Consider the following 57,671-nt stretch of genomic DNA (forward strand, 5'->3'; position numbering starts at 1 on the left):
CATAACGGGCCGCAGGGCCGAAAGCGTATCCGCCGGCTGCCGCAGCCGCTCCTTTTCCTCGCGGGCGGCCTGCCGCCGGGCTTCGCGCCGCGCCTTGCGTTTCTTGTTGGTGAAACGCTCCCTGATACGCCTCCGCAGATCCCGGAAATTATTGAAATCCTCCTTGAAATAAATACCGATGCCGGTCTCCTGCAGCCCCTGGTTCTCGTCGAAACGGTCGATGGTCTGCGTGAAGGCCTTGGCCTTGAGCGTCCCGGCACGGTCGATCAGGTAGGTGATGTACGCCTCGCCCATGAAGTTGGACATCGAACTGTTCACAGCCTGCTTGTTGTCGATCAGGTAGTTGCCCTCGACCTCGACGAACAGGCGGTTGTTGATCAGGCTCTTCGAAAGGCCGAAGTCCACTTCGTCGCTGGTCAGTTCCGACTTGGGACGGTAGCGGATGACGATGTTGTAGTCGTCATTCGAGAGTAGGTTGCTCACCATGTTCGACACGAATTCCAGACCCGTGGCGGCCGAGACCGAGGTGCCGATGTTCGACGACGACGAACTGTTCTCGCCCATGAAGCTGTTGAACAGCAACAGGTAGGCGAACTGCGTATCGACCGTCTCGGGCGTGGTGAGGGCATTGGCGATCACGGTCTGCGTCTCGGGGTCGGTGCCGGGGACATGCACGTCGAAGGTGACGGCCGGGTTGGAAAGCCGCTCGCCGAGGTGGATGACGCACTCCACGGGCACCGAACGGTCAGCCGCGAGGTTGTCGGACGTACCCTGCAACAGGGGCTGCAACGACGCCTTGAGCTTGTAGATGGCGTTGATGTTGAGCATGGCATCCATCGGCGAGCCCGTCCACTGGATTGTGGAGCCATCCTCGATGACGAACTTCTTGTTGATGATGTTCTGCAGCGAGAAGAGGAAGCTCCCCTCGGTGATGGTATAGTCGCCGTACATCTCGAAGACGTTGGAACGGGGGTTGATCTGCAGGTTGAGCGTACCGTCGCCGCGCGCCCGGAGCGTATTGCCCGAGACGGTGAGTTCGACCTCGACGCCCGGCCGCACGTTCAGCGCCAGCGAGATATCCATCCGGCTGCCGGCGTCGGACTTCTGCTGCCGCTTGCGTTCGAACATCATTTTTTTGCGGGCGAGGTTGTCGACGGTATCGGCCCTGGCCGGTTCCCTGAAGGTCACGAAGTCGGCGCTCGAAATATTGGACTTGCTGGACAGCGGCATGAAGAACGACGAACGGTCGTCGGTCGTGGCGGCGATATCCATCTTCACGAGCCCCTTGTCGCCCGAAATGCGGGCGGAACCCGTGGCGTAGACCTTGCCGTAGAAAGAGTCGTTGTCCTGCGGGGTGGTGTTGAGCACCATCATCTGCCGGGGTGCGACGTGTACGTCGTAGGCGATGTTCGAGAGGTGTTGCAGGCTCAGGTCGATGTCGAAGCGCCCCTCGTTGCCCTCGGGGTCGAATATCGGGACGTTCGAAGCCCGGAAGCGGTTGCCCTTGACGCTCAGCACCGCCCGGGGCATGGTGTAGGGCACCTGTGTGAAATCGACGCACGTCGACAGCCCCGTGACGCGGATTTCGCCCGTGAGGTCGGCCTCGCGGCGCTGCCCCTGGAGCACCAGGTCGGCGGAGGCGTGCCCCCGGGTATCGGAAATGACGCCCGTGAGGATCGGGTCGAGCAGCCCCATGTCGAGGCTGTCGACGTCCAGACGGGCATAGTAGCGCACCTGCGACGGGGCGTAGAAGCCCCGCACCAGCGTATCGCGCTTATGGCGGTCGGTGACGGTAACCCCCGCACGGTTGCGCAGGAAATCCCAGCGCGAGGTGAGGCGCAGCGGCGGTGCGGGTATGTCGTTGACCTGAAGGCTGTCGAGCAGGATGTCGGCCGTGATCTCGCCCGCATGGAGCGCTGATTTCATCGTCGCGGAGCCGTTGGTGCGCCCCTCGAAGACGTAGCCCATGCGTTCGATGACCTGCGTGAAGGGCGCGAGGTCGAAATTGCGCAGGCGCAGCGTCACCGAATCCTCGCGGCTGCGCGATGCGATGCCGTCCAGCAGCAATTCCTGCTCGCGGTTCATCACGAAGAACTTGTCGATCACGACCTGCGCCGTGTCGATTTGTATCTTGTGGGCGAAAATCTGCCAGGTCTTCGAGCCGCGGGTGATGTGCGACGGCAGGATGCGCAGGTCGACGATGCGGCCGTTGGGCCCGTGCTCGTCGACTACGTCAGCCCGGACGCCCACCAGTCCGGATACCTTGCGCAGCGTATCGTTGAACCCTGCCGAAAGCTGCACGCGCCCCTGCTTGGCACCGCCCGTGAGCGAAAGCCCCGGCAGGTGGAGCATACCCGCATAGAGGTCTTCGGCCGAAGCATAGACCGTGAGCGAATCGCCCCGGTTCGAAGCGTTGACGTTGAGCCGCGTGGCCAGCATACGTTTGCGTTCGATATATTCCGAAGTCGCCTTGAGCGAAAGCTGGTCGCTCGCGGGGTTGAAAAGCAATTGCAGCGACGAGCCATCGGCGACCTGCAGGCCGGGTGAGATGGCATCTGCGATCGGGTCGATATGGCGGACGTCGACCGAGAGGAGCGAATAGTCGTTGGCGACGGCCACCCCCGATGCGCGGGGCACCGACTCCTCGTCGCCGTGCCGCAACAGGGGCAGGTATTTCCAGGCACTCGCACGCAGGTAGCGGAAGACCTCGCGGTAGCTGGTCTTGCTGCGGAACGTGGCGTCGGCGAAGTCCGAGCGCAGTTCGACCAACTTGCTCCGGGCCGAGTTCTCGCCCGTGACGGTCATGCTCTTCGACGTGAGCTGCTTGTCGTTATAGCGGTAGAGGACGTCGGTGACCTGGATGCGGCCGTTCAGGTCATCGAGCGAGCGGCCGCCGGCCTTGGCGACGATATGCGCCGAAAGTTCCGAGACCGAGTCGCGGCGGTTGACATGCAGCCGGGCCAGGTCGGCACGGCGCAGATCCATCGTAAAGTCGTAACGGGGCACCGAGTCGTTGAAGTCGACCATGCCGAGGAAATCGAAATCGAGGTTGGGGTCGCGGGCCGTGATACGGCCGTCGAACTCGCGGTTGCGCAGCCGCCCGTCGAGGCGCAGCGAATCGTAGACATAGCCGTTGAAGCCCAGCTGCGTGACATTGCCCACGACATTGGCGTCGGTGAACCCCCGCCCGACGACGCCGTCGACGAAAGCCGTGAGCGTGGCGTTGCCCAGCAGGTCGCGGCGGCCGAGTAGTTCGCCCAGCCTGAGGTTGCGCGCGGCCACATCGCCCTTGACGCTGCTGCGCCCGTCGCGCAAGGGGCTCATCTGCAGGTTACAGTCGATGCCGCCCACGTCGGTCTTGGCACCCACCCGCATGTCGAACGACGAGAGCAGCCCGCGGAAACGGGCGCTGACGTCGATGTCGCCCGAATTCCCGAGGATCGCAACCAGCTTGTCGGAGAGCGCACGGCCGCCGATGCCCGCAGCCAGGGCGTCGATGGATTCGGCCGTGGAGGTCAGGCGCGGAATCGTCAGGTCGAAATGCGTCGCGCGGATGTCGGGCAGCCCCTTGATCGCGGCGTCGGCCGTGAACCACGTCCCCTGGCCCACCTGTAGGCTCCTGACCTTGCCCGTGAAGTCGGAGACGACGCCCGCGACATCGATGTCGATATTGCTGAAAACGGTATGCCACCCGCGGAGCCGCGGGGCGAAATAGGCGATGTCGTCCGTGGAGACGGTGCTGTTGCGCAGCTTGCCGTCGATGCGCACCTCGCCCAGGAAATCCTTGTAGCCGGCCCACGAATCGCCGACGAGCGAAATGTAGGGGATGTCGACGTTCGAACGGGGCGTGACGACGGAGGTATCCTCGAAGCCCAGCGCACCGTTCGTGAGGTAGAAACGCCCCGAGAACCGGTCAAGCACGAAGCCGCTGCGCTCACGTGCCGACATGGCCTCGATGGTGGTATAGATCGACTGCCCGTCGATGGTGAAGTCGCTGACGTGCGCCGTGATGCCGTAGAGGTGCATGTGGCCGAAGTCGATGCCGAATTCGGGATCGCGCCTCGTGAGCCGCTCCAGACAGAGATCCATGCCTTCGATGGAAGCCTTGCGCAGCGACAGGCGGAAATTTCCCTTCCTGGGTTTGTCGGGGTCGCTGATGCGGTTGACGATCTGCTTGATGTTCATCTCCCCCTCGGGGGTCTCGCGCAGGTAGAGCTTCGCCCCGCTGATCTCGCCGCGGCTGAACACCACCCCGCCGCCGAAAATGCCCAGCCCCGTGATGTAAGCGTCTATCTTGCCGACGTAGAGCAGCGTGTCGCGCTGGTAATCCTCGACGTAGAAGCCCTTGATCTTGACCTTGCTGAAAAGCCCGATGTCCACGCGGTCGATGCTCACGGTGGTCTCGAGCGTCTTAGACACGATGCGCACGGCTTTCTGTACCACGTAATTCTGCACGGCGGGAATATCGAGCAGCAACGAGAGCACCATGGGCAGAATTATCAGCAACAAAACCGCTACCGAGAACACCTTTCCCAATATTTTTATACCTTTGCGCATTGATAGGTCGTTATAACCTGCAAATTTAACTAAAATAGTTAAAAAAACGAAAAACCGGATGGATATTACAATTCTCGGCATCGAATCCTCGTGCGACGATACGTCGGCTGCCGTGATCCGCAACAACCTGCTGCTGTCGAACGTGATCGCCTCCCAGGCCGTGCACATAAAATACGGCGGCGTGATCCCCGAACTGGCTTCGCGGGCGCACCAGCAGAACATCATCCCGGTGGTCGACACGGCACTCCGAGAGGCCGGGCTCACCGTCGGGGAGATCGATGCCATCGCCTTCACGCGCGGCCCCGGGCTGCTGGGTTCGCTGCTCGTCGGGGTATCGTTCGCCAAGGGGCTCTCGGTGGCGCACGACATCCCGATGGTCGAGGTCAACCACCTGCAGGGGCATATCCTCTCGCACTTCATCGACCTGCCCGACCGCGAACTGCCCCATCCCGGCTTCCCGTTCCTCTGCCTGCTGGTCAGCGGCGGGCATACGCAGATCGTACGCGTGGATTCGCCGCTCGATATGGAGATCATCGGCACGACGATCGACGACGCCGCAGGCGAAGCGTTCGACAAATGCGCCAAAGTCATGGGCCTGCCCTACCCCGGCGGCCCGGTGATCGACCGCCTGGCAAAGGAGGGCAACCCCAAGGCGTTCCGCCTGGCACACCCCCATGTCGACGGCTACGACTATTCGTTCTCGGGGCTCAAGACCTCGTTCCTCTACATGCTGCGCGACGCCGTGGCCGACGACCCCGATTTCATCGAGCGCAACAAGGCCGACCTCTGCGCGTCGCTTCAGGGCACGATCGTGGAGATACTGCTCGACAAACTGGTGCGGGCGTCGAAAGACACGGGCATCCGCGACATCGCCATCGCCGGGGGCGTATCGGCCAACTCGGGACTGCGCAACGGCATCGTCGAGCAGGGCCTCAAGCGCGGCTGGCGCACGTTCCTGCCGGAATTCAAGTTCACGACCGACAACGCCGCAATGATTGCCATGGCAGGCTACTACCACTACCAGCACGGCGATTTCTCGTCGCTCGACGTGTCGCCCGTGGCACGGCTCGAAGAGCTGTAATGCGGCCGGGAAGATGAAACGGCTCGCGGCATTCGTGCTGCTCCTGGCGGGGATCGGCAGTGCATACGCCGGCGACGGCGATGCGGAGCGGCTTCGCGCATGGCGCGCCGGGGAAAAGGTCTCGGAAGAAGCGGTGGCGGAATACGGCATCGACCGCTGTTTCGCCAGTTCGGAGATCGGCGACGCACTCTTCGCGCGCATGTACGGCAAATCCTACAAGCCGGACTGCACCGTCCCCCGCTCGGAGCTCCGCTACCTGCGGGTGCTGCACCGCAACCTCGCAGGCGAAACCCTGCTGGGCGAACTGGTCTGCAACGAGGCCATAAGCGGCGACCTGCTGGAAATCTTCCGGGTGCTCTACGACGCGGCCTACCCCATCGAACGCATGGTGCTGATCGACGAATACGACGCACAGGACGGCCCTTCGATGCGGGCCAACAACTCTTCGGCATTCAACTTCCGGTTCATCGCGGGAACCGGGGTGCTCTCCAACCACAGCCGGGGCATGGCCGTCGACATCAACCCGCGCTACAACCCTTATGTCAAAACGAACGGCGGCCGCACGATCATCGACCCCGCGGAAGCAGCCCCATATGCCGACCGGACGCGGGATTTCCCCTACAAGATCGCCGAGGACGACCCCTGCTGCCGGGAGTTCCTGCGCCACGGATTCACCTGGGGCGGCCACTGGAAAAGCCTGAAGGACTACCAGCATTTCGAGAAAAAGCAATAGCCGCCCGGAAGCCTCAGCACTGCGCAGGGAGGCCACCGCGGTTATTTCGGGACGGCAACGATCGATTCGGAATCGCTCCCGGGTATTCCGGGACAGCATCCGGCCAGTTCGGGACAACACAAAGGCTCCCGACCTCGAAAGGTCGGGAGCCTTTTTTCCTTCGGGCATCCCCGGATTTTCCGGAGACCGGATTATTTTACGCCGAAGAGTTTTCCCTTCAGCGAAAAATTGTCGTACTCGGCCTTGAGCGAAGCCATCAGATCGCGCACCGACTGGATCTTTTCGGCCCGCCATGCGTTGGCGCCGCAGAAGGCATAGCCGTTCTGCAATTTTCCCTTGAAGGCGTTGTAGAGCGCCAGCATGATGCAGTAAGGGCTGTGCGTCACGTCGCACGTCTTGATGCAGTCGAACGGGCAGTTCTTGGGGCGTTTCAACCCCTCCTTCACCCGGTCGAGGAACGAGCTGTGGATGGCCCGCCCCGGCATACCCACGGGGCTCTTGATGATCTCGATATCCTGCTGCGTGGCATCGAGGTAGCTCTGCTTGAACGCCGGGTCGGCGTCGCACTCCTCGGTCGTGACGAAGCGGGTGCCCATCTGCACACCCTCGGCGCCCAGCGACATGATGCGGTAGATGTCCTCGCCGGTATAGATACCGCCGCCGGCAATGACGGGGATATGGCAGCCGTGCTCGGCCTCGAACGCATGTACTTCGGCGACGATTTCGGGAACGATGCTCTCGAGTGCATAATGCTCGTCGACAAGCTGCTCCTCCTTATAGCCGAGGTGGCCGCCCGCCTTGGGGCCTTCGACCACGATGGCGTCGGGAATGTACTTATACTCGGCAAACCATTTCCGGCACAGCAGTTTCGCGGCGCGCGCCGACGATACGATGGGTGCCAGTTTGGTTTTGGCTCCTTCGGTAAGGAACGACGGCAGGTTGAGCGGCAGCCCGGCGCCCGAGAAGATGATGTCGGCCTTCTCGGCGATGGCGGTTCTGACCATGTCGGCGAAATTGGACATGGCGACCATGACGTTCACGCCGACGATGCCTTTCGTGGCCTCGCGGGCCTTTTTCAGTTCCTGTTTCAGACCCCAGATCGAGGCCGTACGGTAATCTTTCGAATAGTCTTTGTAAATCACTCCCAGGCCGGCCGACGAAATGACGCCGATGCCGCCCTGGTCGGCAACGGCCGAAGCCAGCCCTGCGAGCGATATGCCTACGCCCATACCGCCCTGCACGATGGGGACGGGAGCGAGCAAATTTCCGATTTTCAATGCTTTCATTTTGTTGTGGATTAGTGCAAACCTAATTAACCGCACCAAAGGTACGAAAAACAAAACGGAACACACCATATCCCATACGAATTAATTGTTAATTCTCTGCCGGGCGGCGCCGGAACCGTCGGGAAGGCACGGGCGGAGGATGCAGCGCCCCGTCATGCCGCCGGGGAGCGGGAATTACAGGAACCGGACACCTCTCACCCGGGCGCGGTTGCGGCCGGGGGCTTCGCGCTCGACGATACCGGTCACCACGTCGGCGGCATCGTGCCAGCGGTTGGCGCGGAACCGGCGGCGGTAGGTCGTCAGGTGGGCGTATAGCTCCGGCCAGCGCAGGTTCCAGCCCCGGGGAAAGCGCACGAGGTGCAGCGCCGTGGCCGAATTGGAGAGGATACGCGCCTCCTTGTTGGCGCCCTGGTGGAACCATTCGATGCGCACGGAGGGTGCCAAAGCCTGCAGCGAGCGTGCAAAACCGCGGCCGCCGTTATTGCTTTCGACGGCCGCCTGCCGCGTATCGGAGCGCAGGAGCATCCCGGCCACGAGCGGCTCGGTGACCTCCATCGGTTCGCGCGAATAGACGGCATCGGTAATGTAGACTACCCCGTCGGCATCGACTGCATACGAGAGCGAACAGAGGTAGTCGTCGCCCGTATCGGCCGTATCGGTATAGTTGGCGCGGCGGACGATCTCGTGCGGCAGCTGGTCGTACTCGGCGAAGTTCAGCCCGTAGAGCAAACCCTCGCGGGACGAGGGATGCCCCTGGTACATACTTTCGAATTGCAGCGGGTCGAGCCGCCGTTTGGCTTCGAGCAACGCACGCCCCTGCTGTCCTTCCCACAGCGCCTCGCCCGGGACACGGGGGTCGACCTCGGTGGGCGGCGAGGCCTTGAGCGCCTCGAAATTCAGGTGCAGCCACGTGTCGGGAGACAGCCCGTCGAGCTGCGCCCAGCGGGTGAATTCGACGACGGGTTCACGCGCGGCGAGCGTGCCGATAAGGTCTTCCTCGTGCCAGCGTGTGAAGACGATCAGTTCGCGCGAGGCGTTGTGCATGCGCGTCCGCACGACCGAGGTATACCACTCCCAGCAATTGGCGCGGACGATGGGCGAATTGGCTTCGAGGGCATCCTTGTAGAGGTCGTCGAGGATGAAGCAGTCGACACGGTTACCCGTGAGCGAGCCTTCGCGCCCGACGGAGAGCAGCCCGCCGCGGCGGCCGATGACCTCCACTTCGTCGGCCGTACGGATATAACCGGGCGGTTTCGTCCCCTGTTTGATGGTCGTGGCAGGGAAGAACGCGGCATATTCGCGCGATTCGACGATGCGCTGCACGCGGCGGTTGAATTTCGAAGCCAGCGCCCCGGAATAGGAGGCGATCGCAACGCGCAGGTCGGGATCAAGCCCCAGCACGTAGGCCGGAAGCAGTGTCGTCGCGCCGACGCTCTTGCCGTGCTGGGGAGGCATGGTGACGATCAGACGCCGGATGCGCCCGGCGGCAAAAGCCTCCAGCACACGGTAATACGCCCGGTGGAAGGGTTGCAGCTCGAGGAAGGGATAGACCGCCAGCGCGAATGCGCCGAACGAAGGGGGCACACCCGCGGCGGAGGGAAGAGCCCCGGACGGCCCGGCTCCATCCGTGCAGACCGCCCCGTACCCGGGCACGGCGGGCCGGCCGGCAATGGCACCTTGGGCGGGGGAAACAGGCCGGACGGGCACAGCTGGAAGGCCGGGTGTGACGGGCTGACCGGAGAGTACAGACTGGACGCTGGAAACAGGCTGGCCGGGCGCGGCGCGAAGGTCGGAGAAATCGGGATCGAGGATGGCGGCAGGTACGAAAACCTCTGCGGAAGGAATTTCCGCAGAGGCCGGGTCGGTTTTAACAGACATTGGTTTGATTTTTGAACCCTATGCGCGGCGCCGCGGCGGGAGGTTCGGAAGAAAATGCCGTTCCGGCGGCTGCGCCGGGCCCGGAGGGATGGCCGGAACGGATGAAGCGGATTACACGCAGCGCTTCAGCTCGGAGAAGTCGAAGTCGTTGAGCACTTCGCCCCCGGCTTGCGTGGTGTGGAATTCCCACCAGACGGGCACGAGATCCGTAACGGGGTGCTGCACCCCTTCGGGCAGCGAAAGGCGGCCGCGGTAGACGATGACCGACGCCGTGAGGCGGCAGTCCGTATCGCCGAAGCGGAACGCGAGCGAACCCGAAAAATAGTTCCCGCCGTCGATGGCGTCCGACAACCGTGCCGCCGCCTCATGGTAAAGTTCAGGTGAAACCGAATACATAGTTGATAATTAGCAAGATTTTTGCAAATAAATTTGCAGGCAGAAATAAATTGTTTAACTTTGCAGGACAAAGATAAGTTCAAATATTGAATTTCCAAATAAAATATTCAATTTTTTAATATAAAATTTTCCGATTAAAAGCTATGAACGAACGGGTAAAACTGATACGGAAACAGTTGGGGATGACGCAAGAACAACTGGCACAGCGGCTTGGCATCGGCAAGGCGGCGCTCTCGATGATCGAGACCGGCAAGGCGGGGCTCTCGGCACGCAACCGGAACATCCTGGTTCAGGAATTGAACGTAAATCCCGAATGGCTCGAAAGCGGCAAGGGCAACATGTTCAACGCCGAACCCGACCTGACAGCTTACATGCACCGCACGGACAATTCGCTGCCGTTGCAGAGCGTGCCCCTCTACTCGATCGAGGGCACGGCGGGGCTGGTACCGCTGTTCGCCGACCAGGCGCAGGCCAAACCCGTGAATTTCATCCACATTCCCAACCTGCCCAAATGCGACGGCGCCATATATATCGTAGGGGATTCGATGTACCCGCTGCTCAAAAGCGGCGACATCGTACTTTACAAACAACTGGGCGACATCAACGACATCTTCTGGGGCGACATGTATCTGCTGTCGATCGACATCGACGGCGAGGAGTACGTGACGGTAAAATACATCCAAAAATCCGACCGCGAGGGGTATGTGAAACTCGTGAGCCAGAACCCGCACCACGCAGACAAGGACGTGGCGATCAACCGCATAAGGGCAATCGCGCTGGTCAAGGCCAGCATCAGGATGAACTCGATCCGGTAGCGGCCCGGACGGGGCGCCCGTATGCCCGTATCTCCCGGGAAACGATCCCGGCGGCAGCGCCCCGATGTCCGCCGCAAACCCGCTGCCGGACATTGTACTGCAAAAACGGCACAGCTGAAGCGGGAAGGGCGGAACCCGCAGCCGGGAACCTGCCGCGAAAGAAGATGAACCGGCACCCCGATTCCGAAAAAATTTCCTATCTTTCGGAAAATAAAACCGCCTGACATGGAACTATCCGATAAAAAATTCGCGGTGCTGATCGACGCCGACAACATCTCGCACCGGAAAATCAAGGACATACTCGACGAAATCGCCAACTACGGCACGCCGACGATCAAGCGTATCTACGGCGATTTCACAGACCCGAAATTCGCGGCATGGAAAAGCGTGCTGCTCGAGAATTCGATCACCCCGATCCAGCAATACGCCTACACGACAGGCAAGAACGCGACGGATTCGGCGCTGATAATCGACGCGATGGACATCCTGCACAAAGAGTCGGTCAACGGATTCTGCATCGTGTCGAGCGACAGCGACTACACCCGCCTGGCAAGCCGCATCCGCGAATCGGGACGGGAAGTACTCGGTTTCGGGGAGAAGAAGACCCCCAAGCCGTTCATCAAATCGTGCGACAAATTCATCTATGTCGAGATACTCGGGCAGCCCGCACCCGCCCCGGCTCCGGTATCGGCACCGGCACAAACAACGGCAGCTGTGCCGGCAGCCAAAGCTGCGACGCCGAAAAAAACCGCGAAAAAACATCAGGGGCGCAATGCACCCGAAACAGACATGCCGGAGGCAGCCCCCGCAGAACCCGCCGCTGCGGAGAAAAAGGTAGCCCCGGCTCCGGATACGGCACAGCCCCAGCCGATCATCCGTCCGATCGACGACGATTTCAAGACACTGCTCGCAAACACGATCGAAGACGCCGCCGACGACAGCGGCTGGGCCTTCCTCGGCATCGTGGGCGGGGTGCTCACCAAGAAGATGCCGGACTTCGACCCCCGCAATTACGGGTACAAGAAACTGTCGCTGCTGGTAAAATCCCTTTTGAAAATAGTCGAGATCGAAGAGCGCCCGTCGGAAAATAAGGAGCTGAAACTCGTTTACGTCCGAAACCGTATCCGGTAGACGTCCAAGCCTGCCCGCCCCGGCAACCGAACCACGCAGGGATCACGGGCGCCCATGCAAAATACGCCGGACAGGCACCCCCGCAAGATTTTCCGGGCCACTATCCCTGCAGGATTTCCCGGCCGGATACGGCATAACAAACAGGTTACGGCAACGAGGCCGCTGCAACGCAATCTTGCAGCGGCCTTTCGCATAGCCCCCAATCCGGGTTGCGCGCCCGGCACAGGAGCTGCACGGGAACAGCGCAGGAGCAGCCGAAACAGCAGAAAGAACAACGGAAGAAACAGCGGAGGAAGCAACGGCAGCGAGAACGTCAGGAGGCGAATAACCTCGAAAAAACCGGAGCGGCACTTACAATCCGGAAGCAGCATTCGCAAAATTTTTTAATAACGCCACTACTGTCAAATCGCAATTAAAATTACAAAATCCGGTAACGATCAAGCAGCGAAACAAGCCTCTGAATGCGCAATTATCAGCAATGCAGAGGCACAAAGAGAAAAAACCACCGGATTAGAGCCGCAAAAAAGTCATCCGCCGTGAACAATCTGACAATAAATTTATATATTTGTGATATTGTTTTCAAAACCCTACTAATCCGAAACAAGACATGGACAAAACCAATGTACGGGAGTTGCAGGATGTCGTGATCCGCTTTTCAGGCGACTCGGGCGACGGCATGCAGCTTACGGGCACGCTTTTCTCAGACACCTCGGCACTGCTCGGGAACGGGATCTCGACCTTCCCCGACTACCCTGCCGAAATCCGCGCGCCACAGGGTACCGTGGCGGGCGTATCTGGATTCCAGGTTCACTTCGGCAGCCACCGGGAGCTCAACCCCGGTGACTACTGCGACGTGCTGGTGGCGATGAACCCCGCAGCGCTCAAGGCCAACCGCAAATGGCTCAAACCGGGTGCGACGGTCATCATCGACGGCGATTCGATCACCGAAGACCACCTCAAAAAGGCGTGCTTCGCCACGCTCGACCCCATCGCCGAGTTGCAACTCGACGAGTACAACGTCGTCATTCCCGACATCACCTCGATGACGCGCGAAGTGCTCCGGGAGACCGGCCTCGACAACAAGGCCGTAACCAAGTGCAAAAACATGTTCGCACTGGGCATCTGCTTCTACCTGTTCGACAGGCCGGAAGCGTACGCAATCAAATATATCGAAACCAAATTCGCAAAGAAGAACCCCGCCATAGCCGAAGCCAACAAGCTGGCCATCCGGGCGGGGTACGACTACGCAGCCAATACGCACCAGTTCGCAAACACCTACACCGTAGCGCCCGCACCGCTCGAAAAAGGCACCTACCGCTCGATCAGCGGTAACGTCGCCACGGCATGGGGTCTGTGCGCCGCGGCCGAAAAGGCCGGGCTGCCGCTCTTCTGCGGCTCGTACCCGATCACCCCGGCCACCGTAATCCTCGAAGAGCTGGCCAAGCGCAAAGACCTCGGGGTGAAGACCGTCCAGGCCGAAGACGAAATCGCGGGCATCTGCACCGCCATCGGCGCGGCCTTCGCAGGCAACTTCGCCGTGACGACCACCTCGGGTCCCGGCCTGTCGCTCAAGAGCGAGGCGCTGGGACTGGCCGTGATGACCGAACTGCCGCTGGTGGTGGTCGACGTACAGCGCGGCGGCCCCTCGACGGGACTTCCGACCAAGACCGAGCAGAGCGATCTGGCGCAGGCGCTCTACGGCCGCAACGGCGAGTGCCCCGTGATCGTCGTGGCGGCATCGTCGCCCAGCGACTGCTTCCACTACGCATTCGAGGCCGGACGCCTGGCCATGGAGCATATGACCCCCGTGATCCTGCTGACCGACGGGTTCATCGCCAACGGCTCGGAGCCGTGGCGCATCCCCGCGATGAAGGACTACCCTGCCATCACCCCGCCGATCGTGGACGAGGCCCCCGAAGGCGGTTTCATGCCCTACGTGCGCAACGAAAACCTGGCCCGCGGCTGGGCATTCCCCGGCAAGACGGGACTGGAACATCGTGTCGGCGGCCTTGAAAAGGACTGCGTAAAGGGTTGTATCTCGCACGACCCGTCGAACCACCAGAAAATGGTACGCACCCGCGCCGAAAAGGTGGCGAAAGCCGTCGACGACATCCCGGCACAGGCCGTATGGGGCGCCCCGGAAGGCGACCTGCTGGTGGTCGGCTGGGGAGGTACGCGCGGACACCTGCAAAACGCCGTCGACCAGATGCGCGCCGAAGGCAAGCGCGTTTCGCTGTGCCATTTCAACTACATCAACCCGCTGCCGCACGGCGTACGCGAGATATTCTCGAAATTCCGCAAGATCGTCGTCTGCGAGCTGAACGAAGGGCAGTTCGCCAACTATCTGCGCCAGAGTTTGCAGGAGTTCCGCTACGAACAGTACAACAAGTGCGAGGGCCTGCCCTTCACGGTTGCAGAGCTTTGCCAAAAATTCGAATCCTTATTGAAATAACGCCATGGCAGAATACAAATACACCCCCGCGGATTTCAAAAGCGACCAGGAGGTACGCTGGTGCCCCGGATGCGGCGACCACGCCATCCTCAGCGCCGTACAGCGCGCGCTGCCCGAGATCGCCGACGCGACCGACACGCCGCACAACCTTTTCACGTTCGTGTCGGGCATCGGCTGCTCGTCGCGGTTCATCTATTACATGAAGACCTACGGGTTCCATTCGGTGCACGGCCGCGCCAACGCCGTGGCCACGGGTGTCAAGGTCGCCAACCCGCGCCTCAGCGTCTGGGTCACCACGGGCGACGGCGACTCGCTGGCCATCGGCGGCAACCACTTCATACACGCCATCCGCCGCAATGTCGACCTGAACGTCATACTCTTCAACAACGAGATCTACGGCCTCACCAAGGGGCAGTACTCCCCCACCTCGAAGCTGGGCAAGATCACCAAGACCTCGCCCTACGGCACGGTCGAAAAGCCGTTCAACCCCGGCGAACTGGTGATCGGCGCCAAAGGCACGTTCTTCGCCCGCTCGGTCGACATGGAGGTGCAGCTTTCGAAGGAGTGCATGGTGGCCGCTGCGATGCACAAAGGCATGTCGGTGATCGAAGTACTGCAAAACTGCGTGATTTTCAACGACAAGACCCACGCTGCATTCGCCGCCGACAAGGCTACGCGCGCCGAACGTACGATCACGCTGCGCCACGGCGGGAAAATGCTGTTCGGGGCCAACATGGAGAAGGGAATCGTCTTCGAGGACATGAAGCTCAAGGTCGTGACCGTCGGCCAGGACGGCTACACGCTGGACGATGTGCTGACGCACGACGCCCACGAGCGCGACACGACGCTGCACTCGATGCTGGCGGCGATGAAATATCCCGAATACCCCGTTGCCCTGGGCGTGATCCGCGCCGTCGAGGACGCCACGGTTTACGACCGCGAGGTGGCCCGGCAGGTCGAGGAGGTCAAGGCACAGAGCAAGATCCGCTCGGTGGACGAGCTGCTGCATTCGGGCGCCACGTGGGAAATCGAATAACTTAACAGGCATGACACTGATCCGGGAGGCATCCCGGCATACGGGAAAGCCGGCGCTCGAAGCGCCGGCTTTTTCCTTGGGGCGGGACAAACAAACGGCACCCCGGAGGAAGGATTGCCCGGCGGCCTCCAGTATGCCCCCCGCCTGCCGGTACGAAAGCCCCCCGGACAGCGGAGATGCTTGCGAAAATGCGGAAACAGCCTTATAATCCGCATGGCGGACAAAAAAACGATACCGGACGCCCCGCCCTACCCCCCCCCTCCGAACGGCAGCAATGGTAATCCTGCGGTCGATTTTTTCCGGCCGCTATTTGGAAATAAAAAAATTTCCGTTATCTTTGCACCCACAACGGGGGATTAGCTCAGTTGGCTAGAGCGCTTGCATGGCATGCAAGAGGTCACCAGTTCGACCCTGGTATTCTCCACAACCCCGGTAAGGATGGACACAAGTCCATCCTTATTTTTTTATCGGAATCCATCCCCCCGCATCCACAGACGCCCCCTCTATCCTCCAACAGCAACCGGGCGCAGGCAAGGCGAGGCACCACACAGGTGCAGACAAACCCGCAGGCGGGCGCTGCCTGCGACAAAAAAAACGGCAATCGGCCGCAAAAAAAACGCAATCACCAGTAATACAGGACAATGACAGGCAACGAACGAGGCTTTTGAAAAAAATATCCGCCCTGTACCGACATTATCGGGAACATAGATTTTGACAATTCGGATATTTTACGTTTATTTGCATGAACATATTGATAAATATAAGAACATATACAAGACACAAAAGTGAACATAGCGGGTCGAACAGGGTAAAGATTCCCCTCAGGAATGACTCAGGGGAAAGCCCCCCGGGAAAGGCCTGCGCCGATGCCCGCAGCAAACCGCCCTACGCGCCATGCTATACGCCGATCCCGGCACGGCTATAATCCGGGGATAACACAAAAGCCCGAACGACATGAAATTACAACTCGACCCGAACTCTTCGAAACCGCTGCACCAGCAGGCCGAGGATCTGCTGCGACAGATGATCCAGCAGGAAGAGTACCGCAAAGGCAAACTGCTTCCCAACGAGGTGGAGCTATCCAAAGAACTGAACATCTCGCGCAACACCCTGCGGCAGGCCATCAACCGGCTGGTGTTCGAAGGGCTGCTCATCCGCAAGAAAGGATACGGGACGACCGTGGCGCCCCAGAACGTGATGAGCAACGCCCGCAACTGGATGAGCTTTTCGCAGGAGATGCATGCCCAGGGCATGGTCGTGCAGAATTTCGAACTACACATCAGCCGCAAGACGCCGCCGGCCGAGGCTTCCGAGTTTCTCAACGCCCCGGAAGGAGCCAGGCTGCTGTGCCTGGAGCGCCTGCGCGGACGCCCGAACCTACCGTTCGTCTATTTCATCTCCTATTTCAACCCCGCGATCCCGATGACCGGAGAAGAGGACATGGCGCTCCCGCTCTACGAAAACCTCCGGAAGAATTACGGCATCGTCGTCAAGACCTCGCGCGAGATGGTATATGCCCGCAGCGCAAACGCGGAGCTGGCCGAAAAGCTCGACATCAACGAAGGGGAGCCGATCCTCGTCCGCAAACGCTTCGTGCTCGACGTAAACGACACCCCGGTGGAATATAACATCGGCTATTACCGCGCCGACAGCTTCACCTACTCGATCGAATTCATCAACGGCTGACAAACACCACAACCCAAATGAACAAGTCACTCCACAAATTACTGCCCGTCCTGTTCGGTTTCTTCGTCATGGGCTTCTGCGACGTGGTCGGTATCTCGACCAGCTATGTCCAGCAAGATTTCGGGCTCAGCGAGACCCTCGCCGGATTCATCCCCTCGATGGTTTTCATCTGGTTCCTGCTGCTTTCGATTCCGGCGGCCCTCGCCATGAACCGCCTCGGCCGCAAGAACATGGTACAGATCAGCAACGGCATCACGGCCATCGGTATGCTGATCCCGTTCGTACACTACAACCTTGCCACGTGCATGACGGCATTCGTGCTGCTGGGCATCGGCAATACGATCCTCCAAGTGTCGCTCAACCCGCTGCTCACCAACGTGGTCAAGGGGGACGCGCTGACCAGTTCGCTGACCGCAGGCCAGGTCGTCAAGGCGGTCTCGTCGTTCTGCGGCCCCTTCATCGCCGCATTCGCCGCCGGCACGCTGGGCAACTGGCAATACCTCTTCCCGATCTTCGCGCTCATCACGCTGCTCTCGGCCGCATGGCTCATGTGCACCCCCATCCGCGAAGAGGCCGAAGCGCCGCAGGCCTCGCCCGTCGGTGCAACGTTCGCCCTGCTGAAAGACCGCACGGTGCTCCTCCTCTTCCTCGGGATCGTCTTTGTCGTCGGCGTCGACGTGGGGATGAATACCGTGGCGCCCAAGCTGCTGATCGAACGCGGCGGTTACCCCGTCGAGCAGGCCGGACTCGGGTCGAGCGTTTACTTCGTCTGCCGCACGGTCGGTGCGCTGATCGGTTCGATCCTGCTGGTGCGCATGAACGACGTGCGTTATTTCCGCATCCACATCTTCGCGGCCATCGCCGCCATGGCCGTCCTCTACTTCGTGCAGGGCACCGTGGGAATGCTGGCGCTCATCGGAGCGATCGGCTTCGCCTGCTCGAGCATCTTCTCGGTGATCTACTCGACGGCGCTGAAATGCCATCCGGAAAAAGCCAACGAGATTTCGGGGCTGATGATCACGGGGGTCTGCGGCGGCGCCGTCATCCCGCCCCTGATGGGCTTCACGACCGACCTCCTGGGCAGCCAGACCGGTTCGCTGCTGGTCATTTCGGCCTGCATGCTCTACCTGGCAGGCTGCGCCCTTGCCCTGCGCAGGTTCGCCGCGAAATAGACGGACGCCACGCACCTCATGTATATACATTAAACAGAAAACCATATAACCCAAAGGCGGCCGCAACGGCCGCCGGCAAACATCAACGATGAAAAAACACCTGCACAAACTGATCCTCTTCTCCGCGACGGCCTGTCTGTCGGCATGTACGGCCCAGGAGCCGCTGACGGACTACGTCGACCCGCGCATCGGCACCGCACATTCGCGGTGGTTCTTCTTCACCCCGGCGGCCGTACCGTTCGGCATGGCCAAACTGGCTCCGACGACCGACGGCCACCTGGGGAATCCCAACGGCTGGGAAGCCGTGGGCTACGACTCACGCCACACCTCGATCGAGGGCTTCGCCAACCTCCACGAGTTCCAGGTCGGCGGCGTGGTGGTGGCTCCGACGGTCGGCGAACTTCAGACCGTACCCGGGCCGCTCGACAACCCCGACGCGGGCTACCGTTCGCGCTTCGACAAGAAGGACGAGGTGGCGCGCCCCGGCTACTACTCCGTGCTGCTGAAGGATTACGGCGTCAAGGCCGAACTGACGGCCACCGAACGGGTCGGGTTCCACCGCTATACCTTCCCGGCAACGGAGGAGGCGAACCTGATCTTCAACATCGGGACGCGCATGGGCGAAAGCGGCCCGGTGCGCGACGCGTCGGTGACCTACACCGACGACGGACGTATCGAGGGCTGGGTGGTGACCGAGCCCGCCTATGTCGACATTTACCAGAAAGGCGCCACGGTGACAATGTATTTCAGCGCCGTACTCGACGCCGAGCCTGCGGCCTGGGGCGCGTTCAGCGGCGAGCAAACCTTCGCGGGGGAGCGCAGCCGCACAGGCGCCGGAGCAGGGCTCTACCTGCGTTTCGACACCCGCGAGCGTCAGCAGGTGGGGCTGAAGATCGGCCTGTCGTACACGTCGGTGGAGAACGCGCGGCTGAACCTCGAAAAGGAGGCCGCCAGGAAAGATTTCGACCGAGTGCGCCGCGAGGCGAACGACACGTGGGAAGAGGCGCTGGGCCGGCTTCGCGTCGAGGGTGGCCTGCACGATGACCGCGTGAAGTTCTACACGGGGCTGTTCCACGCCCTGCTGGGACGCGGCCTGGCCAACGACGTGAACGGGGCCTATCCGGCCAACGACGGCACGGTCGGACAAATTGCCCTCGACGGTGCGGGCAGGCCGGTGCACGACTATTACAATACCGATGCGATCTGGGGCGCCTACTGGAACCTCACGCAGCTGTGGAGCATCGCCTATCCCGAATACTATGCCGACTGGGTGGCGAGCCAGCTGCTGGTCTACAAGGACGCCGGATGGCTCGGCGACGGCATCGCATGCAGCAAGTACGTCTCGGGCGTAGGCACCAACTTCACGGGGCTCGCCATTGCCGCGGCCTACAACTGCGGCATCCGCAACTTCGACGTGGCGCTGGGCTACCAGGCCGCCCGCAAGAACGAGCTGGGCAGCGAAGGCCGCCCGGCCGGCGCGGGCAAACTGGACGTGGGAAAATTCGTCAGTCAGGGCTATTCGCCCTACCTGCCCGAACTGGGCATGCAGACCACGCCCGACGGCTCGGGATTCGCGGCATCGCATACGCTCGAATACTCGTTCAGCGCCTATGCCGTCGCACAGATGGCCCGCCAGTTGGGCCATGAGGCCGATTACGAGCAGCTCGAAAAGCTTTCGGGCGGGTGGGAGCTGCTTTTCGACCCCGAAACCAAGTACATCCGGCCACGGGATCGCAGCGGTGAATTCATCGCCGACTTCGACCCCCATGCGGCATGGGCCGGATTCCAGGAGGGCAATGCCGTGCAGTACACCTACTACGTGCCCCACGACATCGACCGGCTGGTCGAGATGGTCGGCCGCGAGGAGTTCAACAACCGCCTCGACAGCACGTTCCTCATCTCACGCGAGAGCGTCTTCGGCGGCGGCAAGACGATCAATGCCTTTGCGGGAGTCCATGCCTATTACAACCACGGCAACCAACCGAACCTCCACATCTCGGCGCTGTTCAACTTCTCGGGCAAACCGTGGCTCTCGCAGAAATGGATGCGCACGATCTGCAACGAATTCTACGGCACGGAGGAGATCCACGGCTACGGCTACGGGCAGGACGAAGACCAGGGACAGCTGGGGGCATGGTACGTCATGGCCTCGATGGGGCTCTTCGACGCGAAGGGGCTTACCGCCCCCGACCCGACGTTCCAGATCGGCAGCCCGTTGTTCGACAAGGTGACGATCCGCCTCAACCCCGATTACTACACGGGCAAGGAGTTCGTGATCGAAACGACGGGCAACACGCCGGAGAATTACTATATCGGTTCGCTGGAACTGGACGGCAAACCCTTGCAGAGCGTACAGCTTCCCTTCGCCGAAGTGGTCGGCGGCGGCACGCTGCGGGTGAACCTCGCCGCGGAGCCCAACACCCGGCTGAACAAATAACTACGAAAAATATACCGTCATGGCACAATCGGCACATAATCGCTACGCCCTGGGCGTGGACATCGGCGGCAGCCATGTCTGCTCGGCGGTGGTAGACCTCGCCACGGGGCAACTGTGCGGGGAACCGCACACGGACAAAGTCGACGCGGCGGCCGGGGCCCGCACGATCGCCGGGGCCTGGGCCGCGAACATCCGGCGCACGGCCGCGGCATCGGGCATCGGACGCATCCGGTGCGCAGGCTTCGCCTTCCCCGGGCCGTTCGACTACGAGCGGGGCATTTCGCTGATCCGGGGCGTGCGGAAGTTCGAGCGCATCTACGGGCTCGACGTCGCGGCGACGCTCTACCCGCTGCTGCGGGAGTGCGGCACGGAGGAGTTCCGCTACGTCAACGACGCGGCGGCCTTCGCGCTGGGCGAATGCCTCGGCGGGGTCGCGGATGGCGCCGAACGCGTAGTGGCGCTGACGCTCGGCACGGGCGTCGGGTCGGGCTTCGTGGCCGGCCGCAGGCTGGTGACCTCGGGCGACGAGGTGCCCGCCAACGGCTGGGTATACTGCCTGCCGTTCGAAGGGGGCATCGTCGACGAAGCCTTCTCGACCCGCTGGGTATGCGGCCGCTACCGGGAGCTGACCGGGCAGGAGATAAGCGGCGCACGCGAAGCTGCCGAACGCCATGCGGAAGACCCCGCGGCACGGCGCCTATTCGACGAATACGGGGAGCGGCTGGCGGCATTCGCAGCCCCCGTGGCGGAACGCTTCCGCGCCGACATGCTGGTGCTCGGCGGGAATATCTCGCGGGCCTACCCGCTGTTCGGGCCCGCCATGGAACGCCGGCTCGAAGCCGACGGCCACCGGATCAGGATAGGGCTCCCGGCCCGGCCCGACCATGCCGCCCTGATCGGCGCAGCATCGTTATTCATATAACCAAACAATAGTCATGTCTCTTTTAAGGAAAACAACACAGAACCCACTTCCGGTATGCAAACCGGAAACCGGAAAAAACCAATACGACATCTACCCGACACATGACCTCGGGCCGGATAAGATTTTCTGCGACTACACGTCGCTGGCACGGCGGCTGGCCGGACAGAAGCAGGTTGTCGTCGACGGCTATGTCGGCGTACGCTTCGACCTCTTCCGGCAGGAGCTGAACCGTGCGCTCACGCAGCTGGGCATCCGCCCCGTGTGGTGGAGCGTCGACGCGGCCCTGCGGCCGCAGGAGGAGATCGAACGCCTGGTCGCCCCCTATCTGGGCGGCGACGACCCGATCTTCGGCTTCCGCACCCCGCTGCGGCTGGAGGAGTTCTTCGACGGGGAAAAACTGCGGGCGATCGCACCCGACCCCGAGGCGGAGATGAACATACTCATCGGAACGGGCGCCGCGCTGGCCGGCTGGCAGGGCGAGTTGGTCTATATCGACATCCCGAAAAACGAGATCCAGTTCCGCTCGCGTGCGGGCAGCATCGCCAACCTGGGGGCCACGCAGCCCGAGCCCCCGAAAAAGATGTACAAGCGGTTCTATTTCGTCGACTGGGTCGTACTGAACCGCCACAAGAAGGAGCTGCTGCCCCGCATCGGCATCATCGTCGACGGGCAGCGCGAAGGGGAGATCACCTGGGCCGAGGGCGCCGACCTGCGCCGCGGCCTGGAGCACCTCGCCGCAAACGGATTCCGCGTCCGGCCGTGGTTCGAACCCGGGGCGTGGGGAGGCCAATGGATCCGCGAACACATCGGCGCACTGCCCCACGACGTGCCCAACTACGCATGGTCGTTCGAGCTGATCGTACCGGAAAACGGGCTGATCTTCGGCAGCGGCGGCAAGATGCTCGAAGTGTCGTTCGACATGGTGATGTTCCAGGGCGGCGAACAGGTCGTCGGCAGCGCGTGCTACGACGCATACGGCGACGAATTCCCGATCCGCATGGACTACCTCGACAACTTCGACGGCGGCAACCTTTCGATCCAGTGCCACCCGCAGCGGGAATATATCCGCAAGAATTTCGGCGAGGTACTGACTCAGGAGGAGACCTACTATATCCTCGACACGGCACCCGGGTCGGTCGTATACCTCGGGTTCAAAGAGGATATCGACCCTGCGAAGTTCGAACGGGCGCTGACCGAAAGCTTCGAAAAAGGCACGGAACTCGACGTGCCGCGCTACATCAACGCCGAACAGTCGGCGCGGCACGACCTGTTCCTCATACCGCCGGGCACGCTCCACAGCTCGGGACGCAACAACCTCGTGCTGGAGATCAGCACCACGCCTTACATCTTCACATTCAAGATGTACGACTGGCTGGCGCTCGACCTCGACGGGAAACCGCGCCCGCTGAACATCCGCCGCGCAATGGAGAACCTCTGTTTCGACCGCAAGGGCGAGGCCGTAAAACGGGAACTGGTGTCGCACCCCGCGCTGCTCGACAAGGGAGCGGACTGGGAACTGTGGCACCTGCCCACGCACCGCAACCACTCCTACGACGTGCACCGTTACAAGCTCAACACCTCGGTGGAGGTCGCAACGCAGGGAAAATGCCATGTCCTGAACCTGGTCGAAGGCGAAAGCGCCGAGGTCGAAACCGCGGGCGGCAGCCGCTTCCGCCTGAGCTATGCCGAAACGCTGGTAATTTCGGCGGCGGCAGGCTCCTACCGGATCGTCAACACCTCGGGGCGCGAGATCATGGTCGTGAAGGCTTTTATGAAATAACGGGTATATTCCCGGGCTGCGGGCCGGAAAAGGAACCGGCGAGACGATATTATTCGTATATTCATGCAATACGAACCTTAACGTAAGCACATCGCGATGAAAAAAGAGCTGTTAACCCTGTTTTGCGTGGCGGGAATCTCGTTCCCGGCACTCGGCGGCACCTACAATATCGCCCCGAAAGCCCGCGCCACGGCATCGTCGTCGCTCAATGCCGACGGCGATGCCTCGAAAGTCAACGACGGCTACATCCGCCTCGACAATGCGGGCGAATGGGTATCGGCAGCGCAGATGCCCTACTGGCAGCAATTACCCTACCCTTGGATCCGGCTCGACTGGGACGAGGAGGTCACCCTCTCGCGCATCGTCCTCTACGACCGGCCGACGGGCGATGCGCATACGGCAGGCGGCGACCTCTTTTTCAGCGACGGTACACGTATCGGAGTAGTCGGGATCCCGGACAACGGGGAGCCCAAGGTCGTGGAATTCGCGCCCAAACGGGTCAGATGGGTGAAATTCGAGGTCAACGACGCCGTGGGTTCCCATGTCGGGCTCTCCGAGATCGAGGCATTCCCGCCCGCCGGGGCCGGAGGCGACTTCGTCTCGCAGGTCAACCCGTTCATCGAAACGACCAAGGGGCGCTATTTCTTCTTCATCACGGGCAACCAGCCGTTCGGCATGATCGGCGCCGCACCGCTGACCCGCAACCGCAACCAGTACGGCGGGGGCTACAACTACAATTCGACCGAGGTGCTCGGCTTCCCGCAGATACACAACTGGGTGCTGGCCGGGCTTACGCTCATGCCGACGACCGGCAACGTCGATCCCACCCTCGGCGAAGGGCACTGGAAATCGCACTTCCGGCACGAGGGCGAAATCGCCCAGCCGGGTTACCACCGCCTCTTCCTGGAGGATTACGGCATCTGGGTCGAGCAGACGGCCACCGACCGCACGGGGTTCTACCGCCTGACCTTCACCCGCGACGCCGAAGCCGGCATACTCCTGAACCTGGGCGGTTACCTGGCGTCGACGACCATGTGCAACGCCCGCGTGCGGCGGGTCGGGGAGCACGAAATCGAGGGCAGCTTCGACACCTACGGCCGCCACTGGGGCGGCCCCGAGAACGTCAGGGTTTACTTCGTCGTCCGTTTCGACCGGCCGTTCGACCGGCTCGACGGATGGGCAGGCACACGCCGTTATTCCGGGATCGACTCGCTCGAAGGCTCCTCCGAAATCACCAGGCGCCACCCGCGCGAAGCGCTGAGTTACCTGGACTCCCCCACATCGGGCGTCGCGGCACATTACGGCGTCCGTACGGGCGATCGCATCCATGTCCGCACGGTCGTATCGTACGTCAGTACGGAAAATGCACGGGAGAACCTCACGCATGACGCCACGACCTGGGACTTCGACGCCGTGCGCCGCGCGGCACAGGACGAATGGAACGAATGGCTGGGACGCATCGAGGTAAAAGGCGGCACGCAGCAACAACGGACAAAATTCTACACCGACCTGTGGCATGTCCTGCTGGGCCGCCACAAGATCGACGACGTGAACGGCGAATACCCCGACCTGACGGACGGCCAGCGCGCAGGTTCGTTCACGCGCGACATCCGGGTCAAGACCCGCACGCTCCCGCGCGATGCGGCAGGCCGCGTCGTGCATCACATGTATAATTCCGACGCCTTCTGGCTCACGCAGTGGAACCTCAACGTCCTGTGGGGGCTGGGATGGCCCGAAATGCCCGACGAAATGTCGGCCTCGCTCATCCGCTATGCCGACAACGGCGGGCTGATTCCCCGGGGGCCCTGCGCCGGAGGGTATACCTACATCATGTCCGGATGTCCGGCCACGCCACTCATCGTCTCGGCCTATAACAAAGGGCTGATGCGCAAATGCGACCCGATGCACGCTTTCCGGACGATGCAACGCAACCATATGCCGGGCGGCATGCAGGGAATCGGGGAATTTTACCTCGAACACGGCTACCAGCCGAAAAACGCCGGGATGACGATCGAGTCGAACTTCCAGGATTGGGCGCTCGCACAAATGGCCGTGCGTCTGGGGCTGGAGGATGAAGCCGCCTACTTCGGCAACCGATCCCACGGATGGCGCAAGCTATACCGCCCCGACCAGCAGTTGCTCTTCCCCAAGGACGAACAGGGCCAATGGCTGCACGACGATCCGCTCAGGGGCACCGGCTGGATCGAGGCCAATGCATGGCAGGCCACCTGGGGCGTTTCGCACGAACTACCGACCCTCGCAACGCTCATGGGCGGTTATGACAAATTCTGCGGGAAGCTCAATTATGCATTCGAGCAGGCTGCGCCGCAGGATTTCGTGTTCGGCTACGGACAAGGTTACGTCAGCTACGCCAACCAGCCGGGATGCTCCAACGCACACGTATTCAGCTGGGGCGGGAAACCCTGGCTCACGCAATACTGGGTTCGCCGGGTGAACGAACAGGCTTACGGGGGCACCACACCCGACCGGGGGTATGGCGGGCACGACGAAGACCAGGGACAAATGGGCGGCGTGAGCGCACTGATGTCGATCGGGTTGTTCAGTACGCGGGGCACGGCCGCTGCCCGCCCCGTATACGAGATCACCTCGCCGGTCTTCGACGAGGTGTCGATCCGTCTCGACAAGCGTTATTACCCGGCCGACCGTTCCGACCGGTTCGTCATCCGCACCTACGGCAATTCGGACAAGAACTGTTATATCCAACGCGCACGCCTCAACGGCCGGGTGCTCAACAACTTCTGGTTCCCGCACGAAGAATTCGCACGCGGCGGCCTGCTCGAGCTATGGCTGGGGCCCGAGCCCAACACCCGCTGGGGAACCGGGAAACTCCCCGAATAGCGGCAGGCATATTCCCTATCGGCGGCGCATCCGTTGTCCGGATGCGCCGTTACTTTTTCGGGGCGTCCCTGCCCGGGGAGGGAGGGGCCGGGAGCAACGGAAGGAGCCGGGAACAATGCGGGTACCGCAACGCCAGAAATGCCAGACAACGCCGCACGCCACGCAAACCGGCAAGTGGCGTCAACCTGCCGGACAGGCGGCAGAAAGCAGGCGGCGGTAACCTGCCGGGCAGGCAGCACACGGCAGAAAGCGGGCGGGCAGCAATCCGTCGGGCAGGCGGCAGCATCGCGCATCGAGAAGATTTCATGTACATACAAACAGCCCACAACGGCCGCAGATGCACACACCGGCACGGCGGCAGTCCCCGGCACAGGGAATCGGAGATCGCTTCGGAACCGTGCAGACTCGGCTCCGGCAAAAATCATGCAGGCAAACAGGTACTATCCACAGAGATACCGGAAATCCTCCGAATAAGGGAAATACAGCGGATGTTCACAAATTATCATAAAAAAAGAGCTGAAAAAAGTTGTATTTTAAAAATCTATGTATAAATTTGCAGTAGGCGTTAATGTTCATACATTATTAAAAATGTTCAACTATTAATCAACCAACCCAAACCACACTAACCTAAACTACTGAACCATGCAACATTTCTATCCAATCATCCATGCCGGCCGGCGACCCCGGCACAGGCTATCGGGCATTATGAGAGGCGGTTTTGTCCTGGTGCTGTCGGCCCTGATGTTGCCGGCGGCGGCAAATGCGGCCGCGGAAAGTTCCGCAACAGCAACTGTCAACCCCCAAAATACAGGGGGGGGGGAAATCCGGCGTACGGTATCGGGCATCGTCGAGGACACGCACGGGGCAGCCGTTGCGGGCGCTTCTGTCGTAATAAAAGGATCGTCACGCGGCACGCTGACCGACAACGCGGGACACTACGCACTCGAGGGGGTGGAAGACGGAGACTTGCTGGAAATATCGTTCCTCGGCATGCTGCCGCAGACCGTCAAGGTGGGAGCCGGGCGCACTTCGGTGGACGTAGTCCTGTCGGAGGACATGATCGGACTGGAGGATGTCGTCGTGACGGGCTATACCACGATGAAACGCAAGGACATCACAGGTTCCGTCAGCTCGATCTCGGCAGACCGTATCGAGCGTATTCCGGCCTACAACATCACCACGGCGTTGACCGGCATCGCCGGGATCCGAATGGACGGGGGTTCGATCCGCATACGCGGCACCCGCTCGCGCAATGCCAGCAACGACCCGCTGATCGTCCTCGACGGCATTCCCTACGACGAAACGCTGTCCTCGATCAACCCCGGGGACATCGAGTCGATCGACGTGCTGAAAGACGCGTCCTCGACGGCCATCTACGGCGCCCGCGGCGCCAACGGCGTTATCCTGATTACGACCAAACAGGCCAGACAGGGCAAGACGACGGTAACCTACGACGGGTTCGTGGGTGCAGGCGTCAACAACCGGGGTTCGCTCGACGTAATGGACGCCGACGAATACATCGCATTCCAGCGCGAGGCGAGCCGCGCGGCAGGCACCTGGCACAGCGAAGCCGACGACGCAAAGGCGTTTTTCGGGATCGAACTGGCCAACATGGGCAAGGTCGACAATGACTGGATGGGAAAGTATTTCAACAAGAAACGCCTGTGGACAAGCCACTCGCTGACCATTTCGGCGGCAACGGACAAAAGCGCCTACAAAATCGCATTCAACTACAAGAACGAAGACAGCCGCTACAAAAACGCGGGGCACGACCACTTTTACCTGACCGCAGACCTCTCGCACAAGGTGCTGCCGTTCCTCAAGGTAGGACTTTCGAGCCGCGCATACTACATCGTCAAGAACGACAAGCCGGACATGTTCAACCAGTTCCTGCACATGTCCCCGCTCACGCAGACCCGCAACGAGGACGGCAGCTACAACGTCTACCCCTTCGGCGACCCGTTCGTGAAGAACCCCTACATGAACGAGAGCGACGACGTATATAAGGACAAGACCGAGGAGTGGAAACTCTTCCTGCGCTTCTTCGCCCAGATCGACCTGGCGAAGGGGCTCACGTTCAATACCAACTTCGCATACAGCCCCGCCTTCTCGTCGCGCGGCTATTACTACGACAACCGCTCGGTATCGTATACCGACGAGCGCAACGTGGCCTTCATGCACAACAACCGCAAGGCCGACTGGGTCTGGAACAACGTGCTCAGCTACAAACGCCAGTTCGGCAGGCACAATATCGACCTGACGGCCGTCTATGAAATGCAGAACCGCCAGACGGTCAACGCATCCATGTCGGGCAAAGACCAGGAATCGCCCGCCTACCTGTGGTACAACATGGGACGCCTGACCGATTCGAAAAGCCTGTCCTCGGGCTTCGTCCGCAGCCAGATGGTTTCGGTCGTCGGGCGCGTGCAATACTCCTACGACGACCGGTACATCGTCACCGCGTCGTTCCGCGAGGACGGTGCGTCGCAGCTCTCGCCGGGGCATAAATGGGCATTCTTCCCTTCGGGGGCCATCGCGTGGCGCATTTCGGAAGAGCCCTTCCTCAAGGACGTGGAGTGGATTTCGAACCTCAAGCTGCGCGCCTCGTACGGCATGACGGGCAACTACTCGATCGCGGCCTATGCCACGGCAGGTACGCTGCACGGCAAATACGCCAATTTCAACGGCGGTGAGCTGCACCGCCCGGGGCTGGAGCCCGAAACCCGCCCGACGCCCGACCTGGAGTGGGAGCGCAACAAAATGCTCGACATCGGCCTCGACTTCGGGTTCCTCAAGGGACGTATCCACGGCACGATCGACTATTACGATTCGAAGAGCTACGACCTGCTCTACCTCAAGGTGCTGCCCTATACTTCGGGCTTCAACCGGGCGTGGACGAACATCGGCGACACCCGCAACCGCGGCTGGGAGGTAAGCCTCTCGACCGTCCCCGTGGAAACGAAGGACTTCCACCTGGGGGTGAACCTCTCGTATTACCGCAACAAGGAGGAGCTGGTACGCCTGCAGGATCCCAAGATGAAGGAAGACATCAACAACGGCCTGTTCGTAGGCTATCCGGTCAACGGCGTACACTATAATTACAAACAGGTAGGCATCTGGCAGGAAAACGAAGCCGACCTGGCTGCGATCTACGGACAGAAACCCGGCGAGGTCAAGGTCGCCGACCTGGACGGCAACGGCAAGATCGACGGCAACGACCGCACGATCCTCGGCACGACACGCCCCGACTGGGTCGGCGGCCTGCAGATCAATGCGGAGTGGAAGAACATCGACTTCTCGGTCGACGTATACGGCGAGTTCGGCTCGCTGGCCCACGACGGCCGCAGCACGAGCGAATGGGCGAACCAGCTCGGACGCTGGAACACCTACAAGATCGACTACTGGACACCCGAAAAACCTTCCAACCGACATCCACGCCCGGTCGAAGGACAGTCGATCAAATACCTCGACGCCACGGGCTACTACAAGAACAGCTACGTAAACATCCGCAACATCACGCTCGGCTACACCCTGCCCCGGGCATGGATGGGGCGCGTGGTGAAGAAGACGCGCTTCTATGTGACCATGAACACCCCGTGGCGTTACAGCCAGTTCCAGAACACGGGCGGCATCTCGTGGTGGGAGTCGTTCTATATCTTCGGCGCGAATGTCCAGTTCTAACTTAAAATCCGAAAACCAGACCATGAAAAAGATATTCATCCTGTTTGCGGCGGCACTTACGATAGGGCTGACCGGATGCCAGAGCTTCCTCGAAGAAGAAACCTACGGGTCGACGACCGAGATATTCAAGGAGGAAAACGGCATCAAGGCGCTGGTATACCAGAGCTACACCAAGATCAACAACCTCTACGGCGGCGACGGACAGTGGCCGCTGATGACCGAGCTGGGGACGGACATCTACCTGCGCGGCAAGAACCAGGGCGATGTGGGCCTGTGCGACTACTACGGGCTCGACGCCACCAACGGCAATGTGGCATGGCTGTGGAACCACTGCTACAAGGCGCTGTTCAACATCAACCTGTTCTTCGAAACGATCGACCAGACGCCCTTTGCCGACGAAGACGAAAAGAGCCAGTTCAAAGCGGAGATGTATGTCATGCGGGCCCTGTTCCTGTGGATCGTCACCGAGACGTGGGGCGACAGCTACCTGCCGATGACAACCGACGAGACCGAGGGCACCGAAGCCCGCCGTTCGCCCCGCGCGAAGTTCTACGAAGAGATCATCGGCGCACTCGAGACGGCCATCGGGCTCTTCCCCGACACGCGCACCACGGAATCGGGGCGCATCGACATGCCCGCAGCCAAGGCGCTGCTCGCACGCATGTACCTTTACAACGAACAGTGGGACGAGGCCGCAGACATGGCATCGCAGGTGATCGGCCACTACGGGCTGGAGCTCTGCCCCTCGCTCAAAGACCTGTGGGCCGACGACAAGACCAACAACGAATTCATCTGGACGACGGAATTCACCGAGGACGACGCCTTCCGCCAGGCCAACGGCTACTGGTCATGGTATGCCATGTATATCGACCGTTTCCCGGGCGTGCAGACCATGCTCAAATGGACGGGCTACGGCGGCTGCCAGGCGATCCCCTCGACCTACTTCATGGATCTGTTCGACCGCGACGCCGACAAACGCTGGAGCGACCTGCACCAATGGGTATGGTATTACAACGACCCGGCCGACGACCGTTCGGCCTTCCCGCTCAACCAGTGGCGCGAATACATCGACACGGCGCTCTACCTCTGTCCCGACGTACTGCCCGTCGAGGAACACAAGCGCATGGAAAAGACCTTCACGGTATTCGACCGCAACGACATGTTCGACGCCGACGGCATCCCGCAGGATCGCTGGACGTTCATCGGCATGACCAAGTTCTACGACCACACCCGGCCGGGCAACATGTCGGAGCTGTCGGATCGCAGCTACCCTGTGATCCGGCTGGGCGAACTTTACCTGATCCGTGCCGAGGCGCGTATCCGGAGCACGGAGAACCGCGACCTGAAGGGTGCCGCCGAGGACATAACCCAGCTGCGCAAACGCGCCGTCAACCACGAAAAGCCCGAATACGAAGAGGCCATGAAGGTCACCGAGGAGGACATGACACTCGATTTCATCCTCGAGGAACGCGCCCGCGAGCTCTTCGGCGAGTGGCAGCGGCGGCTCGACCTGAAACGCTTCGGCAGGCTCATCGACCAGGTGAGGATCTACAACCCCGATGCAAAGGACAACATCAAGGAGTACCACGTCGTACGCCCCATCCCGCAGACGCAGTTCGACGGCATGCCCGACTGGAGAACCCTGGGACAAAACGAAGGATATTAAACACCTAATGCAGTAAACGACCATGAAAACCATACTGAAAAAGATCGCAACCCTGCTCTGCGCGGCACTGGTATTGGGCGCATGCAGCGACGACGACTATTCCGAAGCACATCAGACGCTCATGGCATTGATCCGCCAGGCGGAATCGCTCGTCGAAGAGTCGACGGAAGGGATCGAAGAGGGCGACACGGCCCCCGGATCGAAGAAGGCATTGCAGGCCCGCATCGACCAGGCCTATTACATCATGCACAACACCTCGCGGGACGAAGGCTACCGGAACGCCTGCAAACAACTCGAAGAAGCGATAAAAGCCTTCCGGGAGAACATCGTCAAGGCCGGAATCCCCTATTTCAACGCCGGGTCGAAGATGAACCTCGGGCCCGCAGGCGACTGGGATCTCACGGAAGAGCTGACGTGGGAGATGAAAATACGTTTCGACGAATTCGCGGCGGGCGACCAGAACGTCATCTCGTGCGAACAGGGCAAGGGTGCCATCATGATCCGCAACAACGGCGCGAACCTGCAGTTCTACGTCAACGACGGGAGCTGGAAGGGCGGCACCTGCTGCACGATCGAGCTGAACAAGTGGTACCACCTCACAGCCACGTACAAGGCCAACGACAAGATGCACTTCTATCTGGACGGACGGCTGGTAAAGAGCTTCGCGTGCGGCAAGGCCATCGTGGAGCCGACCTGCAACCTGCAGCTGGGCACCGCCCCCTCCTACTCGAACCGCTACATGCGCGGCAACATCCAGCACGTTTCGATCTGGGCGGACGTCCGCACCGAGGCCGAGGCCGCAGCCGATGTGGCATGCGACTTCTCCGGGACTGAGGAAGGGCTGAAAGCCTACTGGCCGCTGACGCTCAACGTCGGCTCGGAGATCACCGACAAGACCGGAAGGCATGTGGCAAAAATGACCGACATAAAGTGGACTGACCCCGAATAACCCAAAAATTCCGATATGAAAAGACACAAACATTCCATCCTCGCCGTACTGGCGGCCCTGCTATGGGGCAGCCTGTCGGCAACCCCCTACCGGCCCGTATGGGAAATCGGCCGCAAGGACGGCTCGGCCGCCGAGTTCGCGCTGTACGACGGCGCGTATTCCGACCTTCTGGGCCGGTTCCCCGGCGCGGCGGCCGCGTACGACGTAGGGCGCAGCACACCGGGAGAAATCCCCTACATCCTGCCCGGGCCCCAGGACGGCTGGGCCGGCAACGGCAACGGATCGCTGCTGATCCGCTTCGGAGCCGATGCGCAAGCCTCCCGGGCGGAGATGCGGCTGACACTCTACCTGGTCGAATCGCAGGCCTCGTCACCCCCGACGATCGAAATCTCCGCAGGCGGGTTCCGCACCTCGGTGCAGGCGCCTGCCGGGGACGACATCAACTACCCGGATACCAAACGCACCTCGGCACGCGGCCTTGCGATCGAGGCCCTATTGCCGGCCGGGACATTCGGCGCCGGGGAAAACCTCCTCACGATCCGCAACGCCGGCGGCAGCTGGCTCGTCTGGGACGCCATCGTCCTCGAAGCCGACCGCAGCGTGAAATGCACACGCCCCGGCGACGGCATCGCGCTCATCGGAAGCCACGCGCAGCCGGGGCTGATTTACGGCCGCACCGAAGGGGAGCTGCTGCACCCGGTGACGCTGACCCTCGTCAACTGGGGCAAGCCCCAGCGTGCCGGATGGAACTACGACGGCAAACCGGGCGGGACGGTCGGACTGTCTCGCGGGATAAACACCGTCGAGGTCAACATTCCCGAAGGGTACGAAGGCCGCACGGTGGATTTCGAAGTGCATCCCAACCGCGGGAAAGCCCTGTCGGCAGCGGTGGAAATCGCCCCGGCGGACAAATACACCGTCTACCTGGTGCAGCACACGCACACGGACATCGGCTATACCAAACCGCAGACCGAAATCCTCACCGAGCACCTGCGCTACATCGACTATGCCGTGGAATACTGCGACCTGACGGCCGACTACCCGGACGACGCGAAGTTCCGCTGGACATGCGAAGCCTCGTGGCCCGTACGCGAGTGGTTGCGCATACGTCCCAAGGCACAGGTGGACAAATTCATCAGGTACGTCATGGCAGGGCAGATCGAGGTGACGGCCATGTTCTTCAACATGTCCGAGCTGTCGGGCGAGAACAATTACAAGACGTTCCTCGAGCCCGTGGCCCGGTTCCGCGAATTGGGGCTGCCGGTCGAAACGGCCATGCAGAACGACGTGAACGGCATCGCATGGTGCCTGGCGGACTATCTGCCCGACCTGGGCGTGAAATATTTTTCGATCGGATCGAACAACCACCGCGCCCTCATCCCGTTCGACCGCCCGACACTCTACCGCTGGGAATCCCCGTCGGGCAAGGGGCTACTGATGTTCCGCAGCGACCACTACCATACCGGGAACTCGTGGGGCATCCACACGGGCGACATGGCCCGCCTGGAAGACGGCGTATTCGGGTACATCCGCAACCTCAAACGCACGGGTTACCCGTTCCCGGTCATCGCCGTGCAATACTCGGGATACCTGACCGACAACTCGCCCCCGTCGATGCGCGAGTGCGACCTGATCCGCGCATGGAACGAACGCTACGCATGGCCGAAGCTACGCAGCGCCACGGCACACGAATTCCTCGGGCGCATCGACTCCCAGTACGGCGACAAGCTGCCCGTATACCGGGCCGCCTACCCCGACTGGTGGACGGACGGGTTCGGGTCGGCGGCACGCGAGACGGCGGCCTCACGCAAAACGCAATCCGACCTGGTCGCCATCGAAGCGATGCTCTCGATGGCCCAAATGGAGGGGACAGGCCAGAGCGGCGGGACACACGAAGAACTGCGCCGCATCCACGAAAACCTGCTCTTCTACGACGAGCACACCTTCGGGGCCGCGGAAAGCATCTGGAACCCCGGATGCGAGAATTCTCAGGTACAGTGGGCCGAAAAGGGCTCCTACGTATGGGAGGCACTCAAAAGCACCCAACTGCTCTATGAAGATGCCATAGGCCGCCTACAAGGCGCCCTCTACCGCTCGACGCACCCGACGCTCACGTTCTTCAACCCGCTCGGCTGGGAACGCTCGGAACTGACGACAGTCTACATAGACTTCGAACTGATCCCGGCAGACCGCGAGTTCCGGATCGTCGATGCTGCCGGGAAAGCCCTGCGCGTACAGCCCATCCGCTCGCGCCGCGAAGGACGCTATTACGCCATCTGGGCGGAAGGAATCCCCGCCATGGGCTACAAGACCTTCGAAATCGTACTCGGCGACGGCAAGGCCGCCGAACCCCGCCGCACGGAACTCCGGGACAACAGCCTCGAAAACGATTTCTACCGGATCGTCTTCGACCCGGCTTCGGGGACGATCGCCTCGCTCTACGACAAGGAGCTGGGACGGGAGATGGTCGACCCGGACTCGGAATGGAAGCTGGGGGCTTTCATCTATGAATCGCTCAACGGCGACCGCCACCAGATGGAACGCAAAGTATTCGACAATTACCGGCGCTCTTCGCTCTCCGACGTACACTGCCCGGGCGTTACGTCGGGCGATATTTACCAGAGCGTCCGCTTCACGGGCAAAGCCGAGGGATGCGACGAAAAATTCGGCGTGCAGGTCGAAGTACGCCTGTATAACGACGTGAAACGCGTGGAGCTCGGCTACGATTTCATCCGCAACCCCGAAACCGATCCTTCGGCGATCTACGTCGCCATGCCGTGGCTGCTGGAAAATGCGAAACTCACGTTCGACGTACCGGGCGGCGTAGTCCGTTCCGGCGAAGACCAGATCCCCGGCACGAGCGCCTCGTGGAACACCGTGCAGAATTTCGTCGCGGCACGCAACGACGACGCCCAGATTCTCGTAAGCGGCAGCGAGGTGCCGCTCTACCTGCTCGGGAAACTGCTCGACGACCCTTATCGCCAGCCCCGCACCTATGAAAAGCCGCATGTCTTCCCGTGGCTGATGAACAATTACTGGACAACGAATTTCCGCGCTTCGCAGGAAGGGGAATTCAAGTGCGGATTCGTCATCAGCTCAACCCGGGACACCTCCAACACGGCCGCATCGCAGTTCGGCTGGAGTGCACGCATCCCGCTCTGCACCCGCGTAATGCCGGCCGCCACTGCGGCCAACGGCAACGCCCGCGACCGCTCATTCCTGCGCAGCGGATGCAGCCATGTGCTGATCACGTCATGCACCCCCGCGGCCAGCGGAGAGGGCATCCTGATCAACCTGCGGGAAACCGACGGGCAGGCAGGCACCCTTACCCTGCTCGACGCCTCGGGACGCGAACTGCCCTTTACGGCGGCCGATGCGACAGGGCGTCCGCTGGACGGCCGAAGCGTCACTTCGCTGGCGCTGAAACCCTATGAAAACAGGTTCGTCATCCTGAAATAGGCGGGAAAAGACTACGGCGGGGAATTTCACCCGAACCGCCCTCCGCAAAGACAGGCTGCACCCGATTCCGGTGCAGCCTGTCCTGTATCCAAGGCTTTTACAGGCAGGTATCCGGCGGCTCACGTCCCGGCAACGGCAATGCCACTGTCTATCACCCGCCTAAAAATCAATGTGGTTTTCGATGTACGATTTTCAGGTTCACAAATACAGCGATCGGAGCTATAAAAACAATATCCATTGCATAGGGTGTTAAAAGTACCTGAATTATTTGTATACGAATAAAAAATTGCTAAATTTGTGTAGAAAAAATATGCAACCGATGATATGTATTGACGATTGGTTGCAACTGTTTGTCGATTCAGAAAGGGTCAAATAATTAAACGACAGATAAACAGTCGGGAACGCGTAGCAATAAATGCGCGATTCCTGACTTGTTTGTATTATGTCGTTCCGATTGACCCTCGGCTGAATCATAATTACGGCAGTCCGGTTTCGCGCACTTTAAAGGATATCAACAAAAAAAGTGCAAAAGATATGAAAATAGGAACCCAAACCGACAATCGGGCATTAAACTCAGGGGATCACTTTCTGTTCCACCCCACAGGCCGTTCATGCCCCGCCACAGGCAGACTATTGGATTTTTTCGACATAATTGCTGATGACACCACATATCTGAAGTCGAGCAGCCCCGCTTTAAAAAGACAAGCAAAAAGAAAAAGCACTTGCCACCTATCAGGCATTGGCTGTTCCACAGAAAATAAGCAACGGCAGTTCTCTAATCAAAACAGGAATAGCAGAATATTCACCATTCTATTATAAACCGAAATCGGAAATAACATGGCGGGGCGGTACAGAATACACCTATAATATAACCATCGAAGGCAGCACGCTTTCCGTTACCACAAGGACGAGCATCTGCCGGAGCACTGCTGGAGCAGCTTCCGGTTCGGGCTGCGTAACGTTTATTGCACAATAAAATGGCAAAAGATGCTGCTAAAAGCGACTTCTGTACGTCCGGACGGCACACCGGCGGATAAGGATGCGAGCACCAATAAATCTGAATTTCCGTACTATGCCTCTAATGGCATGCCATTTAAAGGTGAGGTGTGTGTTAAGTTTCTGATTTGATTTATCTATTCGGTGTAAAGCCGTGCTCAGAACATTGAATAGTCGAGATGACATAACAAAAAGCGGGCTTTGGAAAGAGTCCGATCATAAATATAAAAAGTAAGAAAATGATAAAACGTATCCTGACATATTACGCCGAGCGTCTGGAGGAATACCTCTCCCGCCTGCACCGCCAGCCCGAAGGACTCGCCACCGTGGGGCTTATCGGTTCTGCCGGAGAGGAATGCCCCAACAAGGTGGTCATTTCGCTGGTCAACCTCGAAAAGGAGACTTCGGGCGACATGACGTATATGCAGCGCAGCGGCAGCGGATTCGTCGGCAAGGGAGCACCGCTGATGATGAACATGCACGTCATGCTGGCGGCAGTCTATGACGGCAAACGCTATGGGGAGTCCCTCTCCGTCCTCTCGGAGACACTGGCGTTCATCCGCTCTACGCCGAAGTTCCAGGTAGACGGATACGTCTATACGATGGAAATCGTGCCGATGTCCACCATGGATCTCCACAATATCTGGACGACCATGGGCGGGCAGTACTATCCGTCGGTAATCTGCAAGCTGCGCGGGCTGGCCATCGACTCCTCCGAGATTATCTCCAGCGGAAGCATGGCTGGAGAAACAAGTGTAAAGACGTAAAACAAGACATATATGGGAACCTATCGTCCGTTATACAACATCCGCATAGAGCACGAATATTTCGATGGGAACATCTGCCGTGCCATGCAGTGCCGAATATCCCCTTCGGGACAGGCATTGTGTCATCGTCGCGGTCTGTTGTTCCGCCAAACCGGAACGAACGAATGGACGATACTGTATGATGATGCAGGTGCGGGCGTTGACACCCTTTCCGATGTGTTGGCATTGGAACTGGTGATGGCCGACCCTGCATTTGTGCTCTATACGCAGTGGAACGGTTTCCAGCCGTCCTCAGCCTATCGGCTGGAGCTTCCGGTCGGGCAGGAAACGCTGGAAGCGACGGGCGCCATCGTGGAGCAGTCTGCCAATCGGCAGATAGGAAAGGGATTCTGCACGGTACTGCTCCGCCTGACAGAAGAGGTATTCTCCTCTGCCAAGGCGGGAACGCCGGAGACCGCCTGTCTGCAGTTCCATGTCCCCGAATACCGGTGGGAATACCTTTTCGTCTCCCGTGGCGGCGAAAAATTCTCTCCGGAAAAACTCCGGCTGGAGGAATGCGGCGGCAAACTGACATTCGGGCCGTTCGAGGCGGCGGCCGAATATGGCAGGGAAGTGCTGCGTACCGTTTCCCTCGAAAGGATTCCCCTGCGGAAACAGTACGGGTTCCGGCTCCGTCTGACATCCGTCACCGAAGGAGACAACCGCCCCAGACAGGTGTTGCTGCGCAATGTGGCACTGCCCAAGCCGGGCGTTTTCCTGAGCAAAGCCCCGGAGTTACTCCGGCAGTTATGTTATTTTTAGATTGTAATCCATTACATATAACCCGATTGTTAAACCATTAAAACACTAAAACGCATGGCATCAATGAAGACACCCGGTGTTTACATCGTGGAGAAAAGCGCCTTTCCCAACTCAGTAGTCGAAGCCCCGACCGCCATCCCCGCTTTCATCGGCATCACCGAAAAAGCCGTGAACGGTGCGGACACGCTAAGTGGCAAACCCTGGAAAATTACATCGATGACGGAATTCCAACAGTATTTCGGCGGAGCACCGGCTCCGGAGTTCAGGTTGTCCGTGGTGGACTATCCGGAAAAGGATGCATCGAAAACATTCTACGGCATCCCCTCTCCGGACAAGAGCAAGCTCTTGCGGGTGGAAGCTCCGGAAGTGACATTCTCGCTCTATTACCAGATGGTGATGTTCTTCGCCAACGGCGGCGGTACCTGCTATATCGTTTCCGCAGGCACTTACGACCAGAAGAGCCTGATTGACAAGGAGAAAGTCGTCGCGGCACTTACCGCCTTGAAGAAGGAGCAGGAAATCACGATGGTGCTCGTCCCCGAAGCCGTGTCGGTGGATGAGTGCAAGGACATCCAGACCCAGGTGCTGGCACACTGCGGCGAGATGATGAACCGTTTTGCTATCCTTGACGTGCAGCCGAAAGCAAAAGAGAACGAGGTGATGTCGGAACAAATAGAGATATTCCGCACGAATGTCGGGGCAAACTTCCTCTCATACGGTGCCGCCTACTACCCGTGGCTGAATACCTCCGTGCTCTCCGACAAGGAAATAGACGGCACGGTGCTGACATGGGATTACAACGCTGCCGCTCCCGACCTGTCGGCGTTCTTTGACCCGAAATCAGGCTTCCCGAAATTCTTCGCCGATTCTTTTGCAGAAATAGCTAAGGGCAAGAAAATCGTAAGACCCGCACAACTGGACGACACGGGGGCGGAAACAGCTCCGGCAGAAACGGCTGATTATACTTGGGATGAACTTGCCGCCATGAAGAACAACCTGCACAACGCCCTGTTGCAGAATCTTCCCGGTTATCAGTACATCGTGAACAAAGTAAGGGAAAGGCTGAACCTGCTTCCTCCTTCGGCGGCCATGGCAGGACTATACACGATGGTGGACAACACGCGCGGTGTATGGAAAGCCCCCGCAAACGTGTCCGTGAACTACGTGAACAGTCCGACCGAGAATATCGACAACGCCCTCCAGGAAGACCTTAACATGCCGATGAACGGCAAGGCGGTCAACGCCATCCGCTCCTTCACCGGCGAGGGTATCAAGGTATGGGGTGCCCGTACATTGGACGGCAACTCCCAGGACTGGCGTTATGTGAACGTACGCCGCACGATGATATTCCTTGAAGTGTCCTTGAAGAACGCAGCCAAGGCATACGTGTTCGAGCCGAATGTGGCATCCACCTGGATGAACATGAAGTCGATGATGGACAGCTTCCTGCGCAGCATATGGAAACGCGGCGGACTGGCAGGCTCCACCCCGGAGGAGGCCTACGAGATTCATGTGGGACTGGGCGACACAATGACCGGCGACGACATACTGAACGGCATCATGCGCATCACCGTGCTGGTGGCCATCACCCGTCCGGCGGAATTCATCGAAATCACCTTCCAGCAGCAGATGCAGAAGAGCTGACGGCAATAATGTATTGATCTTGAATTCATTAACAAACAATTAAAACATAAAAGATTATGGCAGACGAAAATGGAGCTGCACAGAGCGCTCAGACATGGCCCGTACCTGAATTTCATTTCAGCGTGGATATAACGGATGTGGGAAAAATCTCCTGCAAGGAAGTATCGGGACTCGATATCGAGTTCGACGTGATTGAATACCGCTCGGGCGACATGCCGGGCTTTACCAAGGTGAAGATGCCGGGCTTGCGCAAGAGCGGCGATGTAACCCTGAAGAAAGCAATGTTCAAGGATGACAAGAAACTATGGGACTGGATCAACCAGGTGAAGATGAACATCATCAAACGCGGAACCGTGACCGTTGCCCTGCTGGACGAGGCAGGAAGTCCGGTACAGAGCTGGAAACTGACCAACGCATGGCCGAAAAAGTACACCGTGGAAGGCTTCAAGGCCGATGGTAATGGTGTATCTATGGAAACGATTGTGTTGGCACATGAAGGAGTGACACCGGCATAACCTTGAAAACGTTGAGATATGGCTCCTGACAGCAAGACATGGAAACCGCCGGTAGCATTTCACTTTCAGGTGGAATTTCAATGGGAGGGCAACAAGGCATCCGCCTCTTTTGCAGAGGTGGATGGCCTTGGTCAGGAGCTTGTGTTTGAAAACGGGAAAGACCAGGCAGGAATAAGACTCCCGGAAGATGTCAGGGTAAACGATTTGGTGCTGAGGCGTGCGCTTGAAGCTATCAATGAGAAAATCACCGCATGGGTGAAGAATACATTCCGGTTCAAATATGGGGCAAAAATAAAGCCGTGCAACATGACCGTTACTCTTCTTGATGAAAAGAATAAAATAGCTGCAAGCTGGATTTGCACACGTGTCATTCCTGTAAAATGGTCTATGGCTCCACTGAATGCGTCGGAAAGCAAAATAGCCATTGAAACGATAACCTTGAAATACGAAGAAATAAGGAGGAGCAAATAATGCCGATAGTCATAAAGGAAATACATGTTAGCACTGTAGTGGAGAAAAAAGTCATTCTTCCCGAAGAAATCTCTGAAAGGACTTACGAACGCCTCAAGCAAAAGGTGGTGGAGGAACTTTCGGAACACGGCGCGGGCATTCGTGCAGAAAGAAGAAAGAAAGAACGTTGAACAACATTGAACCGGTAAGATGGAAAAATTGAAATTCACGGCATATACCGATGCAAAGTATAGGAGCAAAATAGGTGATGACTATACGGTATTGATGGATCCAGACACCCTACAGTTCGGGAAAGAAATCGTGTATCGTGAGGACAGACAGCTTGGTGCCATAGGCGGGAATACCCGGTTCGAACGTTACAAACCGGAAAACCTTTCATTCAAGATAACCGTTGACTGTACGGGCATCATAGAGGGAACCGGAGATAATGACAAGGTATATAACAAGATACAGGAGTTGGAGAAGTTGCTGTATATATATAACAGTGACGGACACCGTCCCTCTTACGTCCTTATCCAATATGTCGAACTGCTGTTCAAAGGCCAGATAAAGAAGATGGATGTGAAATACACCTTGTTCAGCAACAGCGGTGTTCCGCTCCGTGCCTCTGTCGAGTTGACCTTTACGGGCTTCCGGTGCAGTGAGGAGGAACGTAAGAAGTTCCACAAGCAGTCGCCCGACATGTCCCGCCTTATCACCGTCAAGGAGGGGGAAACGCTTCCTTACCTGTGCCACAAGATTTACGGGGATTCCCTGCTGGTGCGGCAGGTGGCAAGGTTCAACAACCTGAACAGTTTCAGAAACATACCGGCAGGAACGGAACTCCTGTTTCCGCCACTAAAAAAGGAATAGAAGAAAGGGGGAAATATATGGCAGACTCACCGTCAAAATATGCAGGCCGCAACCTTGCGTGCAAAGTCTTTTGCAACGGCAAGGCATTGGGGGACGCCTTCGAACTGGTGTCGGCTCATGTCCGCCTGGAGCTGAACCGCATCGGCAAAGCCACCCTGCGTTTCAATGCCGGAGACATGGATAAGCAGACTTTCGACGAATCCGACTCTGACAGTTTCAAGCCGGGCACTGCTATCCGTATCGACGCAGGCGAACTGAATGACTTGAAGACTTTGTTCGATGGCATCATTCTGGATACGGGCATACGCATCGGCAAGGGACACCGTTCCCTGATGACGGTGGAATGCCGTGATAACGCCTACGCTGCCACACAGGTGCGCAAGAACCGTATCTTCGAGAAGAAGAAAGACTCGGACATGATAGAGGAAGTCCTTTCCGCATATGGCAAGGTGTCGGCAGACAGCACGGACTACCAGCACCCCGATATGGTGCAATACTATTGTACGGACTGGGATTTCGCCCTCTCGCGTGCCGATGCCTGCGGTATGTTCATTCTCACCACGGGCAGCGACATCAAGGCATTCAAACCGACAGCGGGCGCATTGCCCGTGCTGACCGTCACCTACGGCAACGACCTGATAGACTTTGACGGCGGACTATCGGCAAGCGACCAGTTTTCGGGGTATGATGCCGTGTCGTGGAACCCTTCGGAACAGAAGTCCGTCAAGGAAAGTGCTTCCGTTCCCAAGCTGAACAAGCAGGGAGACCTGGAACCGGAGAACATAGCCGCAGCCGATAATATGCTGCTCCAAACCGATGCCCCTGCGGACAGCAAAGTGCTGAAAGTATGGGCAGACAGCATGGCATTGAAAGCCGGGCTTGCACGTTATCACGGTTCGTTCAGCTTCTACGGGGCAGCAGAAGCCGTACCGGGTTGCATCATCGAACTGAAAGGCTTGGGCAGGCGGTTCGGCGGCAACGCCTTCATCGGTTCGGTGGAGCATATCATCGAGCATAATGAATGGATTACCAAAGCCGGAATCGGCATCAACCCCGGCAATATCACAGACGAGCCGGATGTGGTAAGCCCCCCTGCGGCAGGCTTGCTGCCAGGCATGGAAGGGCTGCATACGGCGGTGGTGAAAAAACTGGACGGCGACCCACAGAAGCAGTACCGCATACAGGTGGAACTGCCGTGGATGGAGGGACAGGACAAACTGCTTTGGGCACGTCTCTCCACATTATATGCTACCAACGGTTCAGGCAGTTTCTGGCTGCCCGAACCGAACGATGAGGTATTGGTGGGTTTCGTGAATAACAACCCGGCCAATCCCGTCATTCTCGGCTCAATCTATGGTGAAAAGCACAAGCCGCCCTACGAATACGAGGCGGAGAACAACAAGAAAGCCTTGGTCACACGCCAGAAGATGCGCATCGAGTTCGACGAGGAGAAGAAAATCATAACGGTCTCCACCCCCGGAAAGAATACGGTGGAAATTAGCGATGACGGGAAGCACATCCGTCTGACTGATGAAAACAAGAATGAAATCATGATGGACAAGAACGGCATCACGCTCTCGTCCGCAAAAGATATTACGCTGAAAGCCAAAGGCAACATCACGATGGATGCCACGATGAAAATCAGCGGTACAGCCAAGCAGGATGTCAGCCTCGAAGGGCTGAATGTCAAGGTACAGGCGAAGGTGGGAGCCACCGTCAAGGGCAACGCCACAGCGGAACTCTCGGCAAGCGGCCAGACCACCGTAAAGGGTGCAATGGTGATGATTAACTAAATAGCAAATTATAAGAATTTAAGCAGATAGTATTATGCCGCCTGCTGCAAGAATAACAGACATGCACACCTGTCCGATGCAGACACCGGGCTTGCCACCCATCCCCCATGCAGGCGGCCCGGTCATAGGTCCCGGAGCACCTACGGTATTGATAGGCAAACTGCCTGCGGCAGTCATGGGTGATATGTGCATATGTACGGGACCGCCCGACAGCATCATCAAAGGATCGGCCACAGTGATGATTGGCGGCAAGCCTGCCGCACGCATGGGCGACACCACGGCACACGGAGGCGTAATAGTCGCCGGATGCCCCACGGTACAGATTGGAGGATAACAGTAAAACAATATAAAAAGAATAATGGTATGAGCAAGAGGAATTTATCAAGACTGATTTTCGGAGCATCGCTTCTGCCCCTCGCCGCTTGCTTGAAAGATGAAGCGACGGACGGTAATGCCACAGAACAGTAATTTCTAACCATTAAAAATTGAAAACCATGTACGAAGCAAAACAACATAAAGCTGCGGTTTCCCATAAGTTTTCCGTTACAGAGAAGAAAAGTGTACAACAATTACGAATGAATGACAACAGAGAAAGATCTGTACCGCAAAAAAAACGTGTACAGGGAAACCAGTCAATATCCGCACTTCAGTTTATTAAAAAATGCGACTTGCATAATGATATGGGACAAGAATTTAAGGCAAAACATATTGCAGAAGGCAGTGTTCTTCCTTCAATGCGAACAGAGGAAAATAACGCAAATATTCTTGAAGCAATTTACTATCACCGGGATAAAAAAGACCGTAAGCCAAAACACACTATGCTGTTTTGCACTTCCACTGTTCTTTGTGAGAATTTACTGAGTACCATAAATGATGCAGAAGATGTGTCTTATGGTAAACAATATATTTCGACAAATGAATATCCTGCCATTACGATTTTAAGAAGTTATAATGAACATGATGATAAATATTCAAGAGCTGAATTTGAATACGGCAACGCCAAGGTAAAAGTAATGGTCAAGAAAGAAGGTAATATACCATGCTTCGACCATCTTGTAGGGACTGAACCGCAATCTCTTCCTAATAAAATAAACTTAATTGGCTAAGACACCTTTCGTCGGTGATCCCGATCTGCTGAGGTAAATCTGAATTAAAGCAGTAGCCTCTGCGAAAGAGACAAGAAAAATATCTCGAAATTTCAAAATCGGATGATTATGTACGAAGCGAGACAAAATATAAATGTTTATCCACGCACTATTTCAACTGTGCGTAACAGATATAATCGCCCCCCTCAAGCAATTCAACGCCATGTATTCTTGAATGGTAAAGTTATAGGGATCGACAGGGCTCAGAAAGAATTTGAGCGCATGAAATTAGAATTGAATATAAAACAAATTACATTCCTGAAACACTTGATCGAATCTGATAAACATTACTTATTTAGCGAGTTGATAGGATTGCTGGGCATCGATAATAGAAAATGGAAATCTGCCGGCCCATCTAAACCGATTCGAGAAGATGACAGTCCGCCCCTGATGTATTATGGCGAATTACATACTATGTTCACATTACCGAAGGATGCCGCTGTAATAGAACAATATACAAAAGAAAAAAGATGTGCTATCAGTATTAGAGAAACCGGGCGAGAATCATTATCAAGGTTAGCACAAGGTGCTGGCACGAAGCCTCATTCGATATTGGACAAGTCGCTAAAGCCCAAAACAGCACCTCTGATTGCGGATAAAATGAATATCGGATATAAAAATAGAAGAGAAGCATTAAAAAAAGTTTTGAAGGAACTTGACTTGCCGAAAGAGATGTCGGGGATGGTTCCTCATTGGAGCAACGGAACAATTGATGGTTTCTATTTAACTCAGGAGGGCGTAGAATCATACAAGAAAGTTCCCCAAAAGAAGATTATACAAGCTGAGGGAACATACTTGTCTTTGGCCTCATGTAAGAATATAGGAAAAGACACCAAGAATGAAAAAAAACCAAGTTGGCATCGAAATTTTATAACAGGAGACTACGATGTGCATGATATTGTTAAATTTAGAAAGCTCAACAGACGCAATCAAAAAAGAATCGAGATAGGTTATCCAAGAGTTCCCAAAGCAAGTGATATGGACTCTGGGGAAAGACATGGAGACACAGGTATGTTGATGGACATTAATGATAAAATGGGATATAGTAACGACCAAAAGAGATTCCAGCATGGCGCTCAAGTCAATTTTAAAGATTTTGCAGAAAAGCACGGCGAGCCAATTATTGAGGCGTTATTACATCCTGATTTCCCAATAGCACTTTGCGACAGGGGAAATTGGTTTAAAATCTCAAATGAAAGGCAACTAAGAAGATGGTATATTTGGGCGAAATTAGGATACAAGTGGAATAAAATATGAAAATTCCGTCCCGGCGGATATGTTATCCGCTCTGGTCAAGAGTACAAGGATTCATAATCCGATAGGATAAAGGTGAAACAGGGATAAACGAACCGAAGTATCAACGCTGAAATCCAGCAACCATGTACGAAGCAAGCGAACATAAGGAATCTGTTGGAAATAAAATTCCCGACAATTTTGTGTCAACGGAGTACGACAACGGGTAGTGATTGAAGATGGAAGAAATGTCATATCAATCTATAATAATGTGACAAAACAATTCAGAGAAGAGATGATTGGATAAAAAATGGGATTGGCTGGTAGTTTAGAATTTGCAGGAGCTGGAAATGGTACAGGATTTCTTTCGGGAGGTTCTAAGGTGCTTTGCTTGGCGGGTTAACAGGAGGAGGAATAGAAGCTATAATAGGTGTTGTTGGAGGTGCTATTTTCCCCCGCATACAAGGATACGATTAAATGGCAATAACGAAAAACAATAATGATAATTATAGAACAGATATGAACGATAACAAAACATTCCTCGGTAACGGTTGGAGCTTCCCTCCGGCATTGGAAAGGGTCGGCACTCCTACCAGAATGGCTGCCTATGAAGAGAAGATACGCCAGAGCCTGTGGACGCTGCTGAGCATCTCACCCGGCGAGCGTGTCCACCGCTATGACTACGGCTGCCTTGTGCGGCGGTATGTGTTCGAGGCAATGGACATCTCCACGCAGACTTTGCTGCGTGAGGCAATAGAACATGCGGTGGTGATGTTCGAGCCGCGGGTGGACTTGAACCGGGTGGATTTCGAGGTGAACGACAAGGAAGGCATTCTGAATATCACTTTGGACTACACTATTCGGCAAACCAACAGGCGCACCAACATGGTCTATCCTTTCTACCTGAATGAAGGAACCGACCTTGCCGGGTTGTAAAGGATCAATAATTAAAGATACAAATCGCTCTTTGACATGCTGGGAAAAGAAAAAGGAATAATGAGAAAAAGCTGTACGGTTGATTAACAGACGGATAATTATAGTATCTTTATCTTTTCAAAAACGAAATAAACGGTATTGTGATGTTCTGCAAACGAAACGACGGAGTGAAGGGACATCTGCACACAGACGACAAGCCGCCGGTTCCAGCTGGACTTGGAACGGCACACCGCCAATACCCTCCGATAGAGGCGCACATATACCAAAGAAGCCATGGCCGCATCCTTATTACCGACGGTGCGGATATCTGTCATACCGGAGCCTCGCTGAAAGATCTCGGCAAGAAGATATTCGCCTTCTCCAAACTGGAAATACCTGCAACCGCCGTTACGGACTTACCGTAAGATTTATTATAACTCCATTATTCCGCTTCCCCTTTGCGACACAAGGCCGCACGAGGAAAGCGGTTTTCTTTTTTCCGGTATCGGACAAGAGCCTCCAATGATATGGTAATTTATAAACGATGTCATAATGGCAGAAAAGACGACATACGAACAGAAAGGCACGCTGCGGGAGGAGTGCATGCAGGACACCGCCATGCCGGACGGCTTCCGCCCCTTGGAGAGCGATTGGCGGGAGTTGCTGCGCTGGCTGATGTCGGTAAGCGGCAACCTACCTTACTATGACCGCACGGACAAGGAGAACGGCAGGCTGTCGTCATTGTGGGAGAACCATGTGCTGACGGTACTGGTGGACATCCTGCAAAAGGATGTGTGTGGCTATGTGGACTCCTTCGTGGACGGACGCGGCACCTCGGCCCAGACCGAATACACGAACGACCTGAAAGACAAGTTTACGGGATGGGCCTGCCGCCTGGGGAAATACATCGACCGGAGCCGCAGTCAGGCAACGGAAAGCCCTGCCGTGGAAGTGGCAGGACAGTTGCTCGAACAACTGGAGAAAGCCGTTCCCCGGAATACGGAACCCCGCCCAAAATCTTTCTTCACCCCGCTGAACGACATGAACCGGCCCTACTACGGAATGCTCGGCACGGTGGCGGACATACAGAAGAAAGGCGGCGAATACATTACACGTATTGAACAAAGCGGCGATTTGGATGCCTCGCTCGCCCTGCTGCTCACCTTCGTCAGAAATTATTGCGGTATCGCGGAACGCTTCAACGCCCGCTTCTGCAGTTGGGCGGAGTTCTACCGCCGGAATATCCTGCACGACACCCCGAAAACGGCGGTGCAGGACAGCACGCTCATCGTCATCGACCCGGACAGGAAGAAAATCACGGAAACCTTCCCGCTGCCGAAAGGCACGAAGTTCACCGCCGGCAAAAAGGCGGACGGCTCCGACCTGTGCTATGCCACCGCGGAAAAGGCATACATCATCCCGGCACGCATCCTTGCAGCATACGCCCTGTCGGCCAAAGGCAATCGCCTGCACATCACACCTCTTCTGAACAAGGAGCAGGAAAGCGCCTGCCCCTTGTTCGATGCCGCCAATCCCGCAGCCAGGGCATTGGAATACGGCTGGCTGCTTACTTCGCGCAGCCTCGTTCTGTCGGAGGGCAGACGCACCGTAACCGTCAGTTTCCGTCTGGCTACCCCCAAAGATACCCCGATGCCCGACCTTCCGGCATGCACGCCATTTATCCTGCAAATCAGCGGCAGCGAGGGCTGGGTGCAGACGACATATACACCGGACTACGGGCAAGAGACCCGTTCACTCCGGCTCACATTCACCTTGAGCGAGGGCGACGAGGCCCCGGCTGCCTGCACGGACGAACTGCACGGCATTACCACCGGACATCCGTCCCTGCGCATCCTGTTCGCCGACAGAGAACTGCCGCAGACACTGCGTATCGAAAGCATAACCGTTGCCACCGAAGTGACGGGCATCCACAACTTCACCCTTATCGGGGAGTCGGGGCAGCTTGACCCCTCGCAACCGTTCTACCCGTTCGGTTCGACGGGCGAACGGGACAACCGGCTGATTTTCGGCCACGAAGAAGCCGCCTTGAAAGAGATAACCGCCGTAACTCTGAACGGAGCCTGGACGAAGCTGCCCGAGAACGGTTTCGGCACGATATACAGGAACTACGACACCGGGCAACACGTCGATGAAAAGAGCTTTCTCGTGCGCTGCCAGTGGCAGGAGAACAGCCACTGGTACGAATGCTCCGGCTCTCCGCAACCGCTTTTCCACAAGGACAAAGAAGGCAAGCTCTCCGAGGAAGCCTCCTTTGAGCTTACGCTGAGGGGGAACACGGAGGCCAACAGCCTGACGCCCTACCGCCGTGACAGCAACGGCTTCTACCGCCTGACACTGGACGCTCCCGATATGGGCTTCGGCATGAACGCCTACTACCGCCTGTTCTCCGAAGTGATGATGCACAACGGACGGGAGAAAAAGAAGAATTGGAAACCCGTACCCGAACAGCCGCAAGTACCGATGCTTAGCGACGTGACTTTCGGCTACAAGTCCGAGGAAACGATTTGGCCGGGCGACGGCTGCCTGTACCGTTTCACGGGAATAAACGGTTATGAGCAATGCTTGTCCTCTTATGAACCGGCTCCGACATTCCAGCCCGAAATGGAATATCCCTCCCTGCTGGTGGGACTGGATGACATGGGCGACACGAACCGTGTACGGCTCTATCTCGACCTGCGCTATGCCGTGCAGGACTGGAAACCGGTCAGGGAACAGTCCGGTTGCGCCTTGACCATCGGCAGGTACATGGGAAACGGCATCTGGAAAAGAGTGCCGGAGGAGGAGGTGCTGTGCGAGGAAACGGACGGTTTGACCCGCAGCGGCTTCATTGAGGTAAGTGCTTCGGGAAAGGAGAAAGGGAACGGGCTGTGGCTGCGGTTCGCTTTCAAGGACGGAAAAGTTCCGGAAAGCACGATTGTGAACGGCATCTATCTGAACTGCTTCCGGGTAACGGCTGAAGACGGCGACGGCAACGCCCTGCCTGCCGGGACGATACAGGCTCCGGCAATGGCGGACAGCCGCATCCTCACCGTGACCCAGCCCATGCCGGGCAGCGGAGGCAAGCCTGCCGAGACGGAAGCGGACACGGGTGTCAGGCAGCGCATCCGCATCTCCTCACGCAACCGCGCCGTATGTGGCGGCAACTACGAGGAAATGATACTGGAACGCTTCCCCGAAATAGAAAAGGCATGCTGCATCCCGGATGCGGGAGAGGACGGCGGCGTACATGTCGTGGTATTCCCCAAACCTGAGAAGCGGAAATACCCGTCCCTGCCTGGATGGAAACTGTCGGAAATAGAGCGGTTCATTCGGAAATACGCCCCGCCGTTCGCGGCGATACATGCGTTCAACCCCGTGTACGAGCCGCTGAAAATAAGTTTCAAGGCGGTACTAAAACCGGACACATGCGACCCCGGCAGCGTGAAACGGCGCACGGAAAGGCGTATCCGCGTATTCTTCATGGCGTGGTATATGGACGGCAGGCTGCCGGATCTGGGTGTGCGGTATTCATGCGACGCGCTTCTGTCCCGCATCGTCAACGACGAGTGCATCGGCGATTTCATCTCGCTGGATATCACCACAGGAGACAGGACGTATCGCATAACCGGAGAAGGCGGCAGGGACGACCTGATGCTTTCCGCCGCGGGCGACTGCGGGGTGCTCTATGTGGAGGAACTCGACGTGAAACTGGTCAATGGCCGTTCCGGCGTGGGCGAAGCGGGAATCGGGACTGGGTTCGTGATAAGATAGGACTATTAAAAACAAGATACGATGGACAGCAGATACAGGGACAGGAAAACATTGAAATCGTACTTCCAGCGGGGAGACAGCCCCACGGAAGACCAGTTCGCCGAACTGATAGACTCCGTAACCAACATACACGAGGACGGGAAGGTGACAGCCACAGCCTCCGACGGCGTGCGCCTGTTTCCCGCGGGCAAGAGCGGCGTGGCAGCCACCGTCTTTACCGACGACCCCGACCAGGGCGGATCGGAACCGTTGTGGCGGATTGCTCTCGACGGCGAAAACGGCCTGAGAATACAGGATGACAAAGGCAAAACGGTGCTGACGATAGACCGCGACCGTAACGTCACCGTGGAGGGCACGCTGAAAGCGGCCGGATACCTCTCGGGGAAAGACGGGGAGGAAGAGAGTCCCGGCTCCGGCATCCTGAAGATAAAAGCCGACGGGTTGTGGCACGACCTGCCCGTGGAAGATGCGGCAGGACAACCGGCTGACAGATGCAGGATGTACCGCCTGTCCGTCTGTTACCTGAACAGGCATAGCCGCACGTACTCCGCATGTGAAGCCGTCGCCTCGCATTCACAAGGCCGGAAACGGCGTGTCCGTTCTTCCCGGAAACACTGGTGGGGCTGGTCTGGCCGTGTCAGGATACGCTGGCAACGCACGGGCGGGAAAATCCGTCTCCAGATAAGAAGCCGGTGGACAGAGAGCGGTGCGGAGGCCATCTACTGCCGTATCGAAACCCTCTGGGAATTATAGGAGACCGCGCCTATGGATAAAAGACAACTATACATCACCCGTCCGCCCGAAGGGGAGGAACTCTACACGGAACTGCAACGGCAGACACTTACCGAACTGCAACGCCTCTCAGGAGAAGTGTGGACGGACTATAACTCGGGCGATCCAGGCGTGACCATCGCCGATGCGGCGAACTACGCCCTAACGGAAATCGACTACAAGCTGAACTTCGCGCCAGAGGATTACCTTGCCGGTAGAGACGGCACATGGATGGGAGAAAGGTACGGCCTCTTTCCCGCAGGAGTGGTGTATCCTTCTGCGCCGGTCACGGCAGAGGACTACCGCCGGGCGATACTGACCCGTTTCCCGATGGTGGAGAATGTAAAGGTCATACCTGACAGGCATGGATGGTATGATGTCAGCCTGCGCCTCTCCCCGTTCTTCCGGAACGACCGTACCGTGGAGGACAAGGTACGCGGTTTCCTGAACCGTCACCGCAACCTTTGCGAGCAGTTCGGGGAGATAAGGAGGGAACAGCCCGTGGAACTTTTCCTGCATGCCGACCTTGAAATAGAGACCGGTCAGGATGCCACGGAGATACTCGTGCAGGTGTACCGGACGGTGATGCAGTACCTTTCCGGCTCCGTGGAAATCATGCGCTCCACATCCGACAGCCTGCAGCCCGTGAGGGAGGACGAATGGTACGACGGGCCCGTGAAGGACATCCGGGCGGAGATTCCCGGACAGAAGGACACCGAAAACGAACTGTACTGGAAGCTCAAGGGCATACCGGGCATCGTATCGTTCAAGACCCTCTACCTGAAGGACAGGATCGGGCATCCCGTAACAGACTTCAGGGAAGGCTATTCGCTCCACATACCCGAAGACTTCGGGGACGTAACCGTAAGGATGGGGCGGGAAAAGGCGGGCACGGACATCAAAGGCTTTCTGGAACGGATGCAGGCTGTATATTTCATGCGCGGCACGTTCCGTATGCGCCAGATTATGCAGAAAATGGAGGGGCCCGGCACCGAAATGACCGGAGACGGCAAACGCCGTGAAGCAGGGGAAAAGCAAGGAACCCCATACAAATCCACCTATCGTGACGTGTACGGCCACAGCCCGCTGGCAGGCGACCTGCCGTCGTGCTACGGCACGTCCGAAGGGGATTTCATGCGCGACACCCCAGCCGGACAGAAGGCGGAGGCGCGTAATTTCGGCAGCTACCTGAAACTTTTCGACCTGCTGATGCAGCGCGGACTGAACGAACTGAACGGACTGAAAAGGCTGCTTTCAATAGACGATGCGGACAGTACTCCCTCCCGTATGGAAACCCTGCCGGAGAAAGTACTTGGCCTGTCCAAGCCCAACGACAGGTACCGCCGCATCGAGGAATTACGGAACCTTTACATGGATTTCCTCGACAATCTGTACGGAGTGGACAGCGCCCCGGAGTGGCTGACGGAATTCTACTGCTACGGGCAGACGGCGGACGACCGCCTGCGCCGCAGGATGCGTTTTCTGAAAGCCCTTCCCGTCCTGATACGCGACCGTGCCCGCTCATTCGACCTGACGGGAACATTCGGCGGCGAAAACGTCCCGGTCGTGAAGAAGTACCTCTCCCTGCTGCTGGATTTCGACATCGACGAAGAAACGACCGTGGGCAATATCCTTCCGGGACATAATCTGATACTGATGGGCGACGGGGAGAAAGGGGAACGGCTGCGCGGACTGATGAGCTCGCAGATGATAAACGATGACGTGTTCATTTCCGAATCGGTGGAAGCCATAAAGGAGGACAATCCACCTCAGACGAAAGGGGAGAAACTGAAACGGGACGAGAACCTGAGGCGCAACCTGCCGATATTCAACTCGAACTGGATAAACGGCTCGCTGTTCCGTGAGGGAATCGCATTGGGCAACTACAATCTCGTGGGACTGGGCAACAGCGAATGGCTGCTGGTCTTCCGTGGCAGGGAGGAGGAGAAACGCATGAACCTCGGCCGGTCGGACAGCAGGGAGCAACTCACCGAATGGGCGAACACGCTGTGCCGCTACCTGCGTGAGCTGAACAGGCAGTGCGAGGCGGTGTATGTGGTGGAAAAGAGCCTGTTCACTCCGGCAGAGCCGTTCACGGTGCTGCTGGCGTTTACGGGCTGGACGGCAAGGACACATTCCCCACGGTTCCGCGAAGAGTGCACGCGGTTGGCACGTTCGGTAATTCCGGCACACCTGAAAATGGAGACCTGCTGGCTCGGCGCCTTGCAGATGCAGTATTTCGAGGACGGATATAAGAGGTGGCGAGAGAGCATAAGGGAGAATGCCCCGGCGGACATCCGTGCCAGATACCTGAAGAAGATGACGGATGCCCTCTCGATGGATTTCATCCCGGGACACAAAGGAGAGGGAAAAGACCAGGAAGACGGAACAGCACATAAGGAGGACAGCGTATGACCCTGATTGACAACATATCGTTCCAGTTCAGGATGACGGACGAGCTGTTCGCCAGGGAACTTTATGCGGACTGGGACGGCTTTTGTCAGCGTTGTGTCACCGATGTATTGGAAGAGTTCTTCTATCGGTACGACAAGAAAGATATTTATATGGAGATAGGCCGTCTGGACTTGGATTTGGGCGGCATACCGCAGGAGGAGTTCTACGGCAGCTTCCCCGTGCGGTTGCGCGAGGCACTGGAACGGGAGTTCCTGCGGCAGATTAAAGAGACGAAAGTCTTGCAGCCTTCATTCCCGGACGGTGCGGACAACAGGACATCTCTCGAAACGGACAAATCCCGTCTATATTCCCGTGAAAAACGGTTCGAAAATCTACTGCATTATCTGGAATACGGCTTCTGCATGCCCGAATGGGATGTGCGGGATTTCGACCTGCATGAGGAACTGCGGTATTTCAGGGATAAGGATCATGCGCAGAGGCTGTTGTTCGTGATTGCCTCCAAGCCCTATATCATGGAACGGCTGTACCTGCAAACGGATAGGGAACGTCTGGCGGAGATCCTGCCGCTTGGCGTATGGCTCCTGTCCCCGACACTCGGTCAATACGAGAAGCAGCGGTATCTGTCGATGGCGGTGGAAAGAGCCCCGCAATCCGTCATCCGCCTCATCCATGAGACAAAGGAGACATGCAGCACGGAAGCAATGGCGGAACTTCTTGAAAATCCCGCTGTCAGGCGTATCATGGCGGCCGAGACGGAAAACCATGCGGAGATCGACGTACCGGAATACTGGTACAGGCTCTACGGCTGGTTGTTGGAATACTACCCGTTCAACGGTGTGCCGATGTTCGGCGACAAACGGCATTTCCGGCTTCACCTGAACCGGCGGCTGCTGTCATTCATCCGGAAAAGGGACTACCACACCTATCTTTCCAAAGCGGAACTGACGGTGCAGTTCCTGCTGGAAGTATTCGGAACAGACTACTACCTGACGGTGCTGGACATCATCTACCACAACCAGCGGCTGAACGCCGACGGCTCGCCCGTTACCGGGGACAGTTACGCATGGGAACTCTACCATATGCTGCTGCAACTGTCGCTGATTAAGACAAGACAGGGAAAGGACGAAAATGCAGACCGCCAATCCGCAGGTGAGAAAGAAGATGAAATATCCCCGTATTCAGCCGCATCGGCCGTCCTAAGGAAGCATATCGCCTCTTTCGGGGAGTGGCTGGAGAATACGGAACTGCCCGAAAGTGCCAAGAGGACATTTCTCAGACGGCTTGTCAAAGAGGAACCGGAACTGTTGGTACGGTGGCTGGAAGCACAACCTAAACGACGATATATACCGCTGTTGGCGGATTTAATGGACGAACCGTCCGTGCTGCTACTCAACGGGCATGTCTCGCTGCAACTGTCGGAGGCGGTTTCTGCCGTGTCCCAAGTACTCTACGGGGCTTCCACGTCCGTCTCCTGGCTGAAAGGTACGGACAGTGCCCGGTTGACAGAGGCATTGCATATTGCGGTATTGGAGGGCATAGGTGCCGGAATGTTCCATACATCGGAATCCATTCCAATGCAGGTTGTACGGATTGCAGGACTGTTACACCAGGAAATCACGGGAAGGACGGTTGCATTTGCGGCAGCTTCATCCGGTGCGGTAGCAGCAGACGGCATTGATATTCCGGCATCGCTGCGGGAGTTTGTCTGTGCGGTTGCAAAGGGAACACCCCTGTTGATGAAGAATGAAAAAAACACCGATACGCGACGGCTCTCTGTTTTGCACACCGTTTTGTCGAAAGGAGATATTCCCGAAGAAGTCCAAAGGATGCTTGTCCTGCAATGGTTCGATATGTATCATGGCAAGGAAAGCGAACTGGTTCTCGCTTTGCAGTCGGAAAAGTTGCTGGAAAAGGTTATCGGCTTGCTTGATGACATCGTGCTTCGGCATATCGCAATGCGGTTAGCCGGATACGCATTCGGGACAGGCGGCCAGAATGCGGCAACTTCCGCAATGCAGTTCGCAGGTTTGCTTGTGGAGAATATCGGGAAGGTTGCGGGACTTGTCTCCCGTCCGGCAAAGGAACTGTGGCAGGCATTGTTTGTGTCACTTTCCTACGGGAATAATGATTCCGTTACCGTAGCGGCGGCTAACAATGTAGAGTTTGCCATACGGTTACTTTCCGCTATAGCAGGCAACGACAAGGTTAAAGTTGTCGTCGAGCTGTTTATCAGACAGTCGTCACAGACTTCATTATTTGCCGGAACGGCTTTGCTGATTCGGATACGGGAATATATACGTTCGAAAAAACTGAATACTTGCATATCGGAACCGACATACGGGGAACGGAATATTTCCGGAACAGCGTCAGAAAAGGTAATTTCTGAAATTACTACCGACAATCCGGAAGATGTAACAACGGCTTGCAGTGCAACAGCAGAGAAAGATTTGCCAATACAAACAAACGATATGGACTTGAACGAAGTCCGAACGGCATTTGAACAGCATTTGGATGACATTTCCGGAATTACCGAATGGCTGCGGAACAGAGCATTTTCTTCCGCACAGAAACGGGATGTGTTCCGCCGTTATATGAATGAGAATCCGGAAAATGCGATGCGTTTAGTGAAAGCGACTGTCACATCGGAAGAAAATACAGTTACCCTATGGGCGGAGATCACCGACAGAGAACTGTTTTCGGACTTTATCCGGTACACGGATAATACCCTTTCGGGAACCTTGATGCTGGTCATTAGGATTGTGGCACACACACCCATAGGGACGAATCTGTTTACGGGCAGCAGCGCGGAACGGGACAATTCCATAACAAAAGCCCTGCTGCTTCTGGTGGCTACGGGGCAGCGTATTGGTGATATGGATACGGAGGAAATTATCCGGCAGTTTCTTTCTCATTGGCACTATGTCCTTACCGGAAGCAAGGAATATACGGCTGCCGGCCAGGGGCAATGGAGAACGGCTGAAAGGCAAGTTATCAATACGGTCGCATCGGGTTCCCCGATAACAACCGGTGATGCCGAAACCGGTGCTTTCACAGAAACCGGCATGTCTTCAGTAACGAACCGGGAAGATAATCCCGATGAAGAAACATTCGATGATTGGGCGGCCTGGCTCATCTCCCCGTCTGTCAGCGACACGGCAAAGTCGCAGGTGTTGCGGCACTATGCCCGTTGGCAGCCGAAGCAGCTGTGGTCGCTTGTCCGTTATTCAACTGACGGTGCAACCGGGAAAAACATTCCGTTCCGGCAATGGAGCGGTTGGCTCGACAAGGAGGAATGGCTGGAGATGATCGGGGGTGTATCGTTCTCTTTGGGCGGGACATTGCTCCGAATCACAGAAGCCGTTTCGGATAAATATGAAGTTCCGGAATCCGTACTGTCGGAAGGATTGATCCGGTTTATTGCCGGTTATCCGGACGAACAGGTATCTTATGCAGATAACCGGATCATTGTCAGAAAGTATATTTCCACACTGGCTCCACTTGCATGGAAAGGTGGAATACCGGCACTTGTGCAGGAACAGGCAGGAATAACAGATAGTAACCACTCTGAACATAGGGAATCCGACAGAATTTTACCAACAAATAATC

General features: G+C 57.8%; 37 protein-coding genes, 1 tRNA gene and 1 pseudogene (2 of these 39 running past the window's edge). 35 read left to right on the forward strand and 4 right to left on the reverse strand.

The annotated features are described in order from the left end of the window. Positions 1–4,557 carry the 5' portion of a translocation/assembly module TamB domain-containing protein gene (locus tag B3C38_RS07660; RefSeq protein WP_286726524.1) on the reverse strand. Its footprint begins 24 nt before the window's first position, so only the first 4,557 of its 4,581 coding nucleotides appear in the window; its start codon is at positions 4,555–4,557; its stop codon lies off the left edge, out of view. Between the two features lie 58 nt (positions 4,558–4,615). Here B3C38_RS07660 and tsaD point away from each other — a divergent pair, with 58 nt between their 5' ends. After that, the gene (gene tsaD / locus B3C38_RS07665; protein ID WP_055212110.1) at positions 4,616–5,638 is read left to right on the forward strand and encodes a tRNA (adenosine(37)-N6)-threonylcarbamoyltransferase complex transferase subunit TsaD; all 1,023 of its coding nucleotides are present in this window, start codon (positions 4,616–4,618) and stop codon (positions 5,636–5,638) included. Between the two features lie 13 nt (positions 5,639–5,651). Next, positions 5,652–6,371, forward strand: coding sequence for a M15 family metallopeptidase (locus B3C38_RS07670; protein ID WP_286726525.1), 720 nt, complete (start codon positions 5,652–5,654; stop codon positions 6,369–6,371). A 191-nt stretch (positions 6,372–6,562) separates the two neighbouring features. Here the strand turns inward: B3C38_RS07670 and B3C38_RS07675 are convergent, their stop codons facing one another. The 3 genes from B3C38_RS07675 to B3C38_RS07685 all read right to left on the reverse strand — a co-directional run bounded on the left by B3C38_RS07675 (position 6,563) and on the right by B3C38_RS07685 (position 9,931). Then, a complete protein-coding gene (locus tag B3C38_RS07675) occupies positions 6,563–7,657 on the reverse strand; it encodes an NAD(P)H-dependent flavin oxidoreductase (protein ID WP_286726526.1) in 1,095 nt (364 codons plus the stop codon). Between the two features lie 174 nt (positions 7,658–7,831). Further along, entirely contained in the window at positions 7,832–9,241 is a 1,410-nt protein-coding gene (gene terL / locus B3C38_RS07680; RefSeq protein WP_286726527.1) for a phage terminase large subunit, read from the reverse strand. Between the two features lie 405 nt (positions 9,242–9,646). Continuing rightward, positions 9,647–9,931, reverse strand: coding sequence for a hypothetical protein (locus B3C38_RS07685; protein WP_130065856.1), 285 nt, complete (start codon positions 9,929–9,931; stop codon positions 9,647–9,649). Positions 9,932–10,074: 143 nt separating this feature from the next. On the opposite strand from B3C38_RS07685, the gene B3C38_RS07690 reads away from it, so the two are divergent. The 33 genes and pseudogenes from B3C38_RS07690 to B3C38_RS07845 form a co-directional block, all read left to right on the forward strand. Then, positions 10,075–10,746 (forward strand): XRE family transcriptional regulator, encoded by a 672-nt coding sequence (locus tag B3C38_RS07690; RefSeq protein WP_055203121.1) that lies wholly within the window; start codon positions 10,075–10,077, stop codon positions 10,744–10,746. 225 nt (positions 10,747–10,971) lie between these two features. Further along, positions 10,972–11,877 (forward strand): NYN domain-containing protein, encoded by a 906-nt coding sequence (locus tag B3C38_RS07695; RefSeq protein WP_286726529.1) that lies wholly within the window; start codon positions 10,972–10,974, stop codon positions 11,875–11,877. Between the two features lie 607 nt (positions 11,878–12,484). Then, on the forward strand, positions 12,485–14,329 hold the full coding sequence (locus tag B3C38_RS07700) for a 2-oxoacid:acceptor oxidoreductase subunit alpha (RefSeq protein WP_276655681.1): 1,845 nt from the start codon (positions 12,485–12,487) through the stop codon (positions 14,327–14,329). Between the two features lie 4 nt (positions 14,330–14,333). Then, a complete protein-coding gene (locus tag B3C38_RS07705; protein WP_018696822.1) occupies positions 14,334–15,365 on the forward strand; it encodes a 2-oxoacid:ferredoxin oxidoreductase subunit beta in 1,032 nt (343 codons plus the stop codon). 350 nt (positions 15,366–15,715) lie between these two features. Further along, positions 15,716–15,789 (forward strand) — tRNA-Ala (locus B3C38_RS07710). Between the two features lie 530 nt (positions 15,790–16,319). Then, on the forward strand, positions 16,320–17,051 hold the full coding sequence (locus B3C38_RS07715) for a GntR family transcriptional regulator (RefSeq protein ID WP_022333751.1): 732 nt from the start codon (positions 16,320–16,322) through the stop codon (positions 17,049–17,051). A 17-nt stretch (positions 17,052–17,068) separates the two neighbouring features. Next, entirely contained in the window at positions 17,069–18,223 is a 1,155-nt protein-coding gene (locus B3C38_RS07720) for an MFS transporter (RefSeq protein ID WP_022333750.1), read from the forward strand. An 88-nt stretch (positions 18,224–18,311) separates the two neighbouring features. Then, a complete protein-coding gene (locus B3C38_RS07725; RefSeq protein ID WP_022333749.1) occupies positions 18,312–20,660 on the forward strand; it encodes a GH92 family glycosyl hydrolase in 2,349 nt (782 codons plus the stop codon). A 19-nt stretch (positions 20,661–20,679) separates the two neighbouring features. After that, the gene (locus B3C38_RS07730) at positions 20,680–21,582 is read left to right on the forward strand and encodes an ROK family protein (protein ID WP_032134303.1); all 903 of its coding nucleotides are present in this window, start codon (positions 20,680–20,682) and stop codon (positions 21,580–21,582) included. Positions 21,583–21,595: 13 nt separating this feature from the next. Continuing rightward, a complete protein-coding gene (locus B3C38_RS07735; RefSeq protein ID WP_022333748.1) occupies positions 21,596–23,362 on the forward strand; it encodes a class I mannose-6-phosphate isomerase in 1,767 nt (588 codons plus the stop codon). Positions 23,363–23,458: 96 nt separating this feature from the next. Then, positions 23,459–26,221 carry a GH92 family glycosyl hydrolase gene (locus B3C38_RS07740; RefSeq protein WP_286726533.1) on the forward strand — a complete coding sequence of 921 codons (2,763 nt, stop codon included), beginning with the start codon at positions 23,459–23,461 and terminating at the stop codon, positions 26,219–26,221. A 705-nt stretch (positions 26,222–26,926) separates the two neighbouring features. Beyond that, on the forward strand, positions 26,927–29,902 hold the full coding sequence (locus tag B3C38_RS07745; protein WP_286726535.1) for a SusC/RagA family TonB-linked outer membrane protein: 2,976 nt from the start codon (positions 26,927–26,929) through the stop codon (positions 29,900–29,902). Between the two features lie 22 nt (positions 29,903–29,924). After that, positions 29,925–31,568 carry a RagB/SusD family nutrient uptake outer membrane protein gene (locus B3C38_RS07750; protein ID WP_032134298.1) on the forward strand — a complete coding sequence of 548 codons (1,644 nt, stop codon included), beginning with the start codon at positions 29,925–29,927 and terminating at the stop codon, positions 31,566–31,568. 22 nt (positions 31,569–31,590) lie between these two features. Beyond that, positions 31,591–32,517: a LamG domain-containing protein gene (locus B3C38_RS07755; protein ID WP_286726538.1), complete on the forward strand. Its 927-nt coding sequence runs from the start codon at positions 31,591–31,593 to the stop codon at positions 32,515–32,517. Positions 32,518–32,532: 15 nt separating this feature from the next. Then, positions 32,533–35,976 (forward strand): glycoside hydrolase family 38 C-terminal domain-containing protein, encoded by a 3,444-nt coding sequence (locus B3C38_RS07760; protein ID WP_278809552.1) that lies wholly within the window; start codon positions 32,533–32,535, stop codon positions 35,974–35,976. Between the two features lie 730 nt (positions 35,977–36,706). Then, positions 36,707–36,952: pseudogene (locus tag B3C38_RS12600) on the forward strand (fimbrillin family protein); the annotation flags it as partial. Between the two features lie 259 nt (positions 36,953–37,211). Further along, positions 37,212–37,739, forward strand: coding sequence for a DUF4255 domain-containing protein (locus B3C38_RS07765; protein WP_117508518.1), 528 nt, complete (start codon positions 37,212–37,214; stop codon positions 37,737–37,739). Between the two features lie 12 nt (positions 37,740–37,751). Beyond that, positions 37,752–38,540: a hypothetical protein gene (locus B3C38_RS07770; RefSeq protein ID WP_276791547.1), complete on the forward strand. Its 789-nt coding sequence runs from the start codon at positions 37,752–37,754 to the stop codon at positions 38,538–38,540. Positions 38,541–38,594: 54 nt separating this feature from the next. Then, entirely contained in the window at positions 38,595–40,184 is a 1,590-nt protein-coding gene (locus B3C38_RS07775; protein WP_276791546.1) for a phage tail sheath family protein, read from the forward strand. A 56-nt stretch (positions 40,185–40,240) separates the two neighbouring features. After that, positions 40,241–40,699 (forward strand): phage tail protein, encoded by a 459-nt coding sequence (locus B3C38_RS07780; RefSeq protein ID WP_117508515.1) that lies wholly within the window; start codon positions 40,241–40,243, stop codon positions 40,697–40,699. A gap of 18 nt (positions 40,700–40,717) precedes the next feature. Further along, entirely contained in the window at positions 40,718–41,170 is a 453-nt protein-coding gene (locus B3C38_RS07785) for a phage tail protein (RefSeq protein WP_117508514.1), read from the forward strand. A gap of 38 nt (positions 41,171–41,208) precedes the next feature. After that, positions 41,209–41,340, forward strand: a complete 132-nt coding sequence (locus B3C38_RS07790) for a hypothetical protein (protein ID WP_276791543.1) — start codon at positions 41,209–41,211, stop codon at positions 41,338–41,340. A gap of 19 nt (positions 41,341–41,359) precedes the next feature. Beyond that, on the forward strand, positions 41,360–42,022 hold the full coding sequence (locus B3C38_RS07795; RefSeq protein WP_117508513.1) for a CIS tube protein: 663 nt from the start codon (positions 41,360–41,362) through the stop codon (positions 42,020–42,022). Positions 42,023–42,039: 17 nt separating this feature from the next. Further along, a complete protein-coding gene (gene vgrG / locus B3C38_RS07800; protein WP_276791540.1) occupies positions 42,040–43,815 on the forward strand; it encodes a type VI secretion system tip protein VgrG in 1,776 nt (591 codons plus the stop codon). A gap of 34 nt (positions 43,816–43,849) precedes the next feature. Next, positions 43,850–44,149: a PAAR domain-containing protein gene (locus B3C38_RS07805; protein ID WP_117508511.1), complete on the forward strand. Its 300-nt coding sequence runs from the start codon at positions 43,850–43,852 to the stop codon at positions 44,147–44,149. A gap of 160 nt (positions 44,150–44,309) precedes the next feature. Next, positions 44,310–44,921: a hypothetical protein gene (locus tag B3C38_RS07810; protein ID WP_141417950.1), complete on the forward strand. Its 612-nt coding sequence runs from the start codon at positions 44,310–44,312 to the stop codon at positions 44,919–44,921. A gap of 108 nt (positions 44,922–45,029) precedes the next feature. Next, positions 45,030–46,217: a hypothetical protein gene (locus tag B3C38_RS07815; protein WP_141417949.1), complete on the forward strand. Its 1,188-nt coding sequence runs from the start codon at positions 45,030–45,032 to the stop codon at positions 46,215–46,217. Between the two features lie 573 nt (positions 46,218–46,790). Next, positions 46,791–47,129 carry a GPW/gp25 family protein gene (locus B3C38_RS07820; RefSeq protein ID WP_346987584.1) on the forward strand — a complete coding sequence of 113 codons (339 nt, stop codon included), beginning with the start codon at positions 46,791–46,793 and terminating at the stop codon, positions 47,127–47,129. Between the two features lie 143 nt (positions 47,130–47,272). After that, complete coding sequence (locus B3C38_RS07825) at positions 47,273–47,533, forward strand: hypothetical protein (protein WP_174760550.1); 261 nt, start codon at positions 47,273–47,275, stop codon at positions 47,531–47,533. 127 nt (positions 47,534–47,660) lie between these two features. Next, on the forward strand, positions 47,661–50,879 hold the full coding sequence (locus tag B3C38_RS07830) for a baseplate J/gp47 family protein (protein ID WP_276791533.1): 3,219 nt from the start codon (positions 47,661–47,663) through the stop codon (positions 50,877–50,879). Between the two features lie 21 nt (positions 50,880–50,900). Then, complete coding sequence (locus B3C38_RS07835; protein WP_022332788.1) at positions 50,901–51,632, forward strand: hypothetical protein; 732 nt, start codon at positions 50,901–50,903, stop codon at positions 51,630–51,632. A gap of 12 nt (positions 51,633–51,644) precedes the next feature. Then, on the forward strand, positions 51,645–54,065 hold the full coding sequence (locus tag B3C38_RS07840) for a hypothetical protein (RefSeq protein WP_022332787.1): 2,421 nt from the start codon (positions 51,645–51,647) through the stop codon (positions 54,063–54,065). Beyond that, positions 54,062–57,671, forward strand: partial view of a contractile injection system tape measure protein gene (locus B3C38_RS07845; protein ID WP_286726550.1) — the 5' portion only. The gene runs 719 nt beyond the window's last position; the window shows 3,610 of its 4,329 coding nt (coding positions 1–3,610); its start codon is at positions 54,062–54,064; the stop codon falls past the right edge of the window. The genes B3C38_RS07840 and B3C38_RS07845 overlap by 4 nt, the downstream gene beginning before the upstream one ends.

This window comes from Alistipes sp. UBA1686, assembly GCF_002320215.1.
GTDB lineage: Bacteria > Bacteroidota > Bacteroidia > Bacteroidales > Rikenellaceae > Alistipes > Alistipes onderdonkii.

What these genes read in the sequence shown, in the direction of transcription:
- B3C38_RS07720 (WP_022333750.1), top strand. Translation starts at nt 17,069, where the DNA reads ATGAACAAGTCACTCCACAAATTACTGCCCGTCCTGTTCGGTTTCTTC.
- B3C38_RS07715 (WP_022333751.1), top strand. Translation starts at nt 16,320, where the DNA reads ATGAAATTACAACTCGACCCGAACTCTTCGAAACCGCTGCACCAGCAG.
- B3C38_RS07700 (WP_276655681.1), top strand. Translation starts at nt 12,485, where the DNA reads ATGGACAAAACCAATGTACGGGAGTTGCAGGATGTCGTGATCCGCTTT.
- B3C38_RS07840 (WP_022332787.1), top strand. Translation starts at nt 51,645, where the DNA reads ATGGATAAAAGACAACTATACATCACCCGTCCGCCCGAAGGGGAGGAA.
- B3C38_RS07775 (WP_276791546.1), top strand. Translation starts at nt 38,595, where the DNA reads ATGGCATCAATGAAGACACCCGGTGTTTACATCGTGGAGAAAAGCGCC.
- B3C38_RS07745 (WP_286726535.1), top strand. Translation starts at nt 26,927, where the DNA reads ATGAGAGGCGGTTTTGTCCTGGTGCTGTCGGCCCTGATGTTGCCGGCG.
- B3C38_RS07755 (WP_286726538.1), top strand. Translation starts at nt 31,591, where the DNA reads ATGAAAACCATACTGAAAAAGATCGCAACCCTGCTCTGCGCGGCACTG.
- B3C38_RS07835 (WP_022332788.1), top strand. Translation starts at nt 50,901, where the DNA reads ATGGACAGCAGATACAGGGACAGGAAAACATTGAAATCGTACTTCCAG.
- B3C38_RS07750 (WP_032134298.1), top strand. Translation starts at nt 29,925, where the DNA reads ATGAAAAAGATATTCATCCTGTTTGCGGCGGCACTTACGATAGGGCTG.
- B3C38_RS07825 (WP_174760550.1), top strand. Translation starts at nt 47,273, where the DNA reads ATGTTCTGCAAACGAAACGACGGAGTGAAGGGACATCTGCACACAGAC.
- B3C38_RS07830 (WP_276791533.1), top strand. Translation starts at nt 47,661, where the DNA reads ATGGCAGAAAAGACGACATACGAACAGAAAGGCACGCTGCGGGAGGAG.
- B3C38_RS07690 (WP_055203121.1), top strand. Translation starts at nt 10,075, where the DNA reads ATGAACGAACGGGTAAAACTGATACGGAAACAGTTGGGGATGACGCAA.
- B3C38_RS07735 (WP_022333748.1), top strand. Translation starts at nt 21,596, where the DNA reads ATGTCTCTTTTAAGGAAAACAACACAGAACCCACTTCCGGTATGCAAA.
- B3C38_RS07670 (WP_286726525.1), top strand. Translation starts at nt 5,652, where the DNA reads ATGAAACGGCTCGCGGCATTCGTGCTGCTCCTGGCGGGGATCGGCAGT.
- B3C38_RS07805 (WP_117508511.1), top strand. Translation starts at nt 43,850, where the DNA reads ATGCCGCCTGCTGCAAGAATAACAGACATGCACACCTGTCCGATGCAG.
- B3C38_RS07765 (WP_117508518.1), top strand. Translation starts at nt 37,212, where the DNA reads ATGATAAAACGTATCCTGACATATTACGCCGAGCGTCTGGAGGAATAC.
- B3C38_RS07815 (WP_141417949.1), top strand. Translation starts at nt 45,030, where the DNA reads ATGTACGAAGCGAGACAAAATATAAATGTTTATCCACGCACTATTTCA.
- B3C38_RS07795 (WP_117508513.1), top strand. Translation starts at nt 41,360, where the DNA reads ATGGAAAAATTGAAATTCACGGCATATACCGATGCAAAGTATAGGAGC.
- B3C38_RS07785 (WP_117508514.1), top strand. Translation starts at nt 40,718, where the DNA reads ATGGCTCCTGACAGCAAGACATGGAAACCGCCGGTAGCATTTCACTTT.
- B3C38_RS07685 (WP_130065856.1), bottom strand. Translation starts at nt 9,931, where the DNA reads ATGTATTCGGTTTCACCTGAACTTTACCATGAGGCGGCGGCACGGTTG.
- B3C38_RS07780 (WP_117508515.1), top strand. Translation starts at nt 40,241, where the DNA reads ATGGCAGACGAAAATGGAGCTGCACAGAGCGCTCAGACATGGCCCGTA.
- B3C38_RS07695 (WP_286726529.1), top strand. Translation starts at nt 10,972, where the DNA reads ATGGAACTATCCGATAAAAAATTCGCGGTGCTGATCGACGCCGACAAC.
- B3C38_RS07740 (WP_286726533.1), top strand. Translation starts at nt 23,459, where the DNA reads ATGAAAAAAGAGCTGTTAACCCTGTTTTGCGTGGCGGGAATCTCGTTC.
- B3C38_RS07730 (WP_032134303.1), top strand. Translation starts at nt 20,680, where the DNA reads ATGGCACAATCGGCACATAATCGCTACGCCCTGGGCGTGGACATCGGC.
- tsaD (WP_055212110.1), top strand. Translation starts at nt 4,616, where the DNA reads ATGGATATTACAATTCTCGGCATCGAATCCTCGTGCGACGATACGTCG.
- B3C38_RS07725 (WP_022333749.1), top strand. Translation starts at nt 18,312, where the DNA reads ATGAAAAAACACCTGCACAAACTGATCCTCTTCTCCGCGACGGCCTGT.
- vgrG (WP_276791540.1), top strand. Translation starts at nt 42,040, where the DNA reads ATGGCAGACTCACCGTCAAAATATGCAGGCCGCAACCTTGCGTGCAAA.
- B3C38_RS07760 (WP_278809552.1), top strand. Translation starts at nt 32,533, where the DNA reads ATGAAAAGACACAAACATTCCATCCTCGCCGTACTGGCGGCCCTGCTA.
- B3C38_RS07820 (WP_346987584.1), top strand. Translation starts at nt 46,791, where the DNA reads ATGGCTGCCTATGAAGAGAAGATACGCCAGAGCCTGTGGACGCTGCTG.
- B3C38_RS07675 (WP_286726526.1), bottom strand. Translation starts at nt 7,657, where the DNA reads ATGAAAGCATTGAAAATCGGAAATTTGCTCGCTCCCGTCCCCATCGTG.
- B3C38_RS07810 (WP_141417950.1), top strand. Translation starts at nt 44,310, where the DNA reads ATGTACGAAGCAAAACAACATAAAGCTGCGGTTTCCCATAAGTTTTCC.
- B3C38_RS07705 (WP_018696822.1), top strand. Translation starts at nt 14,334, where the DNA reads ATGGCAGAATACAAATACACCCCCGCGGATTTCAAAAGCGACCAGGAG.
- B3C38_RS07770 (WP_276791547.1), top strand. Translation starts at nt 37,752, where the DNA reads ATGGGAACCTATCGTCCGTTATACAACATCCGCATAGAGCACGAATAT.